This is a genomic window from Streptomyces sp. Tu 3180, from assembly GCF_009852415.1.
GTDB lineage: Bacteria > Actinomycetota > Actinomycetes > Streptomycetales > Streptomycetaceae > Streptomyces.
In genome coordinates this window covers 2718727-2775580 of the sequence record NZ_WOXS01000002.1, presented here as the reverse complement: position 1 = coordinate 2775580, position 56854 = coordinate 2718727, and the positions used below count along the sequence as shown (strand labels likewise).

The window sequence follows — 56854 nt, the reverse complement described above, 5'->3', positions numbered from 1 at the left end:
TGCCATCTCGATGTCGACGACGGTGCCGCCGGAGACGGGCCGCACGACGCGGATGTAATCCGGGGTGCGTCCCGTCATCTTCTCCGCGAACTCGCCGACCGCGATCAGCGCACCGGTGCGGGTGTTCACGGCGGCGACGGACGGCTGGTCGACGACGAGACCGGCGCCCTTGACGTACACCCGGGTACGGGCCGCCCCGAGGTCGACGGCGAAGTGGCAGCGGCGCAACTGCTCCAGAGTGGCGGTCACGGCAGATCCTCCCGAGTGCGGACCCAGCGGCCCGCCGGGCGGCGGACCTCCTAGGCATCGTGCGCGGGAGCGGGGACGGGCGCCTTTCCTGGGGGTCCGGGCGAGGGGCCGCTGAATGGGGGGTGGGGCCGGGCGCCGCGCGGGCGGGACGGGGAGCGGACGGCCGCGTGCCCGTCCGGTTCCCGGCCGAGGGGGCCGACTCCACCGGGCGTTCGCGCGGGCGTGGAGCGCGTCGCGGCGTCAGGGGCGGCGCGGCGCGGGCGGCACCGGAGCCGGGAGGGCCGCGAGACGCGGGTCCCGCGCCACCGGACCGGACCGAGGGGGCCGGAGGGCGGGGAGCGGAGCCCGCGGGACGCCGGGCCCTCCGGCCCGGGTGCGCCGGGCGGCGCCGCTCATGACCGGCCGGCAGCCTCCCGGTCCGTCCCGGTCTCCCCGGCCGTCGCGGTCTCCCCGGCCGTCCCGGTCTCCCCGGCCGTCCCGGCCCGCTCCGGCGACCAGCTGAGCTTGACGACCAGGTGCCCCTCCGCCGAGCCCTTGGCGATGATCGCCCCGGCCTCCGCGGTCAGCTTCACCCCGAACTCCAGCTCCACCGCGTCCGGCTTGAGCGAGCCGTCCCGGAAGACCCGCAGCGCGGACGCGGCCGCCGCGCGCACGCCCTCCAGGGAGCCCTCGAAGGTGCGCGCCGCCTGGGCCGGGCCGTCGCCGCGCGAGACGAGCCGGGCGCCGGACCCGTCCCGGACGCCCTCCACGACGACCGTGGCGCCGTCCTCGGTCCTGAACCGCATCAACCCGTCCATCGTGCCGCGCTCCCCCGCTGTGCGTGTTCCCGGTGAACTCCTATGTTACGCAAGGTGCTTGGCCCGACACAGGGGCCGCGGGGGCCGGGCGCGCGAGCGGCGCCGCCTCCCCGGGCGGAGGACGGCGCCGGGACCGCTTCCGCCCCCGGGGTCAGACCGGCCGGCCGACGATGCCCCGGACCACCCCCAGGTCCACCAGGTCCTGCGGGCGGATGCGGAGCCGGTCGGCCGTGGTCTCCACCTCCGCCGGGGAGAGCTTGAGGATCGCCGCCGCGAGTTCCGGGGCGATCACCGAGAAGTAGCTGTCCGGAGCGGCCCAGGTGTTGCCGGGGGCCGCCAGGGCCAGCGCGCCGCCCGAACCGCCCTCGCCCACGACGAGCGTGGTGACCGGGGTGCGGGCGGCGGCCACCGCGCCGAACAGGTCGGCGATCGCCGCTCCCGCCCCCTGCCGTTCCGCCTCCGCGTCGTTGGCCGCGCCCGGCGTGTCCACCAGGGTCAGCACCGGGATGCCGAGCCGGTCCGCGAGCCGGACCAGCCGGGCGGCGGTGCGGTACCCGGCGGGGCGGGTCGCCGTCCCGGTCTGCGCCGCGTAGGCGACCGTGCGGCCCTCGTGCTCACCGAAGCCGCAGAGCATGCCGTCGGGGTCCGTACCGCCGCAGCGGTCGCCGCCGATCGCGACGCGGTGGGCGAAGTAGGCGTCCAGGTAGGCGGCGGCGCGCGGACGTCGCGGCGAGCGGGCGCGGCGGACGGCGTCCCAGCCGGTGGCCGGGAGGTCCGGTGCGCCCAGCGCCGCGGGCGGCGGGACCGGCGCGGCCGACGGGCGGGTCAGGAGCCGCAGCCACCGGCCCAGCGTCTCCCGCAGCGCCTCCGGCCGCACCACCGCGTCCGCCGCCCCCGCCGCCACCTGCGCCTCGGCCGTGTACGCCGCCGGGTCCGCGTCCGCCGGCCGCACCCGCGAGCCGGCGAAGCCGACCTGGGCCCCGGGCAGGGCGAGGACCACGTCGGCGCCCGCGCCCAGGGTGGCCCAGCCGCCGCCGGTCGTCGGATCCCTCAGCACCGCGATCCGCGGCAGTCCCGCCTCCCGGGTGAGCGCCGACGCGCGGGCCACGCGCTGGAGCTGGGTGAGGGCGAGCATGCCCTCCTGCATCCGGCTGCCGCCGGTGGCGACCAGCGCGACGACCGGCAGGCGGTGCTCGCGCGCATGGGCGTACGCCGCCTCCAGACGGTCGCCGGTGCGCACCCCGAGCGAGCCGCCGAGGAAGCCGAACTCGAACGAGACGAGCACCGTCCGGGTGCCCTCGACGCGGGCGGTGCCGCAGATCACGGACTCCTGCTCACCGGTGCGTTCGGCGGCGCGGGCGCGGGCGGCGTCGTAACCGGGCCAGGCCAGGGGGCCGTCCGGGACCGGCTCCCTCGACCGGTACGGGAGTTCGTCGAAGTCGTCGGCGACCAGGGCGAGGGCCTCGCGGGCGGAGGGGCGGTCAGCCATGGCGCAGCGCCCGCTTCATGATCTTGCCCATGTCGTTGCGGGGGAGGGAGTCGAGGTGGTGGACGACGCGCGGGCGCTTGTGCGGGGCGAGGCGGCGGGCCACGTGATCGGCCAGCTCCTCCGCCCCGGGCGGGGCGTGCGGGTCGGCCGGCACCACCCACGCCACGATCCGCTCGCCCAGGTCGGCGTCCGGTTCCCCGGTGACCGCGGCCTCCCGCACACCCGGATGCTCCAGCAGCGCGTTCTCGATCTCGCCCGCGCCGATCTTGTACCCCCCGCTCTTGATCAGGTCGGTGGCCTTGCGGCCGACGATCCGGACGTAGCCGTCGGGGTCGCGCACCGCCATGTCGCCGGTGCGGAACCAGCCGTCGGCGGTGAAGGCGGCGGCCGTGGCGTCCGGCCGGTTGAGGTACCCGGTGAACAGGTTCGGCCCGCGCACCTGGATCTCGCCGACGCTCTCGCCGTCGTACGCCGTCACCGCGGAGCCGTCCTCCTCCACCAGCCGCAGCTCCACGCCCGGCAGCGGCACGCCCACGGTGCCGGGGCGGGCCTCGCCGTCCGCGCGGACGCTGGTGTTCATCAGCGTCTCCGTCATGCCGTACCGCTCGATGACGCGGCGCCCGGTCGCGGCCGCGATCCGCTCGTGGTCGTGCACCGGCAGCGCGGCGGAGCCCGACACCAGCAGCCGCGCCCCGGCCAGCGCCTTGACCAGTTCCGGGTCGTCGGGCAGCGCCTCCGCGACGCGGTGGTACATCGTCGGGACGCCGAACAGCATGGTCGCGCCGTCGTTCAGCTCGCGCGCCACGCCCTCGGTGGTGAACCGGCCGAGGTGGCGCACGGATCCGCCGCGGCGCAGCGGGCCGAGCGTGCCGAGGACCAGGCCGTGCACGTGGAACAGCGGCAGCCCGTGCACCAGGACGTCGTCACCGGTCCACCGCCAGGCGTCGGCGAGCGCGTCCAGGGTCGCGGCGACCGCGCGGCGGGGGAGGACGGCGCCCTTGGGCGGGCCGGTGGTGCCGGAGGTGTAGACGATCAGGGCGGGGTCCCCGTCGTCCGCGCGGTCCTCGGGGAGCCCGCCCGGGGCCGCCCCGCCGTCCGGGCCGACGTCGAGACGCGGCACGTCCCGCAGCGGGAGCGGGAGTTCCCGGTCCGGCTCGGTGAGCACCAGCTCCGGGGCGCTGTCGGACAGGATGTGGCCGAGCTCCTTCTCGCCCGACCGGGGGTTGAGGGGCACGACGGCCACCCCGGCGAGCAGCGCCGCGGTGACCGCGACCGCGGTCTCCGCCGTCGGCGTGGCCCACACGGCGACCCGGCGCGCCCGCCCGAGCCCCCCGGCCACCGCGCCGGCCGCCGCGGCGAGTTCCCCGTACGTCAGTGAGCGCTCGCCGAACCGCAGGGCGGGCCGGTCGGCGGCCCGGCCGTCGGCCAGGGCCGGGAAGAGAGAGGACACGCGTCGTACTCCTTAGCTGTCGTCGGCTGTCGTCGCCGTTCGAGGGCCACCGGTGCCCGGGTCGTCCGGGGCCTCCGGTCGCCCGGTTGCTCCCGTCGCCCGGGACCTACCCCCAACCGGGCACGACCATCACCAGCCACGCCACCGCCGGGACCACCGCGACCACGATCCCTCCGTACGCCATCAACTGCCGGAAGAAACGTTCGCGGTCGACGTCCGGTGCCGCGGCCAGGACCAGCGCGCCGTTCGTCGAGAACGGGCTCACGTCCACGACCGTCGCCGACACCGCGAGCGCGGCCACCATGCCGACGGCCCCGATCTCGCCCTGGGCGAGGAACGGCACGGCCAGCGGGATGAGCGCGCCCATGATCCCGACGGAGGAGGCGAACGCCGAGACGATCGCGCCGATGTAGCAGAGCAGCACCGCGGCGAGCAGCGGGACGCCGATGCCGCCGACGCCCTCGCCGGCCCAGGTGATCGTGCCCATCTCGTCCAGCACCCCGACGTAGGTGAGCACACCGCAGATCAGCAGGACCGTGGGCCAGGCGATCTCGGAGACCGCCCTGCGGCTGTCGTCCGGCCAGGCGGTGCTCAGCACGACGGCCAGGGTGATCGCGGTCAGTCCCGCGTCCAGGTCGAAGCCGAGGACGGCGACGACGAGGGCGGCCAGGCAGACGAGGGTGGCGATGACGGGCGCGCTGAGCGGGACGCTCGCGGGTGCGTCGGGACGGGTCGCCACGGCGGTGGGGGCGGGAGCGGGGGCGGTACGGGTCCCGGCGCCGTCGTCCGGGCCCGTGCCGGAGCCGCCACCGCTCCCCGCGCCCTCCACGCCCTCCGCGCTCCCCGCGCCCTTCGTGCCGGCCCCGGCGTCGGTCACCGCCCCCCGCGTCCACAGCCTCAGCCCGCCGCACAGGACGAACACCACCCCGGCGATGACGAGGTTCACCAGCAGCGAGGCGAGGAACAGGGTGATCTCGCTGCCGGGGAGCTTCTCGCGCTCGACGATGCCGTTGACGATCGAGCCGTAGATGCTGATCGGCGAGAAGCCGCCGGCCTGGGCGCCGTGCACCACCATCGCGCCCATCAGCAGCGGGCTGATCCCGTACCGGGCGGCGAAGCTCAGCGCGATCGGCGCGACGATCGCGACGGCGGCCGGGCTGACCGCGCCGATCGCGGTGAGCGCGCCGGTGAGGGCGAACATCACCCAGGGGATCAGCGCGACCCGCCCCCGCACGAGCCGGACGGCGGCGTGCACCAGCCAGTCGGTGGTGCCGTTGGCGCGGGCGACGGCGAAGAGGTAGGTGACGCCGACCAGGACGACGAACAGGTCGCCGGGGAAGCCGGCGAAGACGCCGTCCGCGTCGAGGCCGGCGACGAGCGTGCCGACCCCGAAGGCGGCGGCGAAGGCCAGCGCGCCCATGTTGACGGAGCGGGTGGTGGCGATGACGAACACCACCGCCAGGACGAGGATCGAGATGAGTTCGGGGGACATGCGGGCTCCCGTCGTTGGGTCCCTGGCAGTGGCTGAGTGGCTGAACCACTTGTCGCGCGGTCGTGGTCCGTCCGGCTGGACAGCGTGGGCCCCGGGAGGGGGGACGTCAAGGGGTCGCGCAGGAATTGGCTCAGCCACTCGACCACTTCCCGGGCCCCGGTGCTAGTCTCCCGACGAGAGGGGGACCCCGTGACCGACGCCCTGCGCCCCATGACGAAACAGCGCCTGTACGAGCAGGTCCTGGACCGGCTGCGCCAGTACGTCACCGAGGGCGGCCTGCGGGCCGGCGACCGCCTCCCGCCCGAACGCGACCTGGCCCAGCGGCTCGGCGTCAGCCGGGCCTCGGTGAAGCAGGCGATCGTGGTCCTGGAGGTCCAGGGCCTGGTGGAGGCGCGCCACGGCGGCGGCACCTACCTCGTACGGGACAGCCTCGACACCGAGCCGGTCGAGCGGATGGTGGAACGCCGGCGGCGCCTCCCCGACGTGCTGGAGGCCCGGGAGGCGCTGGAGACGAAGCTCGCCGAACTGGCCGCCGAGCGCCGCACGGAGGACGACCTGGCCGCGATGCGGTCCGCGCTCGCGCACATGGCCGAGGAGATCGAGGCGGGCGGCCACGGCGTCGAGGGCGACCGTCTGTTCCACGCGGCGGTGACGGCGGCCGCCCACAGCGGCCTGCTCGCGGAGTTCATGCGCTCCATCGCCGGGCAGATCGCCGAGAGCCGCACGGAGTCCCTCCGCCAGCCCGGCCGTCCCCACCGCTCCCTGGCCCAGCACCGGGCCATCCTCGACGCCGTCACCGAGGGCCACCCCCGCCGGGCGGCCGCCGCCATGCGCCGCCACGTCCGCACGGTCGCCGAGGTCCGCCTCCTGGACTGGGACCCGGAAGAGGAGCGGTGACCGGCTCCTGACGGTCAGGCCGCCGCCTCCGGCACGTCCGCCACCACGCAGCTGACGTTGTCCGGGCCGCCGGCCTCGTTGGCCGCGGCGATCAGGCTGTGCACCGCCTCGTCCGGGGCCGGGGCGGTGGCCAGGAGGCGCCGGACCGCGGTGTCGGGGACGACCGCCGGGAGGCCGTCGGAGCACAGCAGATAGCGGTCGCCGGGGCGGGCGTCGTGGAGGCGGAGGTCCGGGGACGCGGTCGTCCCGGCGCCGGTGAGGGCCTTCAGCAGGAGGGTGCGCTGGGGGTGGGAGGCGGCCTCCTCCGGGGTCAGGCGGCCCTCGTCGAGCATCGACTGGACCATCGTGTGGTCGTGGGTGATGCGGAAGAGGTCGCCGTCGCGCAGGAGGTACGCGCGGGAGTCGCCGATGTGGACCAGGGCCAGGCGGGAGCCCGTCCACAGCAGGGCGGTCAGCGTGGTGCCCGCCTCCTCCGCGCCGGCGGCCGCGTCGCGCACCGCCCGCTCCGCGTCCCGGACCGCGTCCTCCAGGAGGTCGAGGACCCCGCCCGCCGGCGTCTCCCGCGTGTCCAGGGACCGCAGCGCCTGCACCGCCGCGCTGCTCGCCGGCGCGCCCGCCGGACCGAAGCCGTCGGCCACGGCCAGCAGCCGGCCGCCCGCGTACGCCGTGTCCTGGTTGGCGGGCCGGACGCGGCCCCGGTCGGAGTGGGCGTGGTAACGCAGCTCCAGGGGAGTGGTGTTCACGGTGGTGTCCCTTCTCGACTCTTCCCCGAGGTGATCGACCAGGAACGCGGCGAGGTCCCGCCGTACGGCCGTCTCCGCCTCGACCCGGGCCCAGTACGCCCGGATCTCCCCGGCGGCGGCCCCCGCGTCCAGCGAGCAGACGTGACGGATCCCGGCCAGCGGCATGCCCAGGCGGCGCAGCCACGCCACCAGCCGGGCCCGCTCCAGCTGGCCGGCCGCGTAGTAGCGGTAGCCGGTGTCCGGGTCCACCCGGGCGGGCCGCAGCAGGTCCAGCTCGTCGTACAGGCGCAGCGCCTTCGGGGACAGCCGGCACGCCTTCGCGAACGCGCCGATCGTCAGCATCTCCATGGGTCCCCCGTACCTCTCGCGGCCGTCTCGCGTTCCGCCGCCGATGCTGGGGCTTCACCGAAGGGGAAGGTCAAGCACCCCGCCCCCGCCCCGGATTGTTAGCCTGCCGGTCCGACCAGCCGTTCCTGTGAGGGGGAACCCGTCGTGCCCCGTATCGCGCTCGTGACCTGCCGGCCCGGACCCGAGGTGGCCGAGGACCGTGACCTGCCGGACCTGGTGCGGGCGCTCGGGGAGGCCGGGGCCGAGGCGTCCGCCGTGGCGTGGGACCACGAGGGGGTCGACTGGAGCGGCTTCGACCTCGCCGTGATCCGGTCGACCTGGGACTACAGCTGGCGGGCGGCCGAGTTCACCGCGTGGGCCGAGCGGTGCGGCAAGGCCACGCGGCTGGCCAACCCGGCGGACGTGGTGCGGTGGAACACCGACAAGCGGTACCTCGGGGAGCTCGCGGAGGCCGGCGTGCCGGTCGTCCCCACCCGCTACCTGGCCCCGGGGGACCCGGCCGACCTCCCGGCCGGCCACGAGTACGTCGTCAAGCCGACCTCCGGCGCCGGCGCCCGGTTCGCCGCCCGCTACACGCCCGGGGAGCACGACACGGCCGTACGGCACCTGCGGCGGATGCACGCCGACGGGTTCACCGCGATGGTGCAGCCGTACGTGCGGGGCATCGACACCACCGGCGAGCGGGCGCTGCAGTTCTTCGGCGGGCGCCTGCTGCACGCCAGCCGCAAGCAGGCGGTGCTCACGCCCGGCACGCCCTACGACCGGCGCAAGGTCGCCCATCCGGGGCTGACCGCCTGGTCCCCGACCCCGGCCGAACTCGCCGTCGCCGAGCAGGCCCTGGCCGCCGTGCCCGGCGCGTCCGGGGAGCCCGGGCCGCTGTACGCGCGCGTGGACCTCGTGGACGGCGAGGACGGCCGGCCGCAGGTGATGGAGCTGGAGCTGGTGGAGCCCAACCTGTTCCTGTCGCTGCATCCGGGGTCCGTGCCGCGCGTGGTGGAGGAGATCCTCAGGGCCGCCGCGGGCCGGGGCCGCTGACCGCCGTCCGCTGCAGCAGGCCCCAGGTGAACTCCGCGACCACCTCGTGGCGTTCGCCGCGGGCGTCCGGTGCGGTGAGGGCGAGGCCCCAGCGGGCGGGCGCCGTGCCCTCCAGGGGGCGGGCCGGGGCGAAGGCGCGGGCGGCCTCGTCCACCGTGCAGGACCAGGGCGTCAGGTCCTCCAGCGAGCGCAGGGCGGGAGGCGCGGCGCCCGGCGCGCGGACCAGCCACGCGTTCCAGACCGCGCCCCCGGGAGCGGTCAGGACCTCGAAGCGCAGGTCGGGCCAGAGCGGGACCGGCCACTGCCACGCCTCGCAGTCGAGGTCGCCGGCCCGGCGCGGGGACCGGGACTCCGGCTCGCCCAGGACGGAGCCGAGAACCCGGGTGAGGGACCGGGCCGGGCCGGAGCGCGGGGAGCGGACCATCGCCTGCCAGCGCCTGTTGGCCTCGCGCATCCGGGCGGGGGAGACGCCCAGCGCGCGCCGGGCGTCCTCCACCGGGCCGGGGTTGAGGTCGGCCATGCGGCGCAGCAGGACCAGCTGGAAGTCGAGCGGGGTGAAGGGCTCAGCGGGGGGCTTCGCGGAAGGCATGGGAACCATCGTCGTCCACCCGGACCCCTCCCGGGCGGCGGCCGTCCGGGAGGAACAGCACCGAGTTGACGTAGCGCGGGCCCCGCAGCGGACCGAGGGGCAGGACCCGGCGGAGCAGGCCGTGCCCGACGACGTACGAGGTGTGGGCCTGGTGGGCCTCCAGGGGGAAGCGGGACAGCGGGACCCAGGTGCCGGCGGGCAGGACCCAGCCGTCGTAGCCGAGGAGGGACAGGTACGTCACCACGGGGGCGACGGGCTGGATGCGGGACTCCAGCTCCACGAACAGGGCCGGACGGTCGCGGGCCAGGATGCCGGTCGCCCCGCGCAGCACGGCCGGCTCGTTGCCGTCCACGTCGATCTTCACGAAGCCGACGTTCCGCAGGCCGAGCTCGTCCAGCGTGACGCAGGTGACGTCCAGGAAACGGCCGTGGATGTCCCGGCGGACCAGGGACGACACGCCCCGGTCGCCGCCGTCGTCCGGCGGCAGCCACAGCCGGGCCGTGCCGGGACGGTCCGAGGCCGCCGCGCGGACCACCCGTACGTTCGCCGGGGCGGTGGCGGTGAGCAGCCGCGCCAGGTGGGGGACCGGTTCGACGGTCACCACGCGCCGGGCGCGCCGGGCCAGCCGGTGCGTCCACGGGCCGTACCAGCCGCCGACGTCCACCGCCGTGTCGCAGTCCGGCGGGCACAGGTCGGCGAGCCGGGCCAGCTCGGGCTCGAAGCGGGGGTAGACCGTCCGGGCCGCGGCGGCCACGGCGCGGGTGGGCAGGAAGGGCGCCAGGCGGGCGGCCGGGGTCCGGGACGTCCGGTGCGCGGGACGCGTCACGGCGCCGCCCCCCGCGAGGAGGCGGGGGACATGCGGGTCAGCAGCTCCTCGTGCTCCTCCTCCGTGACCTGCTCCCCGGACGACGGCAGCAGTTGCGGGATGCCGTCGACGATCGGGTAGCGGCGGCGCAGGCGCGGGTTGTACAGGGCCTCCCCCCGCGCCGCCCGTCCGCCCGTCCCCTCCTCGCCCTTCTCCTCACGGTCCGCGCCGGGGGCGGGGGCCAGCAGGTGCAGCGGGCCCTTGTCGAGCGGGCAGGCCAGGATCCGCAGCAGCGGGTCGTCGGGGTTCACGGGTCCTCAACTCCTCGGTTTCACAGTCCGGTTCGCCGGCCGGTTCGCGGGCGGTGTCGTGCTTCGGCATGGCCAGCAGCACGGCGACCGCGAGCACCGTGCCCGCGACGCGCGACGCCAGCCGCAGCGGCTCGTCGGGGAGTTCCTCGCCGAACGACAGCGTGCCGAGCACCGCCGAGTACAGGCAGGAGACGGTCGTGCACACCGGCACGATCAGCGAGGCCCGGCAGCGCTGGAGCGCCGCCTGCGACATCACCAGACCGAACGCGCCGGTGAACAGCAGCAGGTACGGGTACGGGGAGCGCAGCAGGTCCAGTGCCGCGGCGCCGATCCCGCCGGCCGTCGAACGGCTCGACACCCCCTTGATGGCGAGCGAGCTGACGCCGTAGAGCAGGCCGACGGCCACGCCGTACTCGACGCCCGTGGTCGGCATCCGGTGGCGGCGGCGGGCGCGGCGCTCGGCGGCCGCGTACAGCCACACCCCGGTCGCCAGCGACGGCACGCACACCAGCAGGATCAGCGGGTACGGCGCCGCGCGGCCCACGGTGTCGGCGCCCGGGCCGCCCTCGCGCAGCGACACCACCACCAGCAGCAGCGCCAGCAGGATGGCGCCCAGCGCGTACCGCTCCCGGCCGCTGGTCTCCTCGCCCAGCAGCCGGGACGACAGCAGGACGAGGAGCACCAGGCCGGAGACGAAGATGCCCTGCGCGGCGGCGATCGGCAGCGTGCGGTACACCAGCAGCTGGGCGGCGAACCCGGCCGCGAGGGCCAGTGCGCCGCCGATCCACAGCGGGCTGCCGAGCACCAGCCGCAGCAGCCGCGCGGGCCGGCGCACCGTCACTTCGGGCAGGGCGGCGAGCGCCCTCTTCTCCAGGACGAACCCGCCGCTGTAGAGGACGTTCGCCACCAGGGCGGCGGCCACTCCCCACCACATGCCCCCCGGCCCCCCTCACGTCTTCCGCGCGTGCAGCAGCAGGATCGACGCGAGGGAGGGCCCGGCACAGGCCAGCCGGTCCAGCGGCCGCAGCACGCGCGGGACCCCGTGGAAGGGGGCGCCCTCGAGGCGCACCACGGTGAAACCGGACGCGGCGACGAACTCCCGCAGCGCGCGGGCCGTGTAGAGCCGCAGGTGCCCGACCACCTCCGTGCCCGGCCGGCCGTGGATGCCGCGCAGGCTGACCTCGGAGAACACCGGCTGCACCCCGGCCAGCAGCAGCACGCGGTTGTACCAGGCGGCCAGGTTCGGGGTCGACAGCATCAGATGACCGCCGGGGCGCAGGACGCGGCGGATCTCGTCGAGCGCCGCGTCCGGGTCGACGAGGTGCTCGACGACCTCGCTGAAGAGCACCGCGTCGGCCGACGCGGAGGCGAACGGCAGTCCGCCGCCGGTGAGTTCGCCGCGCACCGCGTGCGGCAGCCGGGCGCGGGCGCGGGCCAGGGCGTCCTGGGACCAGTCGACGCCGACGAGGCGGTGGCCGCGCAGGAAGGGGGCGGCGGTGGCCGCGGCGGAGCCGTCGCCGCAGCCGATGTCGAGGATCGTCCGCGGGCCCCGGGCGCCGGCCGGACCGAGCGCCCGGGCCAGCATGCGGGCCTGGCGGCGGCTGCGGGAGGGGCCGGAGGCCACCGGGACGGCGGGGTTCTCGTAGAAGTCGCGCAGGCCGCGGGGCGGGGGTGCGGTGGTCGTCACTCAGCTCGCCTCCGTGGTGTGCAGGTGGTGCGCGAAGAGATCGCGCAGGTGCGCGCCGTCGCCGGGACCGAGCAGCGAGCGGGACCAGCGCAGGGCGAGGTGGAGCCGGCCCGCGGTGGAGGCGGTGGTGAAGGTGAGCCCGCGGGGCATCCGGGCCGGCGCCGAGAACCACACGGCGTGCGCCCGCCCCGCCTCCTCGCCGAAGTCCAGCGGGTACGGGACCCGGCCGATGTTGCTGAGCAGCGTGGTCGACATCCAGGGCGCCGCCGCCCGGCGCAGGACCCGGGTGAGGGCGGCACGGCAGACGACCGGCGCCCAGGGCGCGGTGAGCAGGGCGGCGCCGTGACCGAGCTGGGGCCGGGGGAGGGACTTCAGCGCGCGGGTGCGCAGGGCCGTGCGGCGCAGCAGCCCGGGCAGGTCGGCCGAGTCCAGCTCGTCCGGGCCGAAGGGCACCTCCACGAGCCGGGTGCCGTTGCCGATCGGCATGGTGGCGTCCCGGGGGCGGTCGTCCACCGGCATGGTGATGCGCAGCGGCCGGGGGGCGGCGCCGCGCTCCCGGTTCCAGTGGGCGAGCGTCAGGGCCGTGGCGACCATGAGCTGGTCGTTCACGGTGTACGGGGAGCCCTCGGGGCGGCGCGGGAGCGGGAGTTCGGCGACGAGCATGCCGTTGCCGGCCGGGGGCCCGGGCGTGCCGCGGGCGATCCGGGCGGACCGCGCCCAGGGGGAGGGCGCGGCCGGCGGGACCTGCGGTGTCTCGGGAGGGCGTACGGGCGGGGCGGCGGGGGTGTTGTCCCGGCCGCCGTACACCTCGGCGGCGGTGGCCAGGACGCGGAGGCAGGCGGGGCCGTCCAGGGCGGTGTGGTTGACGGTGAGGACCAGGACCGTTCCCCGCCCGTCGTCCACCGCCTCCAGGCGGACCGGCGGGGACGCGGTGAGCGGGGGCGCCTGGGCCAGCGCCCGGGTCCGGGCGCCGTGCAGGGCGTCCTCGCCCGGCGGCGGGAAGCGCACCACCTCCACGTCCGGCTCGTCGGTCAGCTCCCACTCGTAGCGGCGCCGGTACCAGGGGCCCGGGGCCTCGCGCACGAGGATGCGCGGGTGCCGGCGCAGCGCCTCCGTGAACGCCTTGCGCATGCGGGCGGGGTCCAGGCGCCCGGGCAGGTGCACCTCGATGTGGACGGTCTCCGGCTCCGCCTCCTGCCGGCAGTGCCGGGACACCTCGTCGACGACGGGGAAGGGGATGCGCGGGGGAGCGGTCATGCGGAGCCGCCCTTCCCCGGATCGCCCGGTGCCCCGGGCAGCCGCCGCGTGGGCGGGTCGGGGGCGAGGGGTGGCCGCGCGGCGGGAGGAGGCGCCGGGGCGGGCGCCGGCGGCCAGGGGTGCGTGTGGGGGGCGGGCGACAGCCCCGGCACACGGGACCCGGCGGCCGCGGGCGCCGGTGGCACCGCCGTCGGCCCCGGCCCGTCCGCAGGCCCGTCCGGCTCCCGGGCCGGCTCCGCCCGCTCGCGCCGCGCACCGAGACCCACCGCCGCGGCGAACAGCCCGGTCAGCGCCAGCAGCTGGGCCACGTGCCCGTACGCCCCCGTCCCGGCGCCCACCGGTTCCCCGGCCCCGAGCGCCGCCGCGCCGCCCGCTCCCGCGAGGGCCGCGAACGCGACCGGCGCGAGCAGCGCGGGCCGGCGCCACGCCACCAGGGCCAGCGCCGGGACCAGCAGCGCCCACCAGCCCGCGATCACCACGCCGGCCAGGGTCAGCGCCACCGCGCCGAGCCACGGGCCGGGCGGCGGCGCGGCCGGCTGCGGCCCGTGGGGGTTCTCGGCGTTCCGCCGCCACAGCGCCAGCCCGATCAGCACCGCGATCCCGGCCCCGCCGCCGATCAGCCCGGCGTCGTACGTCGTGGCCGGCCCGTAGGACAGCTTCACCGTGCCGCCCGCGCCCGCCGGGATCCGCCAGCCCTGCTGCCAGCCGTCCAGCCGCAGCGGCGTGAGCTCCTCGCCGTCCAGGGTGGCCCTCCAGCCGTCGTTGTGGTTCTCGTACGTCGTGAGGTACGAGGCCGCGCCCGGGCCGACGGCGACCTCGCGGTGGTCGCCGAGCCAGTCCCGGATCTCCAGCGGGCGCCCGGAGGGCGCCGCCCGCGGCACGGTCCCGCGGGTCAGGGTCACCTCGGTCAGCGCCAGCGGACCCGCGTCACCGCCCTCGACCCGGTGGTCGCCGGCGGACAGCTCCAGCTCCCGGGCGTCCCGGCCCTCCCGGCAGAGCGTCACCTCGACCGGGCGCCGCTCCACCAGGTCCCGCACCGTCCCCCGCACGCTCGTCTCGTACAGGGTGCCGTCCACCGCCACCACCGGGCCCTTCCCGCACTCCAGCGACACCTCCCGGGTGCCGGACGGCTGCGGGGTGCGGTACCGGTCGAGCGCCGGGACGTACGCCTCCGTCAGGCCCACCGGCAGCTGCAGGTCCTCGTCGACGACCGGGTTGTGCAGGGTGAGCGGGGCGGTCTGGGTGACCGTGACGTCGAGCCGGTCGGTGGTGATCGGCGGGAAGCGCACCCAGCCGTTCTCGTCCACCGCGGCGATCGCCGCGCCGTCCGGGGAGCTGATGTGGACCTCGGCGGCCCGGGCCGACAGGCCCCCGGCGGGAGCCAGCACCAGTTCGCCGACCGGCTGCCTGCCCTCCCAGCTCAGACGGACGGTCGGGCTCCCGCCCGCGATCCACGCCGTGGTCAGGTCGCCGTCGGTGAGGTTGCGCGCGGACAGGCCGGCACCGAGGCGGGCGGTGGAGTCGGCGGTGGCGACGATCCGGTCGCGCTGCTCGGGCGCCACCTCGTACAGCAGCCGGTCCAGCGCCTCGCCCGGCACCGCCACCGCGCTCGCCGTCACCTCGTACGTCCCCGCCGAGCCGGTGGTGAACCGGCGGTGCAGTCCCGCCTCGGTGCCCACGGCGGACAGGCCCGTGGGGTCGGCGGCGCGGTGCAGGGAGACGACCTGGGCGGTGGCGGCGGACCCCTCCGCGTCGGTGGGCAGCCGCAGCAGCCGGGTCACCCGCACGCCGGGCAGGTCGATCTCGGAGAAGCCCGCGCCGGTCAGACCGGCGCGCTCGGCCGTCGAGCCGACGATCGTCAGCCTCATCCAGTCCGTCGGGCCCGCGGGCGCCTTGATCCGCTGCTTGCCGCCGCCGGCCCGGAGGAAACCGGTCTGCGACCCGTTCTCCGTCTCCACCCGCACCCGGGTCGCCGCCGCCCGCACGCCGTCCTGCGGCAGCGGGAGGACGCCGAAGGAGTCCGGCATGTCGTAGCGGCCGGTGAAGGCGATGCGCAGCCACTGCCCGTCCGGCGAGTCGGCCGACCCCTCCGCCCACGCGGTGCCCGGGTCGCCGTCGAAGGCGTTCACCGGGTCGAACTGCGGCAGGTGGAACAGCCAGTTGCCGTAGGAGGACGCCGTCACCGAGCGGGCGCCGCGCAGCTCGGCCACCGTCTGGTGCTCCTGCCCCTCGACCGGCAGGATCTGGTGCGGCGGCTCGCCCGCGTTCTGCGCGGCGTCCGGCGCGTTGCGCTCGTCGCGCGTGTACGTGTACGACGTGTTCGCGTTGACCAGGCCGAACCGGGTGTCCGCGCGCCGCATCCCGTCGCCGGTCACCTGCACCGGCGGGGTGCCGAGCCCGGGGTGGCCGTCGCCGGTCAGCACGGCCGGCCGGCCGCGCAGCTCGTCCGCGAGCGGCAGCAGCGCCTCGGGGCCGCCGGACACCACGGCCGTGTCGGCGATCGGGGCCAGCGCGGCCTGCCCGGGGCGCGGGACGTCCGCGTCGGCCGGGCGGTAGATCTCCACCGCCCGCTGCCGCGGGTACAGGCCCTCGACCTGGAGCGGGGTGCCGTCCGCGATCACGCCGCCGGTCATGACCGGGCCGAGGCCGGTGACCCGCTCGTACCCGGACTGCTCCAGGGTGCGCTTGACCGTCGTGGTGGGCACGTACCCGATCTGATCGGGGTCGAGGTCGTTGCGGACGACGACGTGGAAGACGCCCGCCCGGCTCAGGTAGTCGGCGAGGCCCGGCACTTCGGCGCCGGTCAGCAGGGCCTGCTCGACCGCGTCCAGCGCGCGCCGGTTGCCGGGGGTGCCGAAGGGCACGTAGTCGCGCTGCGCCCAGCGCGACTCGGCGACCACGTCCAGCGGCTGGTCGACGGTCGAGCCCCAGGTGTGGATGCCGTGCGCGGTGGCCGGCACGACCAGGGCGCGCGAGTCGGGGGAGTGCTTCTCCAGCCAGTCGGCCGTGGCCCGCCAGTACGCGGGGATCTCCCGGAACGGACCCGGGCCGAGGACCGAGCCGTCGAGGTACGGCCACAGCAGGCCCGGCAGGACGAGGACCGCGGCGACCAGCGGGGCGGACCGCCGGCCGCGCGCCCGGCGGCTCCCGCGCGCTCCGGCGGCCGTGCCCACCAGGTGCGCCAGGCCCAGCACGAGCGCCAGCGCCAGCCCCGTCTGGAACTTGTAGATGTTGCGGAACGGCGCCGCCCAGCCGTCCAGCCAGTCCTGCACCACCGAGTGGAACGGGGCGCCGAACGCGCCGCCGTACCCGGCGAGCAGCACCAGCGCCGTCACCAGCACGGTCAGCACCAGCCAGCGACGCTCCGGCACGTCCCGCCGGGCGATCCCGGCGAGACCGAGCCCGGCCGCGAGCGCCGAGCAGACGATCACGGCCACCGAGGACGCCACCGCCCACCCGGCCGGCAGCCACGCCTCGCCGAAGTGCAGGTACGCCACCCAGTTCCCGGCGCCGCGCAGCGCCTCCGTCGCCGCCATGGTGTCGGTGGTGGTCCGCGCGGTCTCGACGTAGGGGAGGAAGTTCTCGCCGTAGGCCCCGAGCAGCAGCAGCGGGATCCACCACCAGGCCGTCGCCACGATCACCGCCGGCGTCCACCAGGCGATCAGCCCGCGCCGCCTCGGCCCCGGCGGGCGGGAGAGCAGGTACAGGCCGACGGGCAGCAGGGAGGCCAGCGTGGAGGCCGCGTTGACCCCGCCCATGAACGGCACGACCAGCGCCGAGCGCAGCGCCGCGACCCGGGCCGTGCGGCGCTCGTCCGTCAGCGGCAGCAGCACCCAGGGCAGGAACGCCCCCGGCAGCGCGGCGGCCGACGTGGAACCGACGACCGTGGTGAACACCGGCCACAGCGCGTACGCCGCCGCCGCGAGCAGCCGGGACGCCCCGCTGCCCACGCGCAGCCGCTCCGCCAGGCGCAGCGCGCCCCAGAACGCGACCGACACGATCAGCGACATCCACAGCCGCTCCGCCAGCCACACCGGAAGGCGCACCAGGTCGCACACCCAGTGGAACGGCAGCATCGGCCACAGGTAGCCGGCGTACTGGTCGGAGATCCCGCCGAACGACCCCCGGTCCTGCCACAGCTGGCCCAGGTCGGCGAGGAACCGCCCGGGGTCGACGGTGACGCCGAGCTTGGTGTCGAAGGTCTGCCGGCCGGGCCGCACCGCGAGGAACAGCACGAACACCACGGCCCAGAACCCCAGCAGCCAGCGCCGCGACCGGGGGCCCCCGGGAGGGTCCGCGGAGGTCGCGGCGCGCGGGACGGCTGCCGGGGGAGGGGCCTGGACCATGGTCGTCATACGGGACACCGCCGGAGGATGAGGAGGAGGTTCCAGGTGGCGAACTCGCGCAGGCCGGGCACCTTGACCACGGTCTCGGTGAGGAACGGCCAGTAGCGGGAGCGCGCCGAGACGATCCGCACGTCGTCGCGGGCGCGCACGTGCCGCAGGGTGGCGCCGATGTGCACGGGGAAGAGGTTCTCGCCGAGGGTGTGCTTGGCCGGCCCGCCGGTACGGCGCCGGTGGCGGGCCCGGGCCCGCTCGGCCCCGAGGTAGTGCCACGGGGCCCACTCGTGACCGCCCCAGGGGGACAGCCAGTTGGTGAACGACACGTAGATCAGCCCGCCGGGCCGGGTCACCCGGACCAGTTCGCTGAGGAAGGTCTGCGGATCGGCCACGTGCTCCAGGACGTTGGAGGAGAACGTGACGTCCGCGGACCCGTCGGCCAGCGGCAGCAGGTAGCCGTCCGCGACCACCGTCCCCTCGGGCGGCTTCTCGGCGAGCTCCCGCACGTCGGGCTCGAACAGGTAGGCGTGCGCGCCGCGGGCGCGGAACTCCTCGGTGAAGTGGCCGCTGCCGCCGCCGACGTCCACCACGACCCGGCCGGCCACCGGGCCGTCGTACGCCTCGACCTGGTCGGCGGCGTCACGGGCGAGCAGCGTGTAACAGGCCTCGGGGTCGTCCTGCTCGTGCAGGAAGGCCCGGAAGAGGGCGAGGGACCTGCGCAGGGACGGGTCCTTCGGTCCCCGTCCGGCTCTCGGCCTCGCCCGGCCGGGGAGACCGCCGGCGCTCACGGCCGCCGGCTCCCCACGGCCTCCGCCGCCACCGCCCGGAACTGCCGCACCGTGCGGTCCCAGCGGAAGCGGGCGGCGTGGTCGCGGGCCGCCTCGCCCATCGGCTCCCGGCGGTGCGCGGACAGCGCGAGGGTGCACCAGGCCGCCGCGAACGAGGACTCGCCCCGCGCCAGCACCCCGGTCACGCCGTCCACCACGGAGTCCCGCAGGCCGGGGACGTCGAAGGCGATCGCCGGGGTCCGGCGGGCGGCCGCCTCGGTGACGACCAGGCCCCAGCCCTCCACCGCGGAGGGGTGCAGCAGCAGCCAGGCCGCGCACAGCAGCCGGTGCTTCTCCGCCTCGGACACGTGCCCGGTGACCTCGACGTCCGGGCCGGCCAGGCGCTCCAGCCGGTCCCGCTCGGGACCGTCGCCGACGATCACCAGCCGGCCGCCGGTGACCGGCCGCACCCGCTCCCACAGCCGCAGGAGCAGGTCGATGCGCTTGTACTCGACGAGCCGGCCCACGGCCACGAACAGCGGCCGGGGGGAGCGGGCGGCGGGCGGGCCCGGTTCCTCCACGCCGTTGTGCACGACCCGGATCCGCTCGGGCGGCACGCCGATCCCGTGCAGCGCGTGCGCGGTCGACGGGGAGACGGCGACCAGCAGTCCGCGCCGGCGCGCACCGGTCAGGGCCCAGTGCTCGAGTCTCCGCCCGATCCGCGCGGCCGGGGCCAGCGGACCGCCGAAGCGCATCGGCCACAGGTCGGTGTGCACGTGGTTGACCAGGCACAGGGTGGGCCCGTCGTGCCACAGCGACGCCAGGTACGGCACGCCGTTGCACACCTCGACCAGCAGGTCGCAGTCGCCGACCTGGCGGGCGAAGGCGGAACGGGCACGGAGGTAGTGACCGTACGTGCCGCCCGCCGACACGACCCGGTAGTCGCGGAAGGACGCGGGTCCCCCGCACAGCAGGGTGACCTGGTGGCCGAGGCGGGTCAGGCCGTCGGCGAGCCGGTCGACGAGGAGTTCGGAACCGCCGGCCGACGGGTTGCCCAGGTCGCGGTGGGCGAGGAAGACGATCCGGCGGGGGTGGGCGGGGAGCGCCGGGGGGTGCTGCGGCGCGCCGGGGGGCGCGACACGCAGGGAGGACGGCACGTGCTGGGGCATCGTTGCTCCAACTCGTCTCGGGATGTGGGGAGTCGGGACGCGGTGGGGCGCCGTGGGGTCGTGGGCCGGGGACGGCCGGACTGTGCTCGGGTGGGGTTGCACAGTTTTCGCCCAGCCGTTCGTCACGGCTACTCACGAACGTGACAATTTCCGGCTTTGTTGAAGCCGGCGCCATGTCATTTCGTGAGTACCGAGTGCGGCGTACCGGACGTGCCGGGGCGTTCCTCCTCTTTCCGTCCGCGCGCCGCGAGAACCCCTCCGGCCACCGCGAGGAGGCCTCCGGCCACGGCCGCGCCGACCGGCAGCGTCTCGCCCAGCAGGCGCAGCCGGCCGCTGTCGCTCTCGGCCTGGCGCACGGCCTCCTTCTGGGTCCGGGCCGTGAACGCGATCTCCTCGGCGTCCAGCAGGACGGCCGCGTCCTCGTCCGCGCCCGGAGCCCGCAGGGTCTGCCGCGGGCCGGTCTGCGCGCGGAGCACCCGGCCCGTGCGCTGGTCGACGATCAGCTCGATGCCGTGGTTGGAGTACCACTCCTCGGCCAGCACCTGCGGACTCTCCGGCCGGTCGACGAGGGCGCCCGGCACCAGCCGGGTGCCGGACTTCGTCGGCGGCACCGAACCGGTGAACCGGTACCCCGTGTAGCCCTGGACCTTCGCGGTGCCCCGGTAGCGCATGACGACCGTGTCGCCGAGGGTGTTGTCCCACCACCGGTAGGAGCGTTTCTGCACGTCGAAGGGGAACTTCAGGTACGCCTCGCCCTCGATGCGCGGCGTCTCCTCGCAGCAGTGCACGGGCTTGGTGGTCCTGCGGTCCAGCACCCAGCGGTGCGGGGTGAAGGCCAGCGCGTCGTGCGGGTCGGCGGCCGGCAGGGACGCGTCCGTGTCGACCGTGGTGATCACGTCCCACACGGCGTTCCCGCTGCGCTCGCTGTCCTCGACGTCGCCGCGCACCCGCTGGGTGATGGTGATCCTCCGGTCGGGCACCGTCTCGACCCGGCCGGTGTCGAAGACGCTGCCCCGGCCGGTGTAGACGGCGGTGGTGTCGATGTCGATCGGGTTCACCGCGGCACGGGGGTGCACGTACCACGCCAGCAGCGGTGCCAGCACCAGCAGGAAGGTGCCGACACCCAGCAGGACCAGGGAGAAGGGGGAAGCTGTACGGCGCATCCGGGCGCTCCAGAGGCTCGGGACGGCTCGACGCGGAACGGCCGAGGCCGTGGAGGAATGTGCGCGGGACGTATGGGCCGGGAACCGTAGGCCCCCTCTTGACGGGGTGTCAACGCCATGCCGACACTGGGCACGACGGTGCGGGGGTGGTCGGTCACGGTGCGGGGGTGGGGAACCTCCCGACAGAGAGGCTGACCCTGCGATGTCCAGATTGCTCGCCGCCGCGCTGACGGTCGCGCTCGCCGCGGCCCTCGCCGTCGGCACCGCGCTCGGCGTGGTCGCCCTGCTCGAGGCCCGGCCCGACCAGCCGAACACCCCCATGATCACCTATGAGCGGACCGCCGGGAGCACCGGGCCGTGACCGCCTCCCGGACCGCCGCGGCCCGTTCCGCCTGGCACGACGTACCGCGCCACCAGGTGCGCCGGTTCGCGGAGATCGCCATGGCCGAGGCGCCCGCGCTCGCCGAGCACATCATGAGCGAGATCCGGCGCGAGTACCCCCACCTGCCCGTCGTCCTCGACGACTCCGGCGATCCCATGGCCCTCGTCGGGATCCGCCGCGCCATCGAGGTCTTCGTCCAGCACGTGGCGCACGCGGACTACTCGGCCGGGCGGCCGACCGTGCCGCCCGGCGTCTTCCAGGAGTTCGGCCGCGGCGAGGGCCTGCACGGACGGTCGCTGGACTCCCTCCAGGCGATCTACCGCCTGGGCGTCCGCCTGGCCTGGCGCTGCTTCGCCGACATCGGCCAGCGCGTCGACATCCCCCCGCCCGCCATGTACGAACTGGTCGACGCGGGCTACGAGTACCTCGACGGCCTGGTCGACCAGTCCGTGCGCGGATACGCCGAGGCCGCCGCCCGCCAGGCGGGGGAGCTGCTGCGGCTGCAACGCCGGCTGATGGAACTGCTGTTCACCGAACAGCACCGGGGCGACCCCACCGACGCGCTGGCCGAGCGGGCCGCGCGGATCGGCTGGCCGCTGCCCGGGAGGGTCGCCGTCGGCGTGCTGCTGCGCCCGGCGCGGGAGGCGGTGGCGCCCGCGGTGGGGCAGGGCGTGCTGCTCGACATGGAGTACGAGCAGCCGCGCATGGTGATACCCGAGCCGGACGCGGCCGGCCGCCCCGAACTGCTGCACCGCGCGCTCGCCGGCTGGTCCGGGGCGATCGGGCCGCCGGTGGCGGTCGCCGACGCGGCGAAGTCGCTGCGCTGGGCGGAGGCCGCGCTGCGTCTGATGGAGCGCGGGCTGCTGCCGGCCGGCGAGGTGCTGCACTGCACCGAGCACACCGAGGCGCTGGTGCTGCTCCAGCCGGAGGAGCTGATCGACGACCTCGCGCTGCGCTGCCTCGCCCCGCTGACGCACTGCGGTCCCACGCACGGGCGGCGGCTCGCGGAGACGTTGCTGGCGTGGCTGGAGACCCGGGGCGGGGCGCCGGAGGTGGCGGCGCGGCTCGGCGTCCATCCCCAGACCGTCCGCTACCGGCTGCGGCAGATCCGCGAGCTGTGGGGCGACGAGATCGACGACCCGGACCGCCGCTTCGAACTGGAACTGGTCCTCAGGGCCCAGCGGCTGCGCGGCACGCTGGGGGACCCGCGCCTGGGGTGACCTGCGACGGCGGAGGTACGGCGGAGCCGGCCCGCCGTGTGCCATTGCCCGGTCCGGCCCGGATGGCTAGCCTGTGTGTTCGCCATTCCGATCGCCTGTTGAAATCTCGAACGAACGCAGGCGCCTGAGACACATTAGGGAGGGGGCCGGTCGTGGGACGCCTCGTACCAGCCGTGACCCGGGCTCTCGACATTCTCGAGCTCTTCCTCGACGGGGACGGGACGCTCTCCGCCCCCGACATCGTGCGCAGGCTCCAGCTGCCGCGCACCACCGTCCACGAGCTGGTGACCACGCTCGCCGCCCGGAAGTACATCGTCCCGGTGGCCGGCCAGCCCGGCCGCTACCGGCTCGGCGTACGCCCGTACCAGCTCGGCGCCCGCTACGCCGAGCACCTCGACCTCGCCGCCGAGGGCCAGCAGGTCGCCCGGTCCGTCGCCGAGACCTGCGACGAGACGGTGCACGTGGCGATCCTGGAGGACACCGACGTCATCTACATCGCCAAGGTGGACTCCACGCACGCGGTGCGGATGGTGTCGGCGGCCGGCCGCAGGCTGCCCGCCCACTGCACCTCCGTCGGCAAGATGCTGCTGGCCTCCCTTCCCGAGCAGGAGCTCGCCGCGCGCGTCCCCGACGACGCCGAGCTGGTCGCGATGACCCCCAACAGCATCACCGACCCGGCCGCCCTGCGCGAGACCCTTGCGGAGATCCGCGCCCGGGGCGTGGCCGTGGAGAGCCGCGAGTCCAACCCGGACGTCTCCTGCGTCGCCGCGCCGGTGCGCGACCGCACGGGACAGGTGGTCGCCGCGCTGTCCATCTCCGTGCCGATGATCCGCTGGAGCGACGAGCGCCTGGGCGAGCTGGAGGAACTGGCCGTCAAGGGCGCCGCCGAGCTGTCCGAGCGCCTGGGCCACCGGAGCGCGGCGTGACGCACACCTTCGACGTGGCCGTCCGCGCGCAGGCGGCCCTGGGCGAGGGGCCCACCTGGGACCCGGCCACCGGCCGCCTCCTGTGGATCGACATCCTCGCCTCCCGCGTCCACACCTGGGACCCGGCCACCGGCCGGCGCACGCTGCGCCGCACCGAGCAGCACGTGGGCGCGGTCAAGCCCCGCGCGGGCGGCGGCCTCGTCCTCAACCTGCGCGACGGCGTCGGCCTGCTCGACCCCGACGGCGCCTTCCGCTGGCTGCACCGGGAGGCCGTGCCCGGCCGCCGCGCCAACGACGCCGCCGTCGCCCCGGACGGCGCGCTGTGGGCCGGCACCATGCGCTACGACGAGGCCACCGGCGGCGGCACGCTCTCCCGGATCACCGGGGACGGCACGGCCGAGACCGTCCTCGACGACGTGACGGTGAGCAACGGCACCGGCTGGAGCCCCGACGGCCGCCTCATGTACTACATCGACACCCCCACCCGCCGCATCGACGTCTTCGACCACGACGCGGCGACCGGCCGGATCACGGGCCGCCGCCCCCTGGCCGGGATCGAGGAGGGCGCCGGTTTCCCCGACGGCCTCACCGTCGACGCCGACGGCTGCGTCTGGGTCGCCCTGTGGGACGGCGCCGCGGTGCGCCGCTACACGCCGGCCGGCGACCTGGACCGGGTGATCCCGCTCCCGGTCCCCCGCGTCACGGCCTGTGCCTTCGGCGGCGCCGGCCTGACCGACCTGTACGTCACCACGGCCCGGGTGGGCCTCACGGCGCCCCACCCGCTGGCGGGTTCGCTGCTGGTGCTCCCCGGCGTGGGCAGGGGCCTCGCACCGACGGCGTTCGAGGGCTGAGCCGGGACCGGGCGGGCGGACGGGCCGGCGGGGCCGGACCGTCCGCCCGCCGAGGCTTTTCCGTCCGCTGAGGCCCGTCCGCCCGGTCGGAGGCCCGCCCGCTCAGAGGCCCGTCCGGTCGAGGCCCTGGAGGACCTTCCGTTCGCCCGGGGTCATCGGGGCCTCCGGCAGCGGCGGCAGCGGGGAGCCGGCGAGGGCGGCCAGGAGCGCCGCCGGGTGGAACATGCGGGTCGGGGGCGTGCGCATGCTGGTGACGTCCCAGATCGCGGAGGCCGCCGCGTAGGAACCCGTGGCCGCCTTCATCATGCGCCGCGTGTACGCCGCGACGGCGCGGTCGGCGACGCCCCGCCGGCCGCCGCGCACCCCCGGGTAGAGCACGTCCTGGCCGACGGCCATGGACCACGCCGCGTCCACCGACCGCGCCGCCCCGCGCAGCACCCGCCGGGCGAGGCCGGGCGCGGTGAGGCCGCAGCGGCTCACCTCCCGGCCGAGCACCCGCGCGCCGAACGCGGCCACCGACATGCCCTGCCCGTACACCGGGTTGAACGTGCCCAGCGCGTCCCCGAGGACGGTGAAGCCCTCCGGCCACCGCGCGGACCTCTCCAGGTACCGCCGCACGTTGCTGGTGGACCGGCTCAGGTGCACGTCGGTGAGCGGTTCGGCCCCGGAGATCAGCCGTCCCACGAGGGGGTCCGGCAGCGCGAGCGTGTACCGCAGGAAGCCCTCCGGATCCGCCGGCGGTTCACCGCCCCGGGTGCCGCCGAGGCTCACCATCCACCGGCCGCCCTCGATCGGCAGCACCATCCCGCTGCGCCCCGGCCGGGACCCGTACGGGTCGGGCTGCACGATGGTCAGCGGGAACCGCTCCGCCCCCTCGGGCACCCGGTAGACGCGCGTCGCGTTCACCAGACCGGAGTCCACGGTCCGTTCCTCGATCCCGCGCAGCCCGAGCCCTGCCAGCCAGGTGACGACCCGGGTGCCGCGCCCGCTCGCGTCGACGACGAAGTCCGCCTCCAGGTCCGTGTCCCCTCCGGGGGCGGTGACGCGCACCCCCCGCACCCGTTCCGGGGAACCCGTCAGCCCCACCACGGCGGCCCTGCGGACCTCGACCGGGCAGTGTTCCAGCACCGCGGACCGCACCTCCCAGTCCAGCAGGGCCCGGCTGCACGTGAGCATGACGGGACCCTCGCGCCGCCACCGTCTGAGCCAGCCCTCGGGGGTGAGGGCGAGCATGCCCGAACTGAGGGATATCTCGTGGGCCCCGGCGGCGAGCAGCCGTTTGCGCAGGCCCACGCCCGGCACGAGGTCCTCCATGACGGCCAGCCCGCCGGCCATGAGCAGGTGCGCGTGGCGTCCCTGCGGCAGCCCCTTGCGGTGCTCGGGCCCCTCGGGCAGGTCGTCGCGGTCCAGCACGATCACCTCGTCCACTCCCGCGGCGGACAGGACGGCCGCGGCCAGCGTGCCGGCCAGGCCGGCACCGATGACGACTGCTCTACGCGACATGGGGCTCCTCGGGTTCGGTCATGGGTCAGGCCATGGACGGCGGCGCCGCGCCGTCGGGCGCGGCGGTCGGCGCGGCCCCGGCGGGCGGCCGGTCCAGCGCCTGGGCCAGCTCCACCAGCCCGCCGGTGCCGGACACTTCGGTGGCGTGCAGACGGTACGTGCCCGTGCTCTCGGGCGGCTCCTCGCGGGCGGCGGCCCGGCGCGCCGCGTCGGCGAGCATCGCGGCCTCCGCCGCGAGGCGGGCCTCGTGGGGGGAGCGGCCCGCGCTCAGGGCGGTGTCCCGCACCCGCTCACGGACCCGGTGGTCGAAGTACGGCGCCAGCGCGAGCAGGGCGTCGTGGATGGACACCTCGCGCCACTGGAGCCGGGCCTGGGGGAGCTGCCACCAGGAGGCGGGGGGCCGGGGGGCGGTGGACACCGACTTCACCAGGGACCACAGCGGGTCCAGCCGCCGGTAGTCGCCCAGCCCCCGCCACTGGGCGAGGGCCGGCGGCAGCAGCCTCGGCAGCACGAACCCCGCCGCGCACAGCAGCGCGGCCAGCGAGGCCATCGGCGGGGCGAGCGTGGTGGACAGGAAGTCCAGGTCGTGGCCCGACCAGCGCGCCACGACCGCGGTGTACTTGGCCAGCTGGAACCCCAGCACGTCCAGCAGCGCCCCGCACAGGATCAGCCGCAGCCCGATCCGCAGCAGCCCGGTGACCTCGCGGCCCCACTTGACGCACACCGCGCACATCACCAGCATCGCCGCACTGTGCCCGAGCAGGTACAGCAGGATCATCTCCCGCATGAACGGGGTGTTGGCGTAGTACGTGTCCAGGTCCGTCAGCCGCTCGGTGTCCGCGTCGGCGAGCGCGAACAGCACGACGATGGCCGCCACCAGCGCCCCGTACGCGGCGATGCTGCGCAGCACCATGCGCCGCACCCGCCCGCGGGGGCCGCCCCGCCAGTTGATCAGCAGCACGAGCACCGAGCAGCTGTACGCCGAGAGCATGCCGTAGGTCAGCGGCGCGCCGAAGTTGGGGACGCCGGTCAGCTCGTTGACGGCGGACAGGGTGGCCGGCGCGGCGCAGACGAAGACCAGGGCGCCGAGGGCGATCGCCACGCAGGTGGACAGGGTCAGCGGGCTCCGCACGGCCGTGCGCGGGCGGCGCAGCAGCAGCACCGAGGACATCCCGAAGACCAGGGCCCCCAGGTACACGACGAGACTCACGCCGGACGGCTCCCTTCGGCCGGCCCCCGGGTGCCGCGGCCCCCCCGGTTCACGCCGCCCCCGCCGTGGTCCTGCCGCCGGACACGGCGGCGGCCGGCGGCCCCGGGACGGCCCCGGCCAGCGCGTCGGCGATCCGGGCCAGGCCGGCCGGTCCCGGCACCCGGTCGAGGAGCCGGCCGGAGGCGCCGGGCCGCGGCGCCTCCCGCCCCGGGTCCGCCTCGTGCCGCACCGCCGCGGTGATCACCGCGGCCCAGGCGGCGGCCTCGGCCCGCTCCGGATCCCCCGTCGCCTCCAGCACACCGGCGAAGGTCCGGTCGTACACCTCCCGGTCGAAGTACGCGTCCAGGTGGCTCAGCGCGTTGTGGATGCTGGTCTGGCGCCACACCAGCCGGGTGGTGGGGGAGGTGAAGCGGGGCCGGGGCAGCCGCAGCGTCCGGCGGGTGAGCAGGTCGTCGAGCGTCCGCTCCAGCGGTTCGAGGCGGGCGTACGTCCGCCGGGCCCGCCGCCACTCCGTCACCCGGGGCGCCACCAGCGGGACGAGCACCCCGACGACCGTCAGCAGGGCGCCGAGACCGGCGGCGGCCGGGGAGACGGCGGTGCCGAGCGCCGACCAGTCCCGTCCGGACCAGCGGGCGCCCACCGCGACGAGCTTGGCCACGCTGTACCCGGCGCCGCACAGCGAACCGGTCCCGAGCAGGACCAGGCCCACCCGCAGCCCGCCCCGCACCCGGCGCGCCCAGCGCAGCGACGACACCGTGGTGACGGTCACCGCGGTGAGGTGCGCGACCAGGTACAGCACGATCATCTGGGCGATGAACGGGGTGGTCGCGTAGTAGGTGTCCAGGTCGGTGCGGCGCTCCACCGGCGCGTCGCCGAGGGCGAAGGTCACCGCGATGCCGAGGACGACACCGGCGTAGGCGAGGATCCAGCGCCGGGCGGTGCGGTGCACCCGGGGCCCGCCGCGCCAGTGGACGATGAGGACCTGGGAGGCGGCGCAGTACCCGGTGATCGCCGCGTACGTCAGCGGCGCGGCGAGGTTCGGCACGCCGCCGAGCCGGTTGACCGCGCCGACCGTCGGCGGCGCCCCGAGGAAGAAGCAGAGCCCGGCCAGTCCCAGCACCGCGCAGATGGACCGCAGGTACGGATCGCGGCGGTGCCGCAGCAGGTCGGGGGACTTGGCCACCAGGCCGAGCCACAGCACCCCGCAGCTGGTGTAGTTGATCAGACCGCTCATTTCCTCGTCCCGCGGTAGTTGAGCGCGGCCCCGATGCGTCCGGCGAGGTCCTGGGGGTCCTCGGGGTCGCCGCCCTCCGCGGCGAACACCGAGTCGGTGGAGGCCTCCAGCCAGGTGCGCAGCCGACGCCCCATCAGCATGCCGAAGCGGTCCGCCTCCTGCTCCTCGGCCAGGCTGAAGTCGGTGCGCGCGGCGATCGGCCGGGCCTGCTCGCCGGCGGACGCCGCCTCGGCCCGCCGGCGGTTCATGTGCCACACCTCGTGGCAGAGGATCACGATCTGGTGCCACACGGCGGCCCGCTCGTCCACCACCACGTCGTCGTGGTGCTCGCGTTCCAGCCACAGCCCGCTGGCGGTGTGCGGCGGGAACGCCGCGCGGTGGACGACGACCTCACGCCCCCGCCACGCGCTGACGGAGGCGACCAGTGCCTCGAACAGGACCTCGGGATCCACCGGGACCTCCACCCGGATGGGGTCGATGAGGGCGTCAGCGAGACGACGCATCTCCTTCCTGGTACGCACCGCTGTCTCCCCGTTTCCCCGGTCGTGGCTCGGTCACCTGTGCAATATGCCAAGACGGGTGCCGTCCCGGCCAGTTCCGCGCGCGGCACGGTCACTCGGTGACCGCCACGGTGTCCCCGGGGGCCGCGGCACGGATGCGGACCTCCCGGATGTCCTCGGGGTGGCGCAGGGCGCGCGAGACGGCCCCGATCTCGCGGAGCAGGTCCGTGGTGTCGGGGTCGTGGGCGTCGTCGCCGCGGTCCGCGTCGGGTCCGGCGTCGACGGCGTCGAGGATCGCCACGGCCGCGGCGAGCGCCTTCGCCCGCTCCGGCGCGAACCCGAGGCCGAGGGCGGCGGCGTACGACCGCTCGCGCAGCCGCTCGTCGGTGCGCCGGGCCAGCGGCAGCAGCACGTCGCGGATGAAGGTCTCGCGGCGGGTCAGGCGCAGTTCGGGGCTGGCGCGCAGCACGAACGGCACGCCGGAGCCGTGCACGCTCCTCATCAGCTGGTACAGGGGCCGCAGCCGGTGGTGGGCGAGGCGGAGCCGCCAGCGCTCGTGCAGGTACTGGCCGGCGTGCGGCAGGATGAAGCCGACCGCGATCGACACGGCGGACAGGCAGGCCAGGGCGGGGGCCACGTTCAGACTGAGCCAGTCCAGGTCGTTGCCGGTCCAGCGGGCCGCGACGGCGGTGAGTTTGGCGGCGTCGAACGCCAGGTTCAGCGCGTAGCCGACGCCCAGGAACTTCAGTCCCCAGCGCAGCCAGGCGTCGAGTCCGTCGGTGCGGATCCAGTTCCAGATCAGCTTCGAGGTGATGAGGACGGCGGTGGTGTGCGCGAGGAGGTAGAGCAGGATCTCCTCGCGCATGAACGGCGTCGTCGCGTAGTAGGTGTCCAGGTCCCGGGTCCGTTCCACGGGCACGTCCGCGAGGGCGAACAGCACCCACAGCAGGGCGATCACGCCCCCGTAGGCGCGGACGACCCAGCGGGTGGCCCGGCGGGTGGCGGCGGAGCGCTCGGACAGTCCGTCGCGCCAGGCGATGATCAGCACCAGGCAGGAGCCGCAGAACGCGGTGAGCAGCGAGTACACCCAGGGCGCCGAGATGTTCGGCACGCCGGTGACCCGGTTGACCCAGACGATGGTCGAGGGCGCGACGAACACGAAGACGGCGCAGGCGAGCAGCAGCAGACCGCCGACCGCGCGCAGCAGCGGGTCCGCCCAGAGCCGGATGATCGTCGGCAGTTTGATCGCCAGGGCGGCGGCCAGGACGGCGGCCGGGATCCACCAGAAGGACGTGTAGAACTCGCTCAGGAACGAGGCCGGACCCGTGGCCGCGTCCGCGACGCCCATCGCGTGCCCCCGCTCTCGTCCGCCGCTCGTCCGCCTCCGTACTCGAGGCCGTTCGAGCCTACGCGGCCACGTGTGCCCGCGTCATGCGAACCGGTGACCGTTCTCCGGCCGCGCATGACCGCATGTGCCCGTCGCGCGGCGTCGCCCGCGGGGGCGCGCCCCGGCCGGCGCGGGAGAAGTCCTGCCCCGGGTTCTTGTCCGAAGCATTGACGCGGCCGCGCCCGACACCTACGGTCCCGTTCGAAGTTGCGAGCGCTATTCGGCATACCGAACAACCTCCGAGCGGATGGGGCAAGGTATGGGACGACCTGGCCTGGATCGCAGACAACTCCTCGCCGGACTGGGCGGGCTGACGGTCGCCGGAAGCTTCGGCTTCGCGGCGCTCGGGACCGGGGCCGACGCACTCGCCTCCGGCGCGGACACCCGGGTGCGCTACTGGAACCTCTTCAGCGGCGGCGACGGCTACAACATGATCGCGATGCTGGACTCCTTCCGTGCGGACCACCCGGACATCGCGGTGAAGGACTCCACGCTCCAGTGGGGCAACCCCTACTACACCAAGCTCGCCATGGCCGCCGCGGGCAACCGCGCGCCGGACCTCGCCGTGATGCACCTCGGCCGGGTCCCCGGCTTCTCCCCGGGCCGCCTCCTCGACCCCTGGGACGTGGACCTGCTCGCCCGGTACGGCGTGCACGAGAAGGACTTCAACCCCGACCTGTGGAAGCGGTCCGTCGTCGACGGCGAGCTGTACGCCCTGCCCCTCGACATCCACGTGCAGCTCTGCTTCTACCGCCGGGACGTGCTGAAGAAGGCCGGCCTGCTCGGCGGCGACGGCCGGATGGTGCCGGTGACGTCGACCGAGGAGTGGTTCGACGTGCTGAAGGAGGCGAGGAAGGCCGCCCGCGGGGGACTGCAGACGCTCGGCCTGCACGTCAACGACCTGAACATCCAGTGGTGGATGTTCGTCGCCTTCTACACCCAGCTCGGCGGCACCTGGTTCGGCGCGGGCAACACCGAGGTCGCCTTCGACACCGGCAAGGCCACCGAGGTCCTGGAGTTCCTGCGCCGGCACATCACCGACGGCTACACCGTCCCCGGGGCCGCCGACGCCGAACAGTTCGTCAACGGCGCCCCGTTCACCCTGGAGGGCAACTGGTCGGTGCCGGTCTTCGACACCGCGAAGCTCGACTACGGCGCCGTCCCGCTGCCGCCCGTCTTCGGCAGGCAGGCCACCCACGCCGAGTCCCACGCCTTCGTGCTCCCGCACCGGTCCGGCCGCGGCGGCACCGGGAACGACGCCGCCCACCGGCTCGCCGCCTACGTCGTGCGGCACGCCCGGCAGTGGGCGGGCGGCGGGCACATCCCCGCCTACACCCCGACCCTCACCTCGGCCGCGTACCGGAAGCTGGAGCCGCAGAGCGAGTACGTCTCCGCGATGGACCACCAGGCCACCGAGCCGAAGGTGTGGTTCGCGGGCTCCACCGGGCTGCTCGCCCAGCGCATCGGGCCCGTCGTGATGGCCTCCACCGCCGGTTCCGCCGATCCGGAGACCGCCGCCGCCCGGATGAAGGGCGTCCTCGCCCACCTGCTCGCCATGAAGAACCCGATGGACGGCCGCACCGCCGCCGAGGGAGGTGCGGCCGCATGACGACCGCCAGTGCCGAGACCGTCGTGGCCCCGGCGTCCGCGCGGGCCGCCGCCGGCACCGCCGCCGTCCGCCGCCGCCAGGGCTTCCAGCACGGGGGGTGGTTCGTCGCCCCGTTCCTGGCGCTGTTCGCCCTGTTCGTGATCTGGCCGCTGCTGCGGGGCCTGTGGCTCAGCTTCACCGACGCCAACATCTCCGGCGACGACGCGGACTTCGTCGGCCTCGACAACTACCGCGAGGCCCTCAGGGACGACCTGATGTGGGACTCCCTCGGCCACAGCGCCTATTTCACGCTGCTGGTCGTGCCCTGCATCACCGTCCTGGCGTTCGGGCTGGCGATGCTCGCCCACCACATCGAACGCGGCACGTGGCTGTGGCGGCTGTGCTTCTTCATGCCGTTCCTGCTGCCCTCCACCGTCGCCGGCAACCTCTGGCAGTGGCTGTTCAACCCCGGCACCGGCGTGGTCAACCACGTCCTCGGCATCGAGACCCCCTGGCTGTCCGACAAGTCGTACGCCATGCTCGCCGTCGTCGTCTGCACCCTGTGGTGGACCGTCGGCTTCAGCTTCCTGCTCTACCTCGCCGCCCTCCAGGGCATCCCCGCCCACCTGTACGAGGCCGCCAAGCTGGACGGCGCGAACGCCTGGCACCGCACGGTCCGCATCACCCTGCCGATGCTGCGCAACATCACCGGCCTGGTGATCGCCCTGCAGATCCTCGCCTCGCTCCAGGTCTTCGACCAGGCCGTCGTCATGATGGACTTCGGCCCCGGCCCCGAGGACTCCACCCGCACCTTCGTGCAGTTCACCCTCGAAGAGGGCTTCACCGCCTACCGCGTGGGCTACGCCTCCGCGGTCTCCATCATCTTCTTCGTGCTCATCGCGGCCGTCGCCCTCGCACGGATGTGGCTGCTGCGCAACCGTGAGGAGGGCGGCCGATGACCACCGCCGCAGCACCGGTACGGACCAGGAACCGCCGGGGCTGGACCCCGAGCCAGATCGTCCTCACCCTGCTCGGCGCCGCCGTCGCCGCGGTGATCGTGTCGCCGCTGGCCTGGGCCCTGTTCACCTCCCTGAAGTCGGAGACGGAGGCCGTCGAGGTGCCCCCGCACTGGCTGCCGGAGGACTGGACCGGCCAGGCGTGGTCGGCGATGTTCGAGACCGGCAACATCACCGACTGGTTCGTGAACTCCCTCGTCGTCTCCGTCTGCGTCACCGCCGTCGTCCTGCTGGTGAGCGCCCTGGCCGGATACGGCTTCGCCCGCACGGAGTTCCGCGGCAGGGCCGTCCTGATGGGCGTGGTGATGGCCGGCCTCATGATCTCCCCGGCGGTCCTCGGCGTCCCGCTGTTCACGACCGTCCAGCAGATGGGGATGGTCGACACCTACTGGGGCATGATCCTGCCGCAGTGCGCGCCCGCCGCGATGGTCTACATCCTCTACAAGTTCTTCCAGGGCGTCCCGCGCGAGCTGGAGGAGGCCGCGTTCATCGACGGCGCCGGCCGCTGGCGGGTCCTCTTCACCGTCGTCCTCCCGCTCTCCCGCCCCTCCCTCGCGGCGGTCGGCATCTTCACCTTCATCAGCTCCTGGAACAACTTCCTGTGGCCGTACATGGTGACCAACGACCCCGACCTGATGACCATGCCCAACGGCATCGCGACCGTCATGAACTCCTACGGCATCCAGTGGGCCCAGCTCATGGCCGGCGGCCTGATGGCGGGCCTGCCCCTGATCACCGTGTTCGTCTTCTTCCAGCGGCAGATCGTGGCGGGCGTCGCCCATACGGGACTGGCGGGACAGTGACCGCGCGCAGACCCCCCACGGCCGTCGCGGCGGCGGCCCTCCCGGCCCCGCTGCCCCACCCGGCCCGGGCGGCCGGCCACCCCGGCCCCCGGCCGGTCACCGGCCGGCGGATCGTCCACGGCCCCGCCGTGATGCGCCCGAAGTCCGGCGGACACGCCGCCCGCTCCACCGGCGGCGTCACCGGCGCCCGCCCCCCCGGGGACGGCCGGCACCGGACCGACGCGGGCGACGCCTTCGCCCGGGGGCACGAGCAACCACCACGCACCGGCACCGCACAACGCACCGAAAGGACCCCATGCGCACCGCCCGTTTCACCCTGGACCCCGCCTTCACCGTCGGCGAAGTCGACCCCCGCCTCTTCGGCTCGTTCGTCGAACACCTCGGCCGCTGCGTCTACACCGGCATCTTCGAACCCGGCCACCCCACCGCCGACGCGGAAGGACTGCGCCGGGACGTCCTCGACCTCGTCCGGGAGCTGGGCGTCACCGTCATCCGCTACCCCGGCGGCAACTTCGTCTCCGGCTACCGGTGGGAGGACTCCGTCGGCCCGGTGGAGGACCGCCCCCGCCGCCTGGACCTGGCCTGGCGCTCCACGGAGACCAACCGCTTCGGCCTCTCCGAGTACATCGCCTTCCTCAGGAAGATCGGCCCGCAGGCCGAGCCGATGATGGCGGTCAACCTCGGTACCCGGGGCGTCGCCGAGGCCCTGGAACTCCAGGAGTACGCCAACCACCCCTCCGGCACGGCCCTGTCGGACCTGCGCGTCGAGCACGGCGACAAGGACCCCTTCGGCATCCGCATGTGGTGCCTGGGCAACGAGATGGACGGCCCCTGGCAGACCGGCCACAAGACCGCCGAGGAGTACGGCCGCCTGGCCGCCGAGACCGCGCGCGCCATGCGCCAGATCGACCCGGGCGTCGAACTCGTCGCCTGCGGCTCCTCCGGCCAGTCCATGGAGACCTTCGCCGAGTGGGAGGCGACGGTCCTGAAGGAGACGTACGACCTGGTCGACTACATCTCCCTGCACGCCTACTACGAGCCGGTCGACGGCGACGTCGACTCCTTCCTCGCGTCCGCCGTGGACATGGAGTCGTTCATCGAGAACGTGGTCGCCACCTGCGACCACGTGGGCGCGAGGCTCAAGTCGAAGAAGAGGATCAACCTCTCCTTCGACGAGTGGAACGTCTGGTACCTGTCCCGCACCGAAGCCCAGGTCAGCGCGCTCGACTGGCCGGAGGCGCCGCGCCTGCTGGAGGACAACTACAGCGTCACCGACGCGGTCGTCTTCGGCTCGCTGCTGATCGCGCTGCTCCGGCACGCCGACCGCGTCACCGTCGCCTGCCTCGCGCAGCTCGTCAACGTGATCGCCCCGATCATGACCGAGCCGGGCGGCCCGGCCTGGCGGCAGACGACGTTCTTCCCGTTCGCCCAGGCCTCGAAGTACGGCCGCGGCGAGGTGCTGGACGTCCGCGTGGACTCGCCGACGTACGGGACGAGGAAGTACGGCGAGACGGACCTGCTGCACGCCACCGCCGTGCGCGCGCAGGACGGCTCGGTCACCGTGTTCGCCGTCAACCGCGGCCGCACCGGGCCGCTGCCCCTCGAGGTCGCCCTGGGCGGCCTCGGCCTGACCTCGGTCGTCGAGCACAGCGTGTTGTCGGACGCCGACCCCGACGCCCGCAACACCCTCGCCGAGCCCGAGCGGGTCGTCCCGCACGCGGCCGAGGGCACGACCCTGGCCGACGGCCGGCTCTCCGCCGTGCTGGAGCCGCTGTCCTGGAACGTGATCCGCCTGGCGTGAACCCCGCCCGGGGCGGTGGGCTCACCTTCCCGGTGAGTCCACCGCCTCCACCGGCACCCCGCCCTCCGACGCGCCCAGCAGCGTCAGCCGGACGTCGCGCGGGCCCGCGGGTGTGGTGCCGTCGGACAGCACCGCCAGGGCCAGCGTGTTGGAGCCGCGTGTGCGCAGGATCCCGTTCGGCAGGACGAAGGTGTGCTGCGGACCCACGTCGTTGATGTACTGGCCCATGTTCCAGCCGTTGAGGAAGATCTGGACGCGGTAGGCGCGCTCCGGATCGTCCTCGAGCGTGAGTCCGATCGAGGCGTCCACACCCGGGTCGACGTCCAGCCGGAAGTCCGTCCGGTACCAGGCCACCCCCTGCCGCCGGTCCTCGCGCGGGAACTCCACGGCCTCCCAGTCCCGGTCGTCGTGCCCCGGCAGGTGCCAGCCCTCGCGCTCCCCGTGCAGCCCGCCGTTGTTCAGCGGCCCGCGCACCCGGTCCGGCTCCACGGCGCCCTGGATCCGCCAGTCCACGTCCCGGGAGCCGCCCCCGAAGCCGACGGACAGCAGCCCGCGCGCCGCCCGGTGCGTGTCCTTCGCCCCGCCGGCCACCCGGTCCCCGTCGTGCTGCATCCGCCGTACCAGCACGGACAGCACGTGCCGGCCCCGTCCGCGCAGCTCCTCGGGCACGCCGAAGGCGGCCGTGGCCGTCCACGTGCCCCGGTCCGCCGTGTCCCGGTCCGGCACCGGCATGCGGTGCGTGCCCAGCGGCCGCCCGTCCAGCCAGGCCATCAGCAGCCCCTGGGTGCCGGTGCCGTAGGACAGCGACACCTCCTCGATGCCGCGCGCGTCCTCGAACCGCCCCCGGTACCAGACGTCGCCGTAGTGGAAGCCGTAGTCGTCCGCGAAGAGGACGGGCCCGCCCCCGGGCACGGGCGTGGTGCTGCGGGACGACGTGCGGTCGGCGGCCGTCCACGCCGAGTCGTCGAAGTCCGGCTCGGACTCCGGGTTCCCCTCCCGCCGGCGCCAGCCGTCCAGCGCGGGCAGCCGCACCGCCGGCACCCCCGGCAGCAGCCCCTCCATCAGCAGGCTCCCGGCCCGGCTGAGCTGGGTGCGCACCGGCCGGCCGTTCCAGGTCACGGTGGTGATCCCGCGCGGCGCCCACACCTCCAGGCCGGTCTCGCCGACGACGTCGCCGGTGAGGTGGACCGTGTGGCCGCGCACGGTGGCCGAGCGCAGCAGCGCCGGGCCGTAGACCAGCAGCGAACCGGACGGCGTCTCGTACGGCCACAGCCGCAGGGCGGTCGCGTCGTCGGCGAACAGCAGCAGCATGGGCGTCTCGGAGTCCCCGCCCTCGATCAGCACGCGGCTCAGCCCGCCCACCCCGAGCGGCACCACCACGTTCAGCCTGCCCCGGTCGTAGGCCCACGCGGGCTCGTCGTCCAGCCGGCTGGTGATCGGCTGGGTGTCGCAGTCCAGCGTGACCTGCGCCGTCTCGCGGTGCCGGCCCGTGAACACCGCGATGTCCTGCCGCCCGGCGGTCAGGTTCAGCATGGGCTGCGCGGTGGAGTACGCCAGCCTGCGCCGTCCCAGCTCCAGGCCGGTGACGAGCAGCTTGGCGTCCCGCGCCCCCACGGTGACGGGCATGTCGACGCCGGTCCCCGGCAGCATCGAGGTCACCTGCTCGGCGGAGTCGTTGCGCAGGACGTACACCTGGGCGCCGGTGTCGGGGTTGGCCAGGTGGTACACCGTGATCCGCCCGTCCGCCGCCCGCACCTCCCCGGCCGGCTCCAGCCGCGCGAGGTCGGGCACCGTGCGCACCAGGTGCCCGAGCTGGTGCAGCGGGGCCAGCTTCGGTGTCTGCCGGCGCCCCTCGTCGATCGCCGCCCCGTAGTCGTACGAGGTGTAGACGCCCGGTGAGGGCAGCCAGCCCCACGAGGTCCCGCCGAACGCCACGCGGACGTTGTGCACCGTGATCCCGTTGGCGAGGTGGGTGAGGTACGCGCGCCGCTCGTACGCCGCGTCGTGGGTCCGGCGCACCTCCGCGTACCCCTTGCCGCCGGACGACACCCCGCCCCACGGATCGGCCGTCCCGCCGGCCGCCCCGGCCACGAAGCCGGGCGTGCGCGCACCGGCCCCGCGCCCCCCGAAGTGCCCGAGGTCCGGCGGCACCTCGCCGGGCGCGGTGTCCACGTCGGCCCCGTACAGCCAGTGCCCCTTCTCCCGGCCGGCGCCGAAGGCCCCCGGCCCCCGGTTCCCGTCCGCCCCGCCGCCCGCGTAGAACAGCGGTACGTCGATGCGGTCGGCGCGCACCTTCTCGTACAGGCGGGCCAGGTAGGCGCGCCCGGCCGGACCGTCGGCGGGGGCGTCGTACCCGTCCTCGATCTGGTACAGCAGCACGGTGCCGCCGCCCCTGGTGTACAGGTGCCGGACGGCGATGGCGTCGACCGCGCTCAGCCACTCGTCGACGTGGAGCAGGTACGCCGGGTCGGCGGTCCGGGCGGTGCCCTCGGCGGCCGTCAGCCACCCCGGGAGGCCGCCGGCGTCCACGTCGGCGGAACCGCTGTACGGCCCCGGGCGCAGGATGACGTACAGCCGCTCCTCGGCGGCCGTGCGCAGGAACAGGTCCAGATCCCGCACCCCGGTGAAGTCGTACCGTCCGGGCGCGGGGGAGTGGTGGTTCCACGGGACGGGGACGCTGACCGCGTTGTGCCCGTGGGCGCGCAGCTTCTGCAGCACGTCCCGCCACAGGGAGGGGCTCGGCAGCCGGAAGGGGTGCATCTCGCCGGACCACAGCACCAGGCGCCGGCCGTCGACCAGCAGCGAGTGCCGGTCGAAACCGACCTGGTGCCGCCGGCCGTCCGCGCTCGGCGGAGGAGGAGGCGGTCCCGTCGGCACGGCGCGCGCCACGCGTGGACCGGTCGCCGCCCCGCCGCTGCCGGCCAGCGCGAGACCGAGCGCCGCCGTACCGGCCAGGGCGGTGAAGGTTCGCCTGCTGAGCTCCAAGGGAGCGCCTCCTGTTGTGCCTGTGCTGTGCTGTGCCGTGTGGTGCGTGCGTGAGGGTGTGTGGTGGGCCATTGTCCACGGACCGGACCTCCCGCGTTCACACGGGGCCGCGGTACGTGGTGTTTCGTCCGGTTGTGGCGCGGTGGGTGTGAATGGCCGGAGTTCACCCTGTCCGCCGCTCGCCGCGCTCCGTACGATGCCAGCGCTCCCGGCCTTCACCGCACCTCCATGCCTCCTTCACGGGGCCGGGAGCACGCGCGCCCGCCTTATTGGCATGTACATGACGCTTCAACCGGGGCGAGACATCACCCCCACGGAACAGAGGGAGAACCATGGCTGGTGGCCTGCTCCTGAGCGCGGCGGTGGCCACGCTCCTCACCGCCGCGACACCCGTGCACGACCCGTCCTCCGGGTTCGAGGACCCGCCCCCGGACAGGATCGTCATCAAGGTCGCCACGGTGAACGGTTCGGGGTGTCCCCAGGGCACGGCGGCGGTCGCCGTCTCCGAGGACAACACCGCGTTCACCGTGACCTACAGCGACTACCTCGCCCAGGCGGGCGGCGACTCCGACCCCACGGCATCCCGCAAGAACTGCCAGCTCAGCCTCATCGTCCACGTCCCCCAGGGATTCACCTACGCCGTCGCCAGCGCCGACTACCGCGGCTTCGCCTCGCTCCGGCCCGGCGCGAAGGGGACGCAGCGGGCCTCGTACTACTTCCAGGGCTCCCCGAACACGGAGTACCGCAGCCACCCCTTCTCCGGCCCCCTCGACGACAACTGGCAGGCCACCGACACGACCGACTGGGCCCAGCTGGTCTGGGCACCCTGCGGGGTCCAGCGCAACTTCAACATCAACACGGAGCTGAGGGTCGGTGCGGGCACCACGTCCCCCGAGAAGGTCAGCTTCATGACGATGGACTCCACGGACGGGGACATCAGCACGGTGTACCACCTGGCGTGGAAGGAGTGCCCGGAGAACTGACCGGCCGCCGGCGGGCCGCCACGCCCCGGACCGGGTGCGCCGTCGGCCCGCCGGCTTCCGCCGTGCCGCTCGACGACGTCCGCGAAGGCCCGGGCGTCCGCGGGCGGCACCCCGGCCGGCGGCCCCGACGTCACCTCGCGACGTGCGCCACGAAGTCGGTCCACGCGGTGGGGGAGAGGGCGAGCCGGGGGCCGGCCTTGTCCCTGGAGTCGCGTACGTGGACGGCGCCGGGGTGGTTCGCGACCTCGACGCAGTCGCCGGAACCACTGCTGCTGCGGCTCGACTTGAACCAGACCAGTTCGCCGGTGCCCATGGGTCTCCTCGCCTCCGCTGCAACAGGCTCACGGAGTCCGGAAGGGACAGGGCCTGCGCGCGCATCCCGGCACACCGCCTCCGGGGCACACTGACCACTTTGCGGTCAGTGATCAACTGTCCGCTCTGCTGGCCCTCGATGTAGGCGGAACCACTGGCTCTCCGGGGTTTCGGGCAGTTGCAAAGGGCCGTGCGGCCCGGCGCGCGACTCCCGCGCCAACGGCATGACCTGGCTGTCGACGTTCCGCAGCTCGGCGATCTCGAGAACGTGATCGATGAGTTCCCGCGCGACGCCCGCGCCTCCCGTGTGCCGCAAGAGAACGTGCTCTTCGACGACCGCGGCCGGTTCCGCCCCGGCCGCGCCGGACGGCGCCCCGGGCGGCATGCCCTCCGGCGGGCCCGGAGGCACGGGCCCCGGCGCGACCGAGGTGAAGCACGACGGCTTCGTGGGCGTGACCACGGACGGCGAGGTCGTCGAGGACCTGTACGCGATCCACTCCACCGGCGTCTCCACCGACGCGGTGGTGAAGGCGGCGCAGGCGTTCCTCGACGGCCCGTCGGCCGAGGAGCGGCGGGCCGCCGTCTCCGACGCCGCCGACGACGACGAGTGGCTCGCCCGGAGCGACGTCGACGGCCACCAGCGCGAGGGCGTCCGGTGCGCCCGCCCTTCGGGCGGACGGCGGTCTGTTCACAGGCTCTGAGCTGAACCGCCGAGGGGGTGGTTCCGGAACACGCCGGAGACCTGCCTTCTGCCGGCGGCAGAACACCGGCCCGGCCGGGCTCGACGATCACTACAGTCCAGGCTCATGACGACGGTGACAACGCGCACGATCGAATACGCGGCCGACGGCCTGACGATGATCGGGCACCTCGCGCTCCCGGCCGGTGTCGACCGCCGGCCCGCGGTCCTGGTCGGGCCCGAGGGGGTGGGGCTCAGCGACGTCGAGCGCCGCCGGGCCGATGCGCTCGCCGGGCTGGGATACGTGGCCCTGGCCTTCGACCTTCACGGCGGGCGCTATCTGGGCGACCCCGAGGAGATGCTGGCCCGTTGCATGCCGCTGCTCGCCGACCCCGACCGGATGCGAGGCATCGGCCACGCGGCGCTCGACGTGCTCCGCGCCGAGCCGCGGACCGACCCGGACCGGATCGCCGCCGTCGGCTACGGCACCGGGGGCATAATCGCGCTGGAACTCGGGCGCGACGGCGTCGACCTGCGCGCGATCGCGACAGTCAACGGACTGGCCACGGGCCGACCGGACGAGACGGCGCGCATTCACTGCCCGGTGTGGGCCGGGGTCGGGTCGGAAGACCCGATCATGCCGCCCGCGCAACGGGACGCATTCACTGCCGAGATGCAGGCTGCGGGCGTCGACTGGCGCCTCGTGGTCTACGGCGGCGCCTTGCACGCCTTCCACCACCCGCCGGTCGGCCACATCACGCTTCCTGGGGTCGGTTATCACCCGCAGCACGCGCAGCGAGCCTGGCGGGACGTCGTCGGCCTGCTCGCCGAGTGCCTGCCCGTAACGGAGTGATCTGGGCAGGCCGGGATTTGTTCGCGGGCTCTGACGGCTCGTCGCTTCGGGGCATCGCTCCGGGGAGCGTCATTCGGACTCCTGCGGACGGCGGCGTGCGGGGATGCCGAGGTGGACGGCCGGTCGCTGAGCTCGGCGCCGGGTCTCGTCGCGCTTCGCGCGGAGGAAGGTGGGGGGGAGGCCGATGCCCTCGATCTCACCGATCCAGCTTTCGGTCTCGGCCTGCGTCCTGCGTTGCACGGACGCCGATCAGCTCCGAGGCCCGGACTCCGCTGGAGACGTGGCAGTCGGGCAGGGCTCGGTCCCGCTCGCAGCCCATGGCCGCGAACAGCTCGTCCCGCAGCGGGTCGGAGACGGAGCGCGGAGGCCGACTGGCGACCTTCTGACGCAGCCCGGCCCTGGCCCAGTACCGGCTTGGGCTCCAGCGGGCTCAGGTGGCTCAAGGCCCGGCGTCGCTGTGGCGGGACGGGCACCGGGTTCGCCACCGGACCGCGTCCGCGGTGCGCATGGAACGTGCAGAAGCCGCTGACCACCGACAGTGCGTGGTGGACCGTCGTCGGTGCGTCCCCGGGGCCGAGGCAGGGCTTCCCGGTCCGGGGACGGACCGTTCCAGGAGGTGGCGACTGAGGGTTGCGCCGACGGCGCTGCGGGTTCGGGGCCGTACGCAGCCGGCCGGTCAGGACGGCCGTCTCCGCCGGCGTACGGCGAGGAGTCCCAGGACGGGGACGGCGGGGGCGGCCCCGGAGGCATGGGCGGGACGCCCGCGCGGCGGCACATCCACACCGTCGTCCGCACCCCCGACGGCGGCGACCGCGGCGTGGACCTGCTCCGGCTGCGTCTGCGGAACGAGCACGGAGGCGGGGCGGGCGAGGGGGCGGTTGCCGGCCGTGGGGTGCCGGTGCCGTCCGGGCTGTTGACGCGCAAGGGGTTCGATTCTACGTTCCGTTCGAACTTGCGATCGTTGTTCGAAGTGTCGAACCAGACGTACCCCACCGCAAGGAGAAGCCGCATGAGCCGCACCCTGCGCAGACGCACCGCCCTGCTCGCCGTCCCCGCCGCCGCCCTCCTGGCGCTCGTGCCGACCACCGCCTCGGCGTACCCCGACCCGGGCCGCGTCACCGGGTCCGTCGTCACGCACGACCCGTCGATGATCCGGACGTCCTCCGGGCGGTACCTGCTCTACGCCACCGGCGGCGGGATCAGCAACAAGACCTCCACCGACCGCACCGCCTTCTCCGCCGGCGCGGACGCGTTCTCCTCGCGCCCGAGCTGGTGGCGCACCTACTCCTCCGTGCCGGAGGCCTGGGCGCCGGACATCTCGTACCACGGCGGCAAGTACCTGATGTACTACTCCGTCTCGTCGTTCGGCTCGAACACCTCGGCCATCGGGCTGGCCGGCTCGACGACCGGGCAGCCGGGCAGCTGGAGCGACTACGGCATCGTCTACACGTCGAACTCCTCCAGCGACTACAACGCCATCGACCCCAGCCTCTTCGTCGACGACGACGGCAAGTGGTGGCTGTCCTTCGGCAGCTGGTGGACCGGGATCAAGATGATCCGGATCAACCCGTCCACCGGGAAGCAGCTCTCCTCCGACACCACCCGCTACTCCCTCGCCTCCCGCCCCACCGGGACCAAGGCCGTGGAGGCGCCGTTCGTCGTCAAGCGGGGCGGCTACTACTACCTCTTCGCCTCCTACGACACCTGCTGCGCCGGCACCGGCTCGACCTACAAGGTCAAGGTCGGCCGCGCCACCGGCGTCACCGGGCCGTACCGCGACAAGAACGGCGTCCCGATGACGAACAACGGCGGGACGCCCGTGCTCGAGTCGCACGGCAGCGTCATCGGCCCCGGCGGTCAGTCGATCATGAGCGACGTCGACGGGGACCTGATCGTCTACCACTACTACGACGGCAACGACAACGGCACCCCCAAGCTCGGCATCAACCTCCTGAACTGGAGCAGCGGATGGCCCGTCGCCTACTGACCCTGCTGGCCGCGCTGCTGCTCGCCCTCCCGCTGGGGCAGCCGTCCGCGCAGGCGGCCCCGTTCGGCAACCCCGTCAAGGCGCAGAAGGGCGCCGACCCCTGGATCGTCCACCACGACGGGAACTACCACCTGGTCTCCACGTCCTGGACCGACGTCATCACCCTCCGCAGGTCGTCCACCCTCGCCGGACTCGCCACCGCCCCCAGCGTGCAGGTGTGGCAGGGCGACGCGGCCTCCCGGTGCTGCAACATCTGGGCGCCCGAGCTGCACCACCTCAACGGCCGCTGGTACCTGTACTACGTCGCCGGGCAGGACGTCCCCGACTACAACCCCACCCAGCGCAGCCACGTGCTGGAGAGCGCCGGCTCCGACCCCATGGGCCCGTACACCTACAAGGGGCGGCTCAACTCCTCCTGGATGCTGGACCCGACCGTCGCCGCCGTCAACGGGCAGCTGTACCTCTTCGGCAGCACGCACCACGGGACCCAGAACATCGTCGCCGCCCGGATGTCCAACCCGTACACGGTCGCCTCCTCCTTCTCCACCGTCTCCACGCCCACGTACGACTGGGAGCGCCAGGGCGCGGCCGTCAACGAGGGGCCGGAGATCCTCCAGCGGGGCGGACGGACCTTCCTCGTCTACTCCGCCAGCGGCTGCTGGACCCCCGACTACAAGCTCGGGCAGCTCACCCTGACCGGCTCCGACCCGGCCTCCGCGTCCTCCTGGACCAAGAAGTCCGCACCGGTCTTCCAGCGCAGTGACGGCGACGGCGTCTACGGACCCGGCCACAACGGGTTCTTCACCTCGCCGGACGGCCGGGAGAGCTGGATCGTCTACCACGCCAACGACTCCGCCTCCGACGGCTGCGACAACGGGCGCACCGCACGGGCGCAGAAGTTCACCTGGAACGCGGACGGCTCACCGGGCTTCGGCACACCCGTGCGGCTCGGGGCGAGCCGGGCCGGGCCCTCGGGGGAGCCGTCCACCGCCTCCACCACGTACACCCTCACCAACCGCAACAGCGGGAAGTGCCTGGACGTGGCGGGGAGTTCGTCCGCCGACGGGGCCGACGTGCGGCAGTACTCCTGCAACGGCGGCGCCAACCAGCGGTGGCGGCTGGAGGACCTCGGCGACGACGCGCACCGGCTCGTCAACGTCGCCACCGGCAAGGTGCTGGACACCGAGAACTGCTCCTCCGCCGACGGGGCCGGCCTCAGGCAGTGGTCGTGGCTGGACAACACCTGCCAGCGGTTCCGGTTCGCGGCCACCGACGGCGGTCACGTCCGGATCGTCAACCGGGCCACCGGCAAGGTCGCCGACGTCGCCGACTGCTCCACCGCGGACTCGGCCGACGTGCGGCAGTGGACCTGGCTGAACAACGCCTGCCAGCAGTGGCGGATCAACCCGGTGTGAGGTCCGTACGGGGTCCGCGCGAGACCCGTACGGGGTCCGCGTGAGGCCGGCGTGAGGCCCGTGTGCGGCCTCACGCCGGTCGCGGGGTCACTCCGCGCCGTCGTGGCCCCGCAGGTGGAGCGAGCGCAGCGCCACCTCGAGGGCGAAGCGGTGGTCGGGGTCGGTGAGCCGGTCGCCCAGGAAGGTGTCCAGGGTCCGCAGGCGGTAGCGGACGGTCTGGGCGTGCACGCCCAGCATCTCGCCGACCTGCTCGGCGGGCGCCCGGGTGGAGACGTGGACCCGGAGGGTCTCGACGAGCCGGTCGCGCCGCTTGGCGGGCAGCCCGTCGAGCGGGGCCAGCTCACGGGCCGCGAGATGGCCGACGAGGGCGGGGTCGGACAGCAGCCACAGGGTCGTCAGGTGGTCCTCGCAGCGGACCAGCGGGGCGTCGGGCACGACACCGTCGTCGACGAACTGGAGCACCCGGCGTGCCCAGCGGACGGAGTCGGCGGCCTGCGCGACCGGCACGGTCAGGCCCACCGCGGCACGGGTGCCGGCCAGGGCCGTGGCGAGCATGTCGAGGCGTTGCGGGGTGAGGTCCCCGGGGACGAGCAGGTGCGGCTGGGGGATGTCGAGGTCGGCGAGGACGTCGCCGTCGAGCCCCGCCTGGATGTGCTCCGGCACCGGGGGGCGGAGGGCGACGAGGGAGCACGTGCGGGGCAGCTCCCAGGCGGCGGCCTTGCACAGCTCGGAGACGGTGGTCTGGGGCAGCGGCGACGCGGCCAGGAGGAGGTGCAGTAACTGTCTTCGTAACGCGGACACCTCGGACGCGGCCCGCTCCCGCACCTCCACGTACCCCTCGCGGGTGATCGCCTCCAGTTCCTCGACGTACGCGAAGAGGGCGTCGGCGAAGGCGAGGACGAGCGTGGGGGAGAGGCTGTGCTGCCGTCCCAGCGTCTTGGCCCGGCGCAGCGCGATGCGGGCGCCGAGCCGGTAGGCGCCCTGCAGGACCTCCAGGTCGCGGCCCTCGTAGGCCTCCACCCGGCCGAACCTGCGCAGCAGTTCGTCCCGCAGCTCCGAGTTCCTGCCGGGGTCGGCCACCCGGTCCACGAACGCGGTCAGCGCCTGCTCGACGCCTTGGCGGATCGCGTCCCCGTCCGGACCGTTGAGCAGCCGGCCGTAGACCGGGTAGGCGCGGGTGACCTCGGTCCGTATCTCGTTCAGCAGCCCCGGCAGCTCCGGCCGCATGAAGGCCGCGAACTTCCTGGGGAGGGGTTCGAGCGGTTCACCGAGCACCGAAGGGCGTGCGATTGAGGGCATGAGCGATCCCTTGCTCTCCGACATGTCCGGCGGGGCGGCCGGCCGGGCGCCGCTCCCGCCGGACGGCGGACGGAACCTGGGCCGGCCCACCAGGTGCACACCGGTCTGGAAGCTGAAGGTAAATCAACTTCGTTGTGCTGTACACCACTTGGGAAGAAACCGCTTCACGGGAACGGGAGACGGCCACCGGGGCGCCTGTGCGTCGCCGGCCCCCGTGACCGTCACCGGACGGCGGAGTGCCAGTTCTCCGCCAGGATCCTGCCTGCGTCGGGGACGACGGTGCCGGGCGCGTTGAGGCCGGTGAGGCGGGTCCGGGTGTCGTCGAGGGTGAGGCTGTTGTTCCCGGAGGCGGAGGGCAGGCCGGTCTTCGCGTTGACCGCGGCGTTGATCAGGCCGACGTTCAGGCCGCAGCCGGTGGCTCCGGGAACGGCGAAGGTGCTGTCGTTCTGGGTGGCGCCGGTGAGGTCGATCCGGCTCATCTCGCCGGCCTCGTCGGGGGTGCCGTCGCCCCGGAAGAAGCTCAGCCCGGCCTCGGGGTAGTTCAGGTTCCTCGGGCGCAGCACGATCGGGTCGGCGGCCGACCCGATGTAGCACTTGTCGCCCAGGAGCGGGTTCTCCAGGTGGATGCGGACCGGCAGGGCGACGATGGGCAGGTCCGTGAGGACGCCCGCGGTCTGGTCGAAGGCGTAGGGCGCGCCGACGGACTCCATGGTGGCGGTGATCCTGTTGAGGCCGGAGTTCTCGAGCGTCCTGCAGATGCCCGTGATCACCGGTATGTCACTCGGGCACATCAGGCCGAGCAGACCGCCGGGCACGGTGGCGGGGTCGGCGACGAGCGCGCCGGAGGGCGGGGCGACGACGCTGCTGGTGCCGTCGGCGTTCTGCACCACGCCGATCTGGAGGTTCGTCCTCCCCGTGACCACGGTGGTCCTGCCCAGCTTGACGGAGCCGCGGGCGGAGGTGGAGACCACGCACTGCGGGGTCCTGTCGACGCCGTCGGCGGCCAGCATCGCCGGGGCGTCGACGGGGCAGCGGGTGAAGGGGGCCCACTCGCCGTTCAGGGCGGGTTCGGCGGCGGTCGCGGTGCCCGGGAGGGCGAGGGCGCCGAGCGCGGTCAGCGCGGAGACGACGGCGAGTCCGGTGCGGGTGGAGAGCGGGGGCATGGTGGTGGCCTTCCGTTGGGGTGGGGGCGGCTCAGCGCTCGGGGACGGGGATGTCGCGGGGCTGCAGGTCCTCGGTGCACTCGTTCTCGTTGTAGACCTGCACCGCGCACGTCTGGCCCTGGATCTGCCTGACGTGGTTGCCGGGGCCGGAGACGGAGGCGGTGAGGAGACGGTCGAGGTCCTCGCCGCCGGCACCGCAGCCGGTGAAGGCCGGGATGGCCGCTTCGCCGGTCAGCGGGCCGCCGGAACTCAGCAGGTAGCCGACGGGCTGGTCGGGAGGCTGGTGCGTGCTGCTTCCGGACAGCACCAGGTGGTCGCCGGGGTACTTCCCGGGCTCGGGCTCGGGGGAGCGCAGGGGCCCTTCCGTCCGGCAGTCGGGCCCGACCTCCAGGGGGGTCCCGTTGACCTCGAGCGCGGTCACCCGCAGGACCAGCGGGACCCGCACGCGCGTCTCCAGGCGGGTGAACAGGGTGACGAACGAGGTCTCGCCGGCGGCGTCCATCGTCATGGGGCCCGTCTGCTCCAGCACCATGGTGGCCTTCGTCGGGGTGAAGCCGAAGGTGAGGAAGGTGGCCTCGAAGGGCGGGGTCCGCGGGCGCCCCTGGTGGCGGAGCGTCCCCTCCGAGTGCTGCGAGAGGTGGCCCCCGGTGAAGTCCGGGAAGAACTCGATGTCCGTGGGGCCCTGTTCGATCAGCACGCAGGACAGGGGCAGGAGCGAGGCGCCCTTCAGCTTCTTCACGTTGGTGTAGCCGGTGACGTAGGCGTTCAGCGACGCCGAGGTGGACGGGTGCGCGTCGTCGTAGCGGCACGGCGGCGCGTCGCGGTCCGCGGCGGCGCCGCCGGGCGCGCTCTGCGTCACCTCCGGCGCACGGTCCCCCTGCCGGTCCTCCGGTTCGTCCCGCGGCCCGGAGGGCGGACCGGAGGACGGCCCGGAGGACGGCCCGGGTGAGGCCGGCGCGTCCCCCGGCTCCGTCGCCTCCGGTCCGACCGGCACGGTGGCCAGCAGCCCCTCGTGCGGCGCGTCCTCGGACAGGGAGCAGTCGACGGTCAGCGAACCGGGCTCGGCGGCGGTGCCGTCCGCGGTGCCGAGCTCCAGGTCGAGGGCGAGGGCGCCGGCGGAGAACGTCAGGTCGCCGTGGCCCCGGCCGGTCACCGAGGGGACGTCTCCTGCGGAGGTCAGCGTCAGCGGCCCGGAGCCGGGAAGGGCGACGGGCCCGGCGCTGCCCCGCCACGTCGCCGCGGCCCCGGCCGCGCCCTGGGCGACGTCGACGCCGAGGCGGGTCGCGGCCCGCGCGGTGGCGGCCCCGGTCGCGGTGAGGTCCGCGACCGCCTCGGCGGGCAGTTCCACGGTGGTGGTGACGCCGGAGGGCGAGAACGCCTCGCCCGCCTCCGCCCGGTCCGGGAACGCCGCCGCGATCCGTACCGTCGCCGGCCGTTCCCCCGAGGGGAACGCGCAGACGTAGGGGAGCGCGGTGTCGACCTCCTGGGTGACCGCGGCGGAGGCGGCGGCCGGGACCATGGCGGCGAGCACGACGAACGCGCCGATCGTCGCGCTCCCGGCGCGGACGCGGGGCGCCCGCGGCGCGGCGGCGCGGTGGCCTCTCATGCGGCTCCCTTCACATCGTTCGGAAGCGGGTTCCGAAGTCGGCCGGACGGTCCGCGTCCGCCCGGCCGGGGACGCCGGCCGGGCGGACACGAGCGGGTGGTGCCTTACGGGTTGGAGCCGACGATCTTCGGGATGGCGCCGTTCGACGCCTTGATGGCGTAGTTGCCCCTGAAGAGGGGCTTGGTGGCGGTCGTGACCACCGAGCCGCAGTTGACGGGGGCGGGGCTGGAACTGACGGCCAGGTCACCGGCGACGCTGTTGACCGCCAGGACGCCGGTGGAGTTGGTGTAGGTGGCCGAGGCCTTGCCCGTCACCGTGAACTTGCAGGCGCCGGCGGTCACGTTGGCCTTGACGTTGCCGACGTAGCCCTTGGTGACGCCGGTCGCGGCGTCGTAGTCCTGTGCGACGACGGTCCAGGGGGTGACCGCCACGGTGGTGACGTTGCCCAGGACGCTGGTGCACGGCGAGGCCGCGGTGCCGAAGTTGATGGCGGCGATGGAGGCGACCGTGGCCGGGTTGCCGGTGGCGCTCGCCATGGTGCCCGAGGCGCCCGAGGTCGTGCACGTCATCGGGATGGTGGCGGTCAGCACGATGTTGCCGCTGTTCGTCGCCGTGTAGGTGCCCGTGGGCGTGACGGTCCACACCGTGGAGGGCACCGCCGAGGCGGGCGCGAGGGTGAGGCCGAAGGCGGCCGCGGCCGCACCCGTCACGACGGCTAACCTTCTCGTGTTCTTCTTCATGGCTCGGGGAATCTCCTTGTGGATCGACCGGCAGAGAGTGGGCCGTGGCCGAAGTGATCGAGGGAGCGGCCGTGCGGCCCGCGGCTCGGTGTTCCCTGTCCGCGGACCATGACGTTACGGGCGGGAAACTTGACCGAACAATGCCGCCGTTCATGATTCTTTCAAAAATTGAATCACCTGTTTCCGGGGTGAGCGATCCGCGGTTCTCCTTAGTCACCCGCTGCCAATGTCGGGACGTCCGGCCGGTGATGCGCGGTTTTACCGGCCGCCGTCCGCCGCGAGCCGTGGTGCTCACCCGGTGACAGGTTCCCGAGGTGTTTTTGTCTCTGCCCTGACGGTTTCCGGACGGTCGGCGCGGGTGTCCCGGAAAACTTGGATTCCGGTATTGCCCCCCGAGGTTACTCGACCGTAACGTGCCGGTGTACTGCTCGGTTCCGGGCCGGTGCCCCTCGCCGGCCGGAGTCACGACGGGTGCTTTCCGGCCCCCTCCCTCCCGGCGGACCGGACATCCGTCGGCAGGGTCCCGCGGATCCAGGCCCCCCGGGGTCGCGGGACCCTGCCCTGTCTCCCCGGAGACAAGTGCGGGCCCGGCAGGTTGTCTGCGCGGTGACAAGTTCCGGCGGGGTGCCGGGAATCCGGTGCCGCACCCGTTGTCAGCGTGCTCCGCGCCGACTTAACGTGCGCCCGCAGCGCATATCCGACGTGCGTCCGCTGGAGGTGATATGGGAATCGAAGTGGTGGTCGAGGGCCTGACCAAGTCCTTCGGTAAGCAGAACATCTGGCGGGACGTGACACTCACCCTTCCCGCCGGAGAAGTGAGCGTGATGCTGGGGCCGTCCGGCACCGGGAAGACCGTTTTCCTGAAGTCGCTCATAGGGCTGCTCAAACCCGAGAAGGGCCGTGTCCTCATCGACGGGGTGGACATGGTGAACAGTCCGGAGAGGGATGTCTACGAGACCCGGAAACTGTTCGGGCTCATGTTCCAGGACGGCGCTCTTTTCGGCTCCATGTCGCTCTTCGACAACATCGCCTTCCCGCTGCGCGAGCACACCCGCAAGAAGGAGTCCGAGATCCGCCGCATCGTCATGGAGCGGATCGAGGTCGTCGGGCTGCTGGGCGCGGAGGGCAAGCTCCCGGGGGAGATCAGCGGCGGCATGCGCAAGCGGGCCGGCCTGGCCCGCGCGCTCGTGCTGGACCCGCAGATCATCCTCTGCGACGAACCGGACTCCGGGCTCGACCCGGTCCGCACCGCCTACCTCTCCCAGCTGCTGATCGACCTGAACGCGCAGATCGACGCGACGATGCTGATCGTCACCCACAACCTCGACATCGCCGCCACCGTCCCCGACAACATGGGCATGCTCTTCCGGCGCGAGCTCGTCACCTTCGGGCCGCGCGAGGTGCTGCTCACCAGTGACGAGCCGGTCGTGGCGCAGTTCCTCGGCGGCCGGCGCGAGGGGCCCATCGGGATGTCCGAGGAGAAGGACGCCGCCGCCCTCGCCGCCGAGGCGGGCGCCCCCGCCCCCGCCGTGCCCCGGGTGATCGTCCCGCAGCTGGAGCCCTCGCCCGGCCTCCCGCCGCGCCGGGCCGTCGCCCGGCGGCGTGAGCGCGTCATGGGCATGATCGACCAGTTGCCTCCCGTCGCGCGCTCCGCCATCCGGGAGACCTACGCGAAGAGCGCCGGGGCACCCACCGTGCCGATGCCCGCCGCCGGGAGCGGCGCATGATCACCGGAGCGCTGCGGCAGACCGGCCGGCTCTTCGCGCTCGCCGCCGAGGTGAGCCGCGCCGTCTTCAGAAGACCCTTCCAGTTCCGCGAGTTCGTCGAGCAGTTCTGGTTCGTCGCGGGCGTCACCGTCCTGCCCGCCGCCCTCGTCTCCATCCCCTTCGGCGCCGTCATCGCGCTCCAGGTCGGCTCCCTCACCCAGCAGTTGGGCGCCCAGTCGTTCACCGGCGGCGCCAGCGTCCTCGCCGTCGTCCAGCAGGCCGGCCCGCTCATCGTCGCCCTGCTGATCGCCGGCGCCGGCGGCTCCGCCATCTGCGCCGACCTCGGCTCCCGCGCGATCCGCGAGGAACTCGACGCCATGGAGGTCATGGGCGTCTCGCCGGTGCAGCGCCTGGTCGTGCCCCGGGTGCTGGCCACCATGGGCGTGGCCGTCCTGCTCAACGGCCTGGTCTCCGTCGTCGGCACCCTCGGCGGCTACTTCTTCAACGTCGTCCTCCAGGGCGGCACCCCCGGCGCCTACCTGTCCAGCTTCTCCGCCCTCGCCCAGCCGGCCGACCTGTACGTCAGCGAACTCAAGGCGCTGGTCTTCGGCTTCATCGCGGGCATCGTCGCCGCCTACCGGGGACTCAACCCGCGCGGCGGCCCCAAGGGCGTCGGCGACGCCGTCAACCAGTCCGTCGTCATCACCTTCCTCCTGCTCTTCTTCGTCAACATGGTGATGACGGCCGTCCACCTCCAGATCGTCCCGCCGAAGGGAGGCTGACCCGCGATGGCCTCCCCGCTCGCCTGGCTCGACCGCTCCGGCGACCACCTGCTCTTCTACGCCCGGGCCCTGCTGTGGATCCCCCGGACCCTGCGCCGCTACCTCAAGGAGGTGCAGCGCCTCCTCGCCGAGGTCGCCTTCGGTTCCGGCGGCCTCGGCGTCATCGGCGGCACCATCGGCGTGATGACCGCGATGACCCTCTTCACCGGGACCGTCGTCGGGCTCCAGGGCTACGCGGCCCTCGACCAGATCGGCACGGCCGCCTTCACCGGATTCGTCTCCGCCTACTTCAACACCCGCGAGATCGCCCCGCTCGTCGCCGGACTCGCCCTCTCCGCGACCGTCGGCGCCGGCTTCACCGCCCAGCTCGGCGCCATGCGCATCAACGAGGAGGTCGACGCCCTCGAGGGCATGGGCATCCGCTCCATGCCCTACCTGGTCACCACCCGCATCATCGCCGGGGTCGTCGCCATCGTCCCGCTCTACGCGATCGGGCTGCTCTCCTCCTACCTGGCGTCCCGCTACGTGACCGTCCTGTTCAACGGCCAGTCCCGGGGCACCTACGACCACTACTTCAACCTGTTCCTGTCCCCGACGGACGTCCTGCTGTCCGTGCTGAAGGTGCTGATCTTCAGCGTGATGGTGATCCTCGCCCACTGCTACTACGGCTTCCGCGCCTCGGGCGGCCCGGCCGGCGTCGGCGTCGCCGTCGGCCGGTCCGTGCGCAACGCCATCGTGCTGATCAGCGTCACCGACTTCTTCCTGTCGCTGGCCCTGTGGGGCGCGACCACGACCGTGAAGGTGGCGGGGTGAGATGAGCACACGAGGCGAGACGCTGCGCCGCCGGTCGGCCGGGGTGGTGTTCCTGCTGGTGCCCGCCCTGCTGGTCTGGCTGGCCGTCGCCGTCTACGACAAGCGGTTCACCGACTCCGACCCGGTGGTCGTCGAGACCGGCAGCGTCGGCAACGAGATGCACCCGGGCGCCGAGGTGAAACTGCGCGGCGTCGTCGTCGGCGAGGTCCGCGCCGTCGACGCCACCGACGACGGCGCCCGGCTCACCCTCGCCATGAAACCCGGCGCCCTGGACCACGTGCCGTCCGACGTGCGCGCCCAGATGCTGCCGACCACCCTGTTCGGCGAGCGGTTCGTGGCCCTCGTGCCGCCCGAGCACCCCTCGGCCGAACCGCTGGCCGCCGGAGCCGTCATCCCCCAGGACCGCTCCGCGAACGCCGTGGAGCTCCAGCAGGTCCTCGACGACGTCCTGCCGATGCTCACCGCCGTCCAGCCGCAGAAGCTCTCCGCGACCCTGTCGGCCGTCTCCCGGGCCCTGGAAGGACGCGGCGAGCAGCTCGGCGACACGCTGACGCGACTGGACGAGCACCTGGAGGAGTTCAACCCCCACCTGCCCGCCCTCAACCGCGACCTCAGGGAACTCGTGAAGGTCAGCCACGTCTACGCGGACGCCGCACCCGACATCCTCACGGCGCTCACCGACTTCACCACCACCAGCGGCACCCTCGCCGAGCAGGAGGCCGAACTCGCCGGCACCCTCGGCGCCACCACCCGGACGGCCGAGGACATCACGGCGTTCCTCCAGAAGAACAAGGACAACATCATCCGGCTCAGCGCCACCGGCCGGCCCACCCTGGAACTGCTCGCCGAGTACTCCTCCGCCTTCCCCTGCACCCTGCGCACCCTCGCCGAGTTCGTGCCCGCCATGGACCGGGCGCTCGGCAAGGGCACCGACCGGCCCGGCGTCCACGTCGACCTCACCACCGTCCCCTCGCGCGGCGCCTACCGCCCCGGCCGCGACACCCCGGCGTACGACTCCGGCGGCGGCCCCCGCTGCCCCGCCGTGCCCTACCTCGGCTCCCTCGCCCGGCCCGCCGCGCGGACCGCCGCCGCGGCCGGCCAGGACCTCGGGCCCGCCAACTCCCCGCAGGAGAACGACCTCGTCAACGAACTGCTCGCGCCCGCCGCCGGCAAGCACCCCGGCGAGCTGCCCGACTGGAGCAGCCTGCTCGCCGGCCCGGTCTACCGCGGGACGGAGGTGACCCTTCGATGACCGCCCCGGACCACGCGCACACCCGGCGCCGCCCGCTGACCGGGCCGCTGCTCAAGTCCCTCGCCTTCGTGGTGGTGACCGCCCTCGCCACGACCGTGCTCGGGCTGAGCGTCGCCGACACCGGCGTCCGCTCCGGCACCCTCACGTACAAGGCCCTCTTCACCGACGTCACCGGGCTCATGGACGGCGACAGCGTGCGGATCTCCGGGGTGGAGGTCGGCGAGGTGACCGGCGTCCGCGTCGTGCAGCGGCGCACCGCCGAGGTCACCTTCACCGTCCGCGAGGACCGCAGGCTGCCCCGCTCGGCCACCGCCGCCGTGAAGTACCTCGACATGGTCGGCCGGCGCTACGTCTCGCTCGGCCGCGGCAGCGGCGACCTCGCCGGCGCCCTGGAGGCGGGCGACACCATCCCGCTCGACCGCACCACGCCCGCCCTCGACCTGACCCTGCTCTTCAACGGCTTCAAGCCGCTGTTCGAGGGGCTGTCCCCGAAGGACGTCAACGAACTCGCCGGGTCGATCGTGCAGGTGCTCCAGGGCGAGGGCGCCACCGTCGACAGCCTGATCCGCCACATCGGCTCGCTCAGCACGACCGTCGCGGCCAAGGACGAGGTGATCGGCCAGGTCGTCGACAACCTCACCACCGTCCTGAACACCCTCAACGACCGCGAGGCCGACTTCGACGACCTCGTCGTCACCCTGCGGGACCTCGTCACCGGCTTCAACGACGACCGCGAACCCCTCGGCGAGGCCGTCGAGGCCATGGGCGACCTGACCACCGTCACCGCCGGCCTCCTCGAGGACGGGCGCGCCCCCCTCGAGCGGGACATCCGCGAACTGGGCCGGCTCTCGGCGAACCTCGGCGAACACACCCCGCAGATCGAGGACTTCCTCGACAGGACCCCCGCCAAGATGACCGCCCTGGCCCGACTGTCCTCCTACGGATCGTGGTTCAACCTCTACCTCTGCGAGGCGCGCGTGAGCGGAGTGACCACCTCCGACGGCTCCGAACCGCCGACCGGCATCGCGATCACCGAACCGAGGTGCCGCGGATGAGACCGTTCACCCGGCGCGACCGAACCACCCGCACGCGCGCGTCCCGGCGCCCGCGCATCACCCCGGTCAGGGAGCGCAACCCCGTCGCCGTCGCCGTCGCCGGGCTGCTCGCCCTCGCCCTGCTCACCGCCCTCGCCTACCACGCGGAGCGGCTGCCGTTCGGCGGCGGCACCTCCTACAGCGCCGACTTCTCCGAGGCGGCCGGCCTCGACGAGGGCGACGAGGTGCGCATCGCCGGCGTCAAGGTCGGCCGGGTCACCGGCGTCGCCCTCGACGGCGCCAAGGTGAAGGTCACCTTCGAGGTCGAGGACGCCTGGCTCGGCGACCGCACGACCGCCGCCATCGCCATCAGGACCGTCCTCGGCGACAAGTACCTGGCGCTCGACCCGCTCGGCGCCGGCCGCCAGGACCCCGGCCGCCGCATCCCGCTGTCGCGCACCACCAGCCCCTACGACGTGACGCAGGCGTTCCAGGACCTCAGCGGCACCGTCGACGCCCTCGACACCTCCAAGCTCGCGGAGAGCTTCGAGACCCTCTCCGACACCTTCGAGAACTCCCCGCCGCACGTGCGCAAGGCCGCCGGCGGCCTGTCCGACCTGTCGAAGGCCCTCTCCCGGCGCGACGCGGAACTCTCCGAACTCCTCAAGGGCAGCGCCCGGTTCACCAGGACGCTGCAGAACCAGAAGTCCAGTTTCGAGACCCTCGTCGAGGACGGCGGCTCCCTGCTCGGCGAACTGAAGGACCGCCGCGCCGCCATCCGCGCCCTGCTCAAGGGCAGCCGGGAACTCGGCGCCGAACTCGGCGGCCTCGTCGACGACAACGACAGGCAGCTCGGCCCCACCCTCAAGGCCCTCGGCCGCGTCACCGGCGTCCTGGAGAAGAACAACACCCAGCTCGGCAAGACCCTCGCCCTGGTCGGCCCGTACTACCGCCTGGTGGGCAACACCCTGGGCAACGGCCGCTGGTTCGACAGCTACCTGTGCGGTGTCGTGCCCCGCGACTACCTGCCCGGGACGTCCCTGCCCGAGACCGGATGCATGCCGCCGAAGCAGACGACGGCGGCCCGGCAGAGCGGTGAGTGATGAGATGAACAGACGCGGAAGAATCCTCGCCGGCGTGTCCGCCCTCGCGGTGCTCGTCGCCGGCGGCCTGACCACCGCCCGGGTCCTCGGCTCCGACGGCACCCGCATCACCGCCTACTTCGACCGCGCCACCGGCATCCACGCCGGATCCGACCTGCGCGTCCTCGGCGTACGGGTCGGCGAGGTGGAGTCGGTGCGGCCGCAGGGCACCACGGTCCGCGTCGGCCTCCTCCTGGACGAGGGCGTGCGGGTGCCCGAGGGCGCGCGGGCCGTCGTCGTCGCGCCGAGCGTCGTCGCCGACCGCTACGTGCAGCTCACCCCGGCCTACGGCGCGGGCCCCGCCCTCGCCGAGGGCGCCGTCCTGCCCGCCTCCCGCAACCGCACCCCCGTCGAGATCGACCAGATCTACGACTCGATCACCGAACTGGGCCGGGCCCTCGGCCCGGACGGCGCCAACTCCGCGGGCGCCCTGTCCGAGCTGCTGCGGACCGGCGCCGCCAACCTCGACGGCAACGGCGAGGCCATCGGCGACAGCGTCGAGGAGTTCGGCAAGGCGGCGAAGACCCTCGACGCGAGCAGCGGCGACCTGTTCGGCACGCTCCGCCGGCTCCAGACCTTCACCACCATGCTGAAGGAGAAGGACACCGACGTGCGCACCGCGCAGGAACGCCTGGACGAGGTCGTCGGCTTCTTCGCCGACAACAAGGACGACCTCGCCGGCGCGCTCGAGGAACTCGGCACCGCCCTGGGCCGGGTCAAGACGTTCATCGAGGACAACCGGGGCGAGCTGAAGAAGAACGTCGACCGGCTCGTCCCGCTCACCCGGACCCTCGTCGAGCAGCGGGCCTCGCTCGCCGAGGCGCTGGACGTGGCACCGCTGGCCGCGTCCAACGTCGTCGGCGCCTACAACCCCGACACCCGCACCCTCGACGGGCGGGCCAACCTCAACGAGATCAGCATGGGCGGGCCGCTGCTGCCGCTGCCCGCGACGGGCGGCGACGGGTCCGCGGCCCCCGGGAAGGGGGAGCGATGAAGCGCGGCACACGGCGCACCGGGGCCCGCGGGATCGGGCGCGGCGTGCTCGCCACGGGCGGCGCCGCCGGCCTCACCCTGGGCGGGCTCCTCGCCCTCGG

At 74.3% G+C, this 56854-nt stretch carries 50 protein-coding genes and 1 pseudogene (2 of these 51 running past the window's edge); 23 read left to right on the top strand and 28 right to left on the bottom strand.

Features of this window, described 5'->3' with window-relative positions; genetic code table 11:
• The 5 genes from GL259_RS13465 to GL259_RS13445 all read right to left on the bottom strand — a co-directional run.
• Positions 1-249 carry the beginning of a rod shape-determining protein gene (locus tag GL259_RS13465; protein ID WP_159532468.1) on the bottom strand. The gene continues 789 nt to the left of window position 1, outside the view, so only the first 249 of its 1038 coding nucleotides appear in the window; its start codon is at positions 247-249; its stop codon lies beyond the left edge, outside the window.
• A 392-nt stretch (positions 250-641) separates the two neighbouring features.
• Entirely contained in the window at positions 642-1046 is a 405-nt protein-coding gene (locus tag GL259_RS13460; RefSeq protein ID WP_159532466.1) for a CU044_2847 family protein, read from the bottom strand.
• A 151-nt stretch (positions 1047-1197) separates the two neighbouring features.
• Complete coding sequence (locus GL259_RS13455; protein ID WP_159532464.1) at positions 1198-2535, bottom strand: carboxyl transferase domain-containing protein; 1338 nt, start codon at positions 2533-2535, stop codon at positions 1198-1200.
• Positions 2528-3985 carry an acyl-CoA synthetase gene (locus GL259_RS13450; RefSeq protein ID WP_159532462.1) on the bottom strand — a complete coding sequence of 486 codons (1458 nt, stop codon included), beginning with the start codon at positions 3983-3985 and terminating at the stop codon, positions 2528-2530. The genes GL259_RS13455 and GL259_RS13450 overlap by 8 nt, the downstream gene beginning before the upstream one ends.
• 106 nt (positions 3986-4091) lie before the next feature.
• A complete protein-coding gene (locus tag GL259_RS13445) occupies positions 4092-5477 on the bottom strand; it encodes an SLC13 family permease (RefSeq protein WP_159532460.1) in 1386 nt (461 codons plus the stop codon).
• Positions 5478-5666: 189 nt separating this feature from the next.
• Here GL259_RS13445 and GL259_RS13440 point away from each other — a divergent pair, with 189 nt between their 5' ends.
• Entirely contained in the window at positions 5667-6374 is a 708-nt protein-coding gene (locus GL259_RS13440; RefSeq protein WP_159532458.1) for a FadR/GntR family transcriptional regulator, read from the top strand.
• Between the two features lie 14 nt (positions 6375-6388).
• Here the strand turns inward: GL259_RS13440 and GL259_RS13435 are convergent, their stop codons facing one another.
• On the bottom strand, positions 6389-7465 hold the full coding sequence (locus GL259_RS13435; protein WP_159532456.1) for a MerR family transcriptional regulator: 1077 nt from the start codon (positions 7463-7465) through the stop codon (positions 6389-6391).
• Positions 7466-7609: 144 nt separating this feature from the next.
• Here GL259_RS13435 and GL259_RS13430 point away from each other — a divergent pair, with 144 nt between their 5' ends.
• A complete protein-coding gene (locus tag GL259_RS13430; protein WP_159532454.1) occupies positions 7610-8500 on the top strand; it encodes a hypothetical protein in 891 nt (296 codons plus the stop codon).
• Here the strand turns inward: GL259_RS13430 and GL259_RS13425 are convergent.
• The 10 genes from GL259_RS13425 to GL259_RS13380 form a co-directional block, all read right to left on the bottom strand.
• On the bottom strand, positions 8472-9098 hold the full coding sequence (locus GL259_RS13425) for a hypothetical protein (protein WP_159532452.1): 627 nt from the start codon (positions 9096-9098) through the stop codon (positions 8472-8474). The genes GL259_RS13430 and GL259_RS13425 overlap by 29 nt on opposite strands.
• Positions 9064-9915, bottom strand: coding sequence for an FkbM family methyltransferase (locus GL259_RS13420; protein WP_243762298.1), 852 nt, complete (start codon positions 9913-9915; stop codon positions 9064-9066). The genes GL259_RS13425 and GL259_RS13420 overlap by 35 nt, the downstream gene beginning before the upstream one ends.
• A complete protein-coding gene (locus tag GL259_RS13415; RefSeq protein WP_159532450.1) occupies positions 9912-10205 on the bottom strand; it encodes a Trm112 family protein in 294 nt (97 codons plus the stop codon). Before GL259_RS13415 ends, GL259_RS13420 begins: the two co-directional genes overlap by 4 nt.
• Positions 10111-11139 carry a hypothetical protein gene (locus GL259_RS13410; protein ID WP_208026469.1) on the bottom strand — a complete coding sequence of 343 codons (1029 nt, stop codon included), beginning with the start codon at positions 11137-11139 and terminating at the stop codon, positions 10111-10113. The genes GL259_RS13415 and GL259_RS13410 overlap by 95 nt, the downstream gene beginning before the upstream one ends.
• A gap of 15 nt (positions 11140-11154) precedes the next feature.
• Positions 11155-11892 carry a class I SAM-dependent methyltransferase gene (locus GL259_RS13405; protein ID WP_159532448.1) on the bottom strand — a complete coding sequence of 246 codons (738 nt, stop codon included), beginning with the start codon at positions 11890-11892 and terminating at the stop codon, positions 11155-11157.
• The gene (locus tag GL259_RS13400) at positions 11893-13149 is read right to left on the bottom strand and encodes a condensation protein (RefSeq protein WP_159532446.1); all 1257 of its coding nucleotides are present in this window, start codon (positions 13147-13149) and stop codon (positions 11893-11895) included.
• Positions 13146-17504, bottom strand: a complete 4359-nt coding sequence (locus tag GL259_RS13395) for an alpha-(1->3)-arabinofuranosyltransferase family protein (protein ID WP_159532444.1) — start codon at positions 17502-17504, stop codon at positions 13146-13148. The genes GL259_RS13400 and GL259_RS13395 overlap by 4 nt, the downstream gene beginning before the upstream one ends.
• Positions 17501-18277 carry a class I SAM-dependent methyltransferase gene (locus GL259_RS13390; RefSeq protein WP_243762297.1) on the bottom strand — a complete coding sequence of 259 codons (777 nt, stop codon included), beginning with the start codon at positions 18275-18277 and terminating at the stop codon, positions 17501-17503. The genes GL259_RS13395 and GL259_RS13390 overlap by 4 nt, the downstream gene beginning before the upstream one ends.
• Positions 18274-19425 (bottom strand): glycosyltransferase family 4 protein, encoded by a 1152-nt coding sequence (locus GL259_RS13385; RefSeq protein ID WP_159532442.1) that lies wholly within the window; start codon positions 19423-19425, stop codon positions 18274-18276. The genes GL259_RS13390 and GL259_RS13385 overlap by 4 nt, the downstream gene beginning before the upstream one ends.
• Before the next feature lie 176 nt (positions 19426-19601).
• Entirely contained in the window at positions 19602-20588 is a 987-nt protein-coding gene (locus GL259_RS13380) for a DUF3068 domain-containing protein (protein WP_159532440.1), read from the bottom strand.
• Positions 20589-20790: 202 nt separating this feature from the next.
• Here GL259_RS13380 and GL259_RS37645 point away from each other — a divergent pair, with 202 nt between their 5' ends.
• The 4 genes from GL259_RS37645 (at position 20791) to GL259_RS13365 (ending at position 23967) form a co-directional block, all read left to right on the top strand.
• Positions 20791-20949 (top strand): hypothetical protein, encoded by a 159-nt coding sequence (locus tag GL259_RS37645; protein WP_166461484.1) that lies wholly within the window; start codon positions 20791-20793, stop codon positions 20947-20949.
• A complete protein-coding gene (locus GL259_RS13375; protein WP_159532438.1) occupies positions 20946-22190 on the top strand; it encodes a PucR family transcriptional regulator in 1245 nt (414 codons plus the stop codon). Before GL259_RS37645 ends, GL259_RS13375 begins: the two co-directional genes overlap by 4 nt.
• 152 nt (positions 22191-22342) lie before the next feature.
• Complete coding sequence (locus tag GL259_RS13370) at positions 22343-23116, top strand: IclR family transcriptional regulator (RefSeq protein ID WP_159532436.1); 774 nt, start codon at positions 22343-22345, stop codon at positions 23114-23116.
• The gene (locus GL259_RS13365; RefSeq protein WP_159532434.1) at positions 23113-23967 is read left to right on the top strand and encodes an SMP-30/gluconolactonase/LRE family protein; all 855 of its coding nucleotides are present in this window, start codon (positions 23113-23115) and stop codon (positions 23965-23967) included. Before GL259_RS13370 ends, GL259_RS13365 begins: the two co-directional genes overlap by 4 nt.
• 102 nt (positions 23968-24069) lie before the next feature.
• Here the strand turns inward: GL259_RS13365 and GL259_RS13360 are convergent, their stop codons facing one another.
• The 5 genes from GL259_RS13360 to GL259_RS13340 all read right to left on the bottom strand — a co-directional run bounded on the left by GL259_RS13360 (position 24070) and on the right by GL259_RS13340 (position 29762).
• Positions 24070-25470 carry an FAD-dependent monooxygenase gene (locus GL259_RS13360; RefSeq protein ID WP_159532432.1) on the bottom strand — a complete coding sequence of 467 codons (1401 nt, stop codon included), beginning with the start codon at positions 25468-25470 and terminating at the stop codon, positions 24070-24072.
• Between the two features lie 25 nt (positions 25471-25495).
• Positions 25496-26680 carry an MAB_1171c family putative transporter gene (locus GL259_RS13355; RefSeq protein ID WP_159532430.1) on the bottom strand — a complete coding sequence of 395 codons (1185 nt, stop codon included), beginning with the start codon at positions 26678-26680 and terminating at the stop codon, positions 25496-25498.
• A gap of 49 nt (positions 26681-26729) precedes the next feature.
• Positions 26730-27914 carry an MAB_1171c family putative transporter gene (locus tag GL259_RS13350; RefSeq protein WP_159532428.1) on the bottom strand — a complete coding sequence of 395 codons (1185 nt, stop codon included), beginning with the start codon at positions 27912-27914 and terminating at the stop codon, positions 26730-26732.
• Entirely contained in the window at positions 27911-28417 is a 507-nt protein-coding gene (locus tag GL259_RS13345; protein ID WP_243762296.1) for a toxin, read from the bottom strand. The genes GL259_RS13350 and GL259_RS13345 overlap by 4 nt, the downstream gene beginning before the upstream one ends.
• Before the next feature lie 109 nt (positions 28418-28526).
• Positions 28527-29762 carry a DUF6545 domain-containing protein gene (locus GL259_RS13340; RefSeq protein WP_159532424.1) on the bottom strand — a complete coding sequence of 412 codons (1236 nt, stop codon included), beginning with the start codon at positions 29760-29762 and terminating at the stop codon, positions 28527-28529.
• 298 nt (positions 29763-30060) lie between these two features.
• Here GL259_RS13340 and GL259_RS13335 point away from each other — a divergent pair, with 298 nt between their 5' ends.
• The 4 genes from GL259_RS13335 to GL259_RS13320 all read left to right on the top strand — a co-directional run bounded on the left by GL259_RS13335 (position 30061) and on the right by GL259_RS13320 (position 35009).
• The gene (locus GL259_RS13335) at positions 30061-31410 is read left to right on the top strand and encodes an extracellular solute-binding protein (protein ID WP_159532422.1); all 1350 of its coding nucleotides are present in this window, start codon (positions 30061-30063) and stop codon (positions 31408-31410) included.
• Complete coding sequence (locus GL259_RS13330) at positions 31407-32348, top strand: sugar ABC transporter permease (protein ID WP_159532420.1); 942 nt, start codon at positions 31407-31409, stop codon at positions 32346-32348. The genes GL259_RS13335 and GL259_RS13330 overlap by 4 nt, the downstream gene beginning before the upstream one ends.
• Positions 32345-33208: a carbohydrate ABC transporter permease gene (locus tag GL259_RS13325; protein WP_159532418.1), complete on the top strand. Its 864-nt coding sequence runs from the start codon at positions 32345-32347 to the stop codon at positions 33206-33208. Before GL259_RS13330 ends, GL259_RS13325 begins: the two co-directional genes overlap by 4 nt.
• Positions 33209-33503: 295 nt before the next feature.
• Positions 33504-35009: an alpha-N-arabinofuranosidase gene (locus tag GL259_RS13320; RefSeq protein WP_159532416.1), complete on the top strand. Its 1506-nt coding sequence runs from the start codon at positions 33504-33506 to the stop codon at positions 35007-35009.
• 21 nt (positions 35010-35030) lie between these two features.
• Here the strand turns inward: GL259_RS13320 and GL259_RS13315 are convergent, their stop codons facing one another.
• Complete coding sequence (locus GL259_RS13315; RefSeq protein WP_159532414.1) at positions 35031-37994, bottom strand: beta-galactosidase; 2964 nt, start codon at positions 37992-37994, stop codon at positions 35031-35033.
• Between the two features lie 332 nt (positions 37995-38326).
• Here GL259_RS13315 and GL259_RS13310 point away from each other — a divergent pair, with 332 nt between their 5' ends.
• Positions 38327-38977 (top strand): DUF4360 domain-containing protein, encoded by a 651-nt coding sequence (locus GL259_RS13310; RefSeq protein WP_159532412.1) that lies wholly within the window; start codon positions 38327-38329, stop codon positions 38975-38977.
• 130 nt (positions 38978-39107) lie between these two features.
• Here the strand turns inward: GL259_RS13310 and GL259_RS13305 are convergent, their stop codons facing one another.
• Both GL259_RS13305 and GL259_RS38705 read right to left on the bottom strand, forming a co-directional pair.
• Positions 39108-39290: a DUF397 domain-containing protein gene (locus GL259_RS13305; RefSeq protein WP_159532410.1), complete on the bottom strand. Its 183-nt coding sequence runs from the start codon at positions 39288-39290 to the stop codon at positions 39108-39110.
• A 2-nt stretch (positions 39291-39292) separates the two neighbouring features.
• Positions 39293-39632: pseudogene (locus GL259_RS38705) on the bottom strand (Scr1 family TA system antitoxin-like transcriptional regulator); the annotation flags it as partial.
• Between the two features lie 103 nt (positions 39633-39735).
• On the opposite strand from GL259_RS38705, the gene GL259_RS13300 reads away from it, so the two are divergent.
• The 4 genes from GL259_RS13300 to GL259_RS13275 all read left to right on the top strand — a co-directional run bounded on the left by GL259_RS13300 (position 39736) and on the right by GL259_RS13275 (position 44223).
• A complete protein-coding gene (locus tag GL259_RS13300) occupies positions 39736-39990 on the top strand; it encodes a hypothetical protein (RefSeq protein ID WP_159532408.1) in 255 nt (84 codons plus the stop codon).
• Between the two features lie 105 nt (positions 39991-40095).
• Positions 40096-40821, top strand: a complete 726-nt coding sequence (locus GL259_RS13295) for a dienelactone hydrolase family protein (RefSeq protein ID WP_159532406.1) — start codon at positions 40096-40098, stop codon at positions 40819-40821.
• Between the two features lie 1009 nt (positions 40822-41830).
• Complete coding sequence (locus GL259_RS13280) at positions 41831-42808, top strand: arabinan endo-1,5-alpha-L-arabinosidase (RefSeq protein WP_159532402.1); 978 nt, start codon at positions 41831-41833, stop codon at positions 42806-42808.
• On the top strand, positions 42790-44223 hold the full coding sequence (locus GL259_RS13275; protein ID WP_159532400.1) for a family 43 glycosylhydrolase: 1434 nt from the start codon (positions 42790-42792) through the stop codon (positions 44221-44223). Before GL259_RS13280 ends, GL259_RS13275 begins: the two co-directional genes overlap by 19 nt.
• An 87-nt stretch (positions 44224-44310) precedes the next feature.
• Here GL259_RS13275 and GL259_RS13270 read toward each other — a convergent pair whose 3' ends face one another.
• The 4 genes from GL259_RS13270 to GL259_RS13255 all read right to left on the bottom strand — a co-directional run bounded on the left by GL259_RS13270 (position 44311) and on the right by GL259_RS13255 (position 49031).
• Positions 44311-45522 (bottom strand): helix-turn-helix domain-containing protein, encoded by a 1212-nt coding sequence (locus tag GL259_RS13270; RefSeq protein ID WP_159532398.1) that lies wholly within the window; start codon positions 45520-45522, stop codon positions 44311-44313.
• Between the two features lie 221 nt (positions 45523-45743).
• Positions 45744-46685, bottom strand: coding sequence for a hypothetical protein (locus GL259_RS13265; protein ID WP_159532396.1), 942 nt, complete (start codon positions 46683-46685; stop codon positions 45744-45746).
• 31 nt (positions 46686-46716) lie between these two features.
• A complete protein-coding gene (locus tag GL259_RS13260) occupies positions 46717-48291 on the bottom strand; it encodes a DUF6801 domain-containing protein (RefSeq protein WP_159532394.1) in 1575 nt (524 codons plus the stop codon).
• A 104-nt stretch (positions 48292-48395) separates the two neighbouring features.
• The gene (locus GL259_RS13255) at positions 48396-49031 is read right to left on the bottom strand and encodes a hypothetical protein (protein ID WP_159532392.1); all 636 of its coding nucleotides are present in this window, start codon (positions 49029-49031) and stop codon (positions 48396-48398) included.
• Positions 49032-49753: 722 nt separating this feature from the next.
• On the opposite strand from GL259_RS13255, the gene GL259_RS13250 reads away from it, so the two are divergent.
• The 8 genes in view from GL259_RS13250 to GL259_RS13215 are tightly spaced (at most 6 nt apart) and all read left to right on the top strand, a layout consistent with a single transcriptional unit that may run on beyond the window.
• Positions 49754-50758 (top strand): ATP-binding cassette domain-containing protein, encoded by a 1005-nt coding sequence (locus tag GL259_RS13250; protein WP_159532390.1) that lies wholly within the window; start codon positions 49754-49756, stop codon positions 50756-50758.
• Complete coding sequence (locus GL259_RS13245; RefSeq protein ID WP_159532388.1) at positions 50755-51519, top strand: ABC transporter permease; 765 nt, start codon at positions 50755-50757, stop codon at positions 51517-51519. Before GL259_RS13250 ends, GL259_RS13245 begins: the two co-directional genes overlap by 4 nt.
• Before the next feature lie 6 nt (positions 51520-51525).
• Positions 51526-52332 carry an ABC transporter permease gene (locus tag GL259_RS13240; protein WP_159532386.1) on the top strand — a complete coding sequence of 269 codons (807 nt, stop codon included), beginning with the start codon at positions 51526-51528 and terminating at the stop codon, positions 52330-52332.
• Between the two features lies 1 nt (position 52333).
• Complete coding sequence (locus tag GL259_RS13235; protein ID WP_159532384.1) at positions 52334-53584, top strand: MCE family protein; 1251 nt, start codon at positions 52334-52336, stop codon at positions 53582-53584.
• Positions 53581-54639 (top strand): MCE family protein, encoded by a 1059-nt coding sequence (locus GL259_RS13230; protein WP_159532382.1) that lies wholly within the window; start codon positions 53581-53583, stop codon positions 54637-54639. The genes GL259_RS13235 and GL259_RS13230 overlap by 4 nt, the downstream gene beginning before the upstream one ends.
• The gene (locus tag GL259_RS13225) at positions 54636-55721 is read left to right on the top strand and encodes an MCE family protein (RefSeq protein WP_159532380.1); all 1086 of its coding nucleotides are present in this window, start codon (positions 54636-54638) and stop codon (positions 55719-55721) included. The genes GL259_RS13230 and GL259_RS13225 overlap by 4 nt, the downstream gene beginning before the upstream one ends.
• A gap of 4 nt (positions 55722-55725) precedes the next feature.
• A complete protein-coding gene (locus tag GL259_RS13220; protein WP_159532378.1) occupies positions 55726-56754 on the top strand; it encodes an MCE family protein in 1029 nt (342 codons plus the stop codon).
• Positions 56751-56854, top strand: the 5' end (the start) of a protein-coding gene (locus GL259_RS13215) for an MCE family protein (protein WP_159532376.1). It continues 1237 nt past the right edge of the window; only the first 104 of its 1341 coding nucleotides appear in the window; the start codon lies at positions 56751-56753; the stop codon falls past the right edge of the window. The genes GL259_RS13220 and GL259_RS13215 overlap by 4 nt, the downstream gene beginning before the upstream one ends.

Excerpts from the sequence above, each read along its gene's own strand:
- GL259_RS13350 (WP_159532428.1), bottom strand. The coding sequence starts at position 27,914 with ATGAGCGGTCTGATCAACTACACCAGCTGCGGGGTGCTGTGGCTCGGC.
- GL259_RS13325 (WP_159532418.1), top strand. The coding sequence starts at position 32,345 with ATGACCACCGCCGCAGCACCGGTACGGACCAGGAACCGCCGGGGCTGG.
- GL259_RS13345 (WP_243762296.1), bottom strand. The coding sequence starts at position 28,417 with ATGCGTCGTCTCGCTGACGCCCTCATCGACCCCATCCGGGTGGAGGTC.
- GL259_RS13250 (WP_159532390.1), top strand. The coding sequence starts at position 49,754 with ATGGGAATCGAAGTGGTGGTCGAGGGCCTGACCAAGTCCTTCGGTAAG.
- GL259_RS13280 (WP_159532402.1), top strand. The coding sequence starts at position 41,831 with ATGAGCCGCACCCTGCGCAGACGCACCGCCCTGCTCGCCGTCCCCGCC.
- GL259_RS13245 (WP_159532388.1), top strand. The coding sequence starts at position 50,755 with ATGATCACCGGAGCGCTGCGGCAGACCGGCCGGCTCTTCGCGCTCGCC.
- GL259_RS13335 (WP_159532422.1), top strand. The coding sequence starts at position 30,061 with ATGGGACGACCTGGCCTGGATCGCAGACAACTCCTCGCCGGACTGGGC.
- GL259_RS13275 (WP_159532400.1), top strand. The coding sequence starts at position 42,790 with ATGGCCCGTCGCCTACTGACCCTGCTGGCCGCGCTGCTGCTCGCCCTC.
- GL259_RS13380 (WP_159532440.1), bottom strand. The coding sequence starts at position 20,588 with ATGCGCCGTACAGCTTCCCCCTTCTCCCTGGTCCTGCTGGGTGTCGGC.
- GL259_RS13310 (WP_159532412.1), top strand. The coding sequence starts at position 38,327 with ATGGCTGGTGGCCTGCTCCTGAGCGCGGCGGTGGCCACGCTCCTCACC.
- GL259_RS13340 (WP_159532424.1), bottom strand. The coding sequence starts at position 29,762 with ATGGGCGTCGCGGACGCGGCCACGGGTCCGGCCTCGTTCCTGAGCGAG.
- GL259_RS13360 (WP_159532432.1), bottom strand. The coding sequence starts at position 25,470 with ATGTCGCGTAGAGCAGTCGTCATCGGTGCCGGCCTGGCCGGCACGCTG.
- GL259_RS13265 (WP_159532396.1), bottom strand. The coding sequence starts at position 46,685 with ATGCCCCCGCTCTCCACCCGCACCGGACTCGCCGTCGTCTCCGCGCTG.
- GL259_RS13260 (WP_159532394.1), bottom strand. The coding sequence starts at position 48,291 with ATGAGAGGCCACCGCGCCGCCGCGCCGCGGGCGCCCCGCGTCCGCGCC.
- GL259_RS13445 (WP_159532460.1), bottom strand. The coding sequence starts at position 5,477 with ATGTCCCCCGAACTCATCTCGATCCTCGTCCTGGCGGTGGTGTTCGTC.
- GL259_RS13410 (WP_208026469.1), bottom strand. The coding sequence starts at position 11,139 with ATGTGGTGGGGAGTGGCCGCCGCCCTGGTGGCGAACGTCCTCTACAGC.
- GL259_RS13225 (WP_159532380.1), top strand. The coding sequence starts at position 54,636 with ATGAGACCGTTCACCCGGCGCGACCGAACCACCCGCACGCGCGCGTCC.
- GL259_RS13220 (WP_159532378.1), top strand. The coding sequence starts at position 55,726 with ATGAACAGACGCGGAAGAATCCTCGCCGGCGTGTCCGCCCTCGCGGTG.
- GL259_RS13330 (WP_159532420.1), top strand. The coding sequence starts at position 31,407 with ATGACGACCGCCAGTGCCGAGACCGTCGTGGCCCCGGCGTCCGCGCGG.
- GL259_RS13235 (WP_159532384.1), top strand. The coding sequence starts at position 52,334 with ATGAGCACACGAGGCGAGACGCTGCGCCGCCGGTCGGCCGGGGTGGTG.
- GL259_RS13295 (WP_159532406.1), top strand. The coding sequence starts at position 40,096 with ATGACGACGGTGACAACGCGCACGATCGAATACGCGGCCGACGGCCTG.
- GL259_RS13395 (WP_159532444.1), bottom strand. The coding sequence starts at position 17,504 with ATGACGACCATGGTCCAGGCCCCTCCCCCGGCAGCCGTCCCGCGCGCC.
- GL259_RS13455 (WP_159532464.1), bottom strand. The coding sequence starts at position 2,535 with ATGGCTGACCGCCCCTCCGCCCGCGAGGCCCTCGCCCTGGTCGCCGAC.
- GL259_RS13255 (WP_159532392.1), bottom strand. The coding sequence starts at position 49,031 with ATGAAGAAGAACACGAGAAGGTTAGCCGTCGTGACGGGTGCGGCCGCG.
- GL259_RS13385 (WP_159532442.1), bottom strand. The coding sequence starts at position 19,425 with ATGCCCCAGCACGTGCCGTCCTCCCTGCGTGTCGCGCCCCCCGGCGCG.
- GL259_RS13460 (WP_159532466.1), bottom strand. The coding sequence starts at position 1,046 with ATGGACGGGTTGATGCGGTTCAGGACCGAGGACGGCGCCACGGTCGTC.
- GL259_RS13320 (WP_159532416.1), top strand. The coding sequence starts at position 33,504 with ATGCGCACCGCCCGTTTCACCCTGGACCCCGCCTTCACCGTCGGCGAA.
- GL259_RS13240 (WP_159532386.1), top strand. The coding sequence starts at position 51,526 with ATGGCCTCCCCGCTCGCCTGGCTCGACCGCTCCGGCGACCACCTGCTC.
- GL259_RS37645 (WP_166461484.1), top strand. The coding sequence starts at position 20,791 with ATGTCCAGATTGCTCGCCGCCGCGCTGACGGTCGCGCTCGCCGCGGCC.
- GL259_RS13435 (WP_159532456.1), bottom strand. The coding sequence starts at position 7,465 with ATGGAGATGCTGACGATCGGCGCGTTCGCGAAGGCGTGCCGGCTGTCC.
- GL259_RS13270 (WP_159532398.1), bottom strand. The coding sequence starts at position 45,522 with ATGCCCTCAATCGCACGCCCTTCGGTGCTCGGTGAACCGCTCGAACCC.
- GL259_RS13305 (WP_159532410.1), bottom strand. The coding sequence starts at position 39,290 with ATGGGCACCGGCGAACTGGTCTGGTTCAAGTCGAGCCGCAGCAGCAGT.
- GL259_RS13230 (WP_159532382.1), top strand. The coding sequence starts at position 53,581 with ATGACCGCCCCGGACCACGCGCACACCCGGCGCCGCCCGCTGACCGGG.
- GL259_RS13425 (WP_159532452.1), bottom strand. The coding sequence starts at position 9,098 with ATGGTTCCCATGCCTTCCGCGAAGCCCCCCGCTGAGCCCTTCACCCCG.
- GL259_RS13400 (WP_159532446.1), bottom strand. The coding sequence starts at position 13,149 with ATGACCGCTCCCCCGCGCATCCCCTTCCCCGTCGTCGACGAGGTGTCC.